Here is a 56724-nt window from a genome sequence, read left to right on the forward strand (position 1 = left end):
CAAAAGCTTCTTCCTGCACGACCTGTTGGCCAATGTCATTTTCGCTGAGGCCGGCTGGGTCTCCTACGACGATGCTGCCAACCGGCGCGCCAGATTTGCCCGATACGCCGGCATTGGCGCCATCAGCCTCATCGCCGCTGCCGCTCTAGGCGTTTTCGCCGTCAGCTACACCGCAAACAAGGCCCTGATCGCGGCCACCAGCCAGGCTGCGGAAAGCTACACGTCGTCCGCCGCCGCACTGCTGCAGGCGGAAACCGTATCCGACGTTGACCTTGAGAATGTCATCGATGCGCTGGAGAGCATCAGCGGCCTGCCGACCGGCTACGAGCATCGCGACCAGCCGACGCCGGCGCGCGAAACGCTCGGGCTCAGCCAGCGCGCGCGGTTGTTGTCGGCATCGGAGACGACCTACCGGCTGGCGCTGGAGCGGATGCTTCGCCCTCGCCTGTTGCTGCACCTTGAACGCACCATCCAAGCGAAGATGAGCGATCCCGCGGCTCTCTACGAAGCTCTCAAGATTTACCTGATGCTCGCAGGCGAAGCGCCGAAGGTCGATGACGAACAGATCGTCTCGTGGATGAAGAAGGACTGGGAGCAGAACCGCTATCCCGGTCCGCAAAATCGCGAAGGCCGTCTCATCCTAGAAAAGCACCTGAGGGCGATGCTTACGCTCGACGATGAGTTCGATCCGGCATTCGAGCTCAATCGCCCCGTGGTCGAGTCGGCACAGCGCGCGCTGGGCCGCATGACGGTCGCCGATCAGGCTTCCGCCTTGATCGCCTCGGCGCTGACCGCGGCCACGCTCGACGACTTCGCCGTCACCACGAAGGGCGGCCAGGAAGCGAAGCTGGTGTTTGAGACCGTCGATGGCAGCGACCTGTCTGCGCTGCGTGTTCGCGGCCTCTATACCTATGCCGGCTTCAACGATTTCTACCTGACACAGCTTTCCGGAATCGCCCAGAAACTCATAGACGAGCAATGGGTCGTCGGCGCCGGCGGCGAGCAAGGCGGCGTCGAGCAGGAACTGTTGCGGCTCGGCCCAGAGTTGCTCGACCGCTACAGCAGCGACTTTTCAGCCGTATGGAACGGTGTTCTCGACAAGCTCAAATTCCGGCCGATGGCGGCGGACAAGCCGGAATATCTCGCGCTGTCAGCCGCCGGCTCGCCCAGCTCGCCGCTGGCGCAGTTGTTCGAGGCGATTGCCCGCGAGACGGCGCTGACACGTGGCTCAGGCCCGACTGCCGACGCCGATGCGCGTGCCGATGGCCTCGCCCGCATCGGCATCGAGTTGCCGGGCCGCAAATCCGCCAGTCGCGCCGGTGCGGCATTCGCCAATGCGCCGACCATCGTGCCCGGCGCCAACATCGAGGCGCAATTCCGGCCGTTCCAGCTTCTTGTCGATGGCCGTCCCGGCCAGCGCCCGATCGATGCCCTGATCCAGAATTTCCATGCCGTCTATCAGAGCCTGACGATCTCGGCCGCCGCCCCGTCGCAGGCAGGTCGCGTCAATGCCAATCTTCAGCTGCAGATATCCAATCTCCGCGCCAACGCCTCGCGCCTGCCCAAGACACTGTCGCGCATGGTCCACGCTGCCGCCGACGATTTCGAGGGCGACGTGGCCGAGACCTCCGTAGCGCAACTCAACCAGTCGCTGCAGGAGACCGTCAGCGGCCCCTGCGAGGAAGTTATCGCCAACCGCTATCCCTTCGGCACCGGCGCCAGCCAGGATGTGCCGATCGGCGATTTCGCCCGGCTTTTCGCGCCCAGCGGCATCATCGACAGGTTTTTCGCACAAAACTTGGCCTCTTTCGCAGACATGTCGGGGACCGAATGGCAATGGAAGCAGGAGTCGCGCCTGGGCCGTGGGCTCTCCAGGTCGACGCTGAAGCAGTTCCAGCTGGCCGCCGAAATCCGCGACGCGTTCTTTCCGCTTGGCGGGTCCACGCCTGCAGTCAACATCACTTTCACGCCGTTTTCGCTGCATGGCGACGCCGACATGGCCTTGCTCGACGTCAACGGACAGGTCGTCCAGAGCTATCAGAACGGCAGCAGCCCGGGCATCGTCACATGGCCCGGCAGTGCCTCCGCCGGGTCGGCCAATCTCAGCCTTACGCCGGAGCTTCCCGGGCGCGAATCCGCCATCAGGTTCGAAGGGCCGTGGGCCTTGAAGCGCCTGCTCGACGCAGGCACCTCGACAGTCAATGGCGACAAACTGCAACTGCGCTACGTCATCGGCGGCCGCGATGTCGCCTACACCGTCCAGATCAACCCGCCGGGCAATCCCTTTTCGCTGACCGCACTCTCCGGTTTTACCTGTCCGAAGGGGCTTTGAAACGGTGGGCAGGCACAGTCAGCCCGGCACGTGTTAATTTCTGTACTCTAACGCACGGGCCTGTGGCAGACTGAAAGGCGCGCGCGTCAATACGCAACGCAGAGGGGCGCCCGAGAGCGCTTGAGGCCATTGAACGATGTCGTCCTCCCCTTCGAAAGCTATGGCGTCAGCCACAAGGGCTGCGTCCGTCAGGTCAATGAAGACAGCTACCTGATCGAGCCCCGCAGCGGCCTGTGGGTCGTCGCCGACGGCATGGGCGGCCACGATGCCGGCGAGGTCGCCTCCGCCAGCATCGTCGAACACTTGTCGACGATCGGCATTCCTGAATCGGCGCCCGATCTGCGCGCACGCTTCGTCGACAGGCTGAGGCTGGCCCATTCCGACATCCGCGAAATATCGGACTTGCGTGGCGCGACGATGGGTTCGACGGTCGCAGCATTGCTTGCCATGGACGGCAAGTTCGCCTGCCTGTGGCTCGGCGACAGCCGCGTCTACCTGGTGCGTGACGGTTCGATCTCCCAGGTCTCGCACGATCACACCGAGGTTCAGGAGTTGCTTGATCGCGGTGCGATCACCGCCGAGGAGGCGCAGACCTGGCCGCGCCGCAATGTCATCACCCGCGCCATAGGCGTCAGCGACGACATCGACGTCGACTTCCGCCAGGGCGATCTCTTGCCCGGCGACGTCTTCATACTCGGTACCGACGGGCTGACCGCCCATGTTTCCGACGAGGAGATCGAGGCCGCGGTGGTTTCGACGACACCGCAGGCGGCTTGCGAAGATCTGCTGGCAAAGGTCCTCGAGCGCGGCGGAACGGACAACGTCACCATTGTACTGGTGCGGATTCGGGGCGAGACCGACGGTGCAGCTTCTCAAGCTTTGGCGGGAGGCCGATAGCGGCCGGCAAGACGATGCGGGCGGGATCGGACACCGAATCGGTGCACGAGGAGCCACCTGTGCCCTGCTGACATTGCTGTCATTGCTTTGCACCCCCAGTCTGGCTCGCGCAGAGTTCACCGTCTGCAACCAGACCCTCGACGTCGTCAATCTTGCCGTCGGCCAGGAGGTCGAAGCCGCATTCCAGACCGACGGCTGGTGGACGATCGGCGCCAACCAGTGCGTCAACGTCATTCGCGAAGAGCTGACCAACCGCTACATCTACATCTACGCCACCGACGTCTTCGGCAATGCCATCCTCAGCGGCTCGACCGACATGTGCGTCGAGCGCAAGCGTTTCACCGTGCGTGGCATCGACGAATGCTGGCAGCGTGGCCACATCGCCGCCCGGTTCTATGAAGTCGACACGCTGGAACAGTCGCGCTGGACCTTCTTCCTGACCGGGTCTTCGCCATGACGCATGGCATCGACGCGAGCTTCAAGCAGCAAAAACAACAACGTATGGCCAGGCGCTCGCGCGAGCGTCGGCTCAAGACCATGATCGTTGCTGGTATCCTGGCGCTTGCCGGCATCATCGCGGCCGCCATCTACTTCAGTGCGACCTACTGGCCGTCAGGCGACTATGAGGGTGATCTCCAGCCAACGGAGGAGAGCGACATCATACCGACAGATGCTGCCGTCTACGTGCCGGCCATCGTCGATCTCGCCGGCGACCCGATGTGGATCAATCTGGCGCATGAGGCCGGCAAGGAGACCAAGCGCCGCCAACTGTCACGGCCGGTGGATCTTACCGAAGAGGGCATCTCGCCTAGCGTCGAATATCTCTCCGACACGATGCTGAGCTCCAGCGAACGCTTCATGACCGCCATTCCGTCGACACAGGAGGACTTTGCCTTCTTTCAGGCGCAGCGCGCTGTCGCCGAGCCTCAGCCAGGGCAACAAACCAACATCCAGCCGACGCCGCCGATCGCAACCGCCCTCGACGAAGCCGAGGGCGACGACACTTCCGATGTCGGCGCCGGCTGGGGCGAAACCATCGACCAGGGCGAAGCCGCCCTGCCCGCCTTCGAAAAGACTGCCGTCGAAAACAACACCAGCGTGGCAACGGTGACCCCGGAGCCCGAGCGGTTCGAGGCGACCGAAGACATTTTCGTCAAGATCCTCACCAACCGCACGCTCGAAAGCGTTGCGCTCGAGGCGCATTTTTCCACCGACGAAGCCAAACTGGTCAACGACGCGCTCAAGGGGGGCTTCAAGCTGGAGAACCTCGAGCCCGGCTATGTCGTCGCCCTGCGCGGCTTCCGTCCCCGCCGCGGCGCCCCGGCGATGGCACTGATGCAGGTTTCGGTCTACGCCATGAACAGGTTCATTGGTACGCTTGCCCGCAATTCGGCCGGCCAGTTCGTCGAGGGCGTCGACCCGTGGGTGCGCGACGACCTGTTCAACTATTCAGGCGCACCGCAGGCCGGCGCCCAGAAACGGCAATACCGCCTGCTCGACGCGATCTATTCGACCGCAGCCCGTAACAACGTGCCCACCGGCGTGCTCGGCCAGGCCATCATGTACCTGTCGCACGGCCAGGACCTGAACGCCTTTGCCACCGAGGACCAGCGCCTTGTGCTGCTCTATTCGGAGACGGCGCGCGGCAAGGATGGCGTGGGAGGCCGCGTGCTTTATGTCGGCGTCCACGGTAGCGACAAGAAACTCGAATGTTTCGTCTTCCAGCAGACTGACGGCCAGTTCTCCTGTGTCGGCGGCGACGACCAGGTTCGATCGCTGGCGACGACGAACGGCATGTTCACGCCGGTCAACGGCGTCATGACCTCGACCTTCGGACCGCGTAAGCATCCGATCCTGAAGACCGTCCGCATCCACAAGGGCGTCGACTGGGCGGCCCCCATCGGCACGCCGATCGCCGCCGCTTTTGACGGCCAGGTCGTGTTCGAGGGTGACGGCAAGGGTTACGGCAACCTCATCCGTATCTCGCATGCCAACAACCGTGAGACCCGCTATGCCCACATGCAGCGTTTCGCCGACGGCATCAGTGTCGGCACAACAGTCAAGGCCGGCGACGTCATCGGCTATATTGGCACCACCGGCTTGTCGACCGGCCCGCATCTGCATTTCGAGCTCTACCAGGACGGCCAGGCCATCGATCCGCTCGGCACTGTCACCGTTGCCGTGGCAACGACCACAACCACGACCACTGTCGCCACCACCTCCTCGGACGATCAGGCCATCGAGATCCTGACCAACCGCATCATCCATGTCGAAAGCGGCGGCAGCGCGCGTGCCAAGAACCCGCTGTCGTCAGCGACGGGCCTGGGGCAGTTCATCAGCAGCACCTGGATCAGGATGATGAACACCTACAGGCCCGATCTCGCGCGTTCGCTCTCGACGTCCGAACTGCTCGAATTGCGCTTCGATCCGACCATCTCGCGCGAAATGGTGCGCAACCTGGCTCGCGAGGGCGAAGCCTATCTCAAGCAGCGCGGCCACCAGATCACCGCCGGACGGCTCTATCTCTGCCACTTCCTCGGCATGGAAGGCGCCCACCAGATTCTGTCCGCCTCCGGCGATGCCATGATCGCCGACGTTCTCGGGGCTGTCGTCATCAAGGCCAATCCGTTCCTGACCGGCAAGAACGCCACCTATGTCGTTGCCTGGGCGGAGAAAAAGATGACCGGACGTGCTCCTGCAGCAACCTCGCTCCCCAGTTCAACCCCGACGTCGCCGCCACCACAGGTGGTCAGGCAGACGTCGCCGGAATTCGAGAGATACAAACAGGCAATCGCGACAACTTTGAGTTCGGTTGCAAACACGCTTTGAGCATACAACCCCTCAGGTTCGGACCGAGCGGCCTTGCCTGGCAGCGTCGATCTGTCCTGGACGAATTTTCTCATTTATCCCAACTGCTTGCACTCTGGGACTTTATCGACGCCTTCGGCCGCGATATAGCATTCGCATGAATTTCGGTTCGACATTGACGCTTGCGCTGACCCTGGGTTTCTCCGCCACGCTGCTTGGCGGGTGCAGTCGCTCGTCGGATGGCACCGTCGTCATTCCGAAACAAATGGACTCCCGGCGCTTCTGGCAGGACGACGAAGCCAAGCGTGCCGCGGCCGAGCGCCAGCAGGCTGCCGCCTTTCCAACCGGGCCCGATATCCGCTTTGCCACCGAGCAGCCTGGCCCTCGCCCGGTGACGCGCGCGCCAAGCGGTGCGGCGAGCACCGGCAATTCCAAACCGATATCCTGCCGCGCCGTAAGCGGCTCTACGGGTCGCGTCAGATACGTCTGCGAGTAATTGCTGGAGCGGCCGGTCGAGCTCCAAATACGAACGCCCAACCGCGCTTGTCACCAGGTTTCGTCAGCTTCACGTCAGGGAACGCGCCGATTTAAGCCGTTTCGAATAAACGCGTTGCTTGTCTGTTGACGCACGCGCGTCGGGCGTTATAGCCGACATCAAGACATTGGAACTGAACGGAGAGGGTCCCGTCCGATGGAGATATTCACTGCTGCAGGCTTCACAGCCCTTCTGCAGGTCATAGCTATCGACCTCGTGCTTGCCGGCGACAACGCCATCGTCATCGGCCTTGCCGCGGCAGGCCTTCCGGCCGATCAGCGCAAGAAGGCCATCCTCGTCGGCATCGCCGCGGCGACCGTTCTCCGTATCGGTTTCGCACTGATCACCCAGTGGCTTTTGGCCATCGGGCCGATGCTTCTCATCGCCGGCGGCCTGCTGCTTCTGTGGGTGTGCTGGAAGATGTGGCGCGAACTGAGCGTCAGCCACGAGCAGGAACATGAAGCGACCGAGGCGCTTGCCGACGCCGACTATGACAAGGACGGCAAGATCGCCGCCAAGGGCCCGCGCAAGACCTTCGCCCAGGCCGCCTGGCAGATCGTCATCGCCGACGTGTCGATGTCGCTCGACAACGTGCTCGCCGTTGCCGGTGCCGCCATGGATCATCCCACGGTGCTGATCATCGGTCTGGCGCTGTCGATCGCGCTGATGGGCTTTGCCGCCTCCTTCGTCGCGCGCCTGCTGCATCGTTACCGCTGGATCGCCTATATCGGCCTTTTGATCATCCTCTATGTCGCGGTGAAGATGCTGCTCGACGGCGCAGTAGATCAGTTCCCGGAACAGTTTGGGTTCCTCAGCGAGTGGTTTGGCGGCCACAGCGCGCCGGCCCACTGAGCCGCAGCAACAGACCAAAAAGGGCCGGAGTTTTTCCGGCCCTTTTTGCATGTGGCGATCAGCCGGTTTGCTTGGGCCCCGATCTGTGCTATTGCGCCGCCCGAATTGAGCTCTTTTCAGAGCCGACAGATCGACACATCAACAGATTTCCGGGCCGGACCTCATGGGTTACCGGCCCGCGTCCATTGGAAACCTGCCTATGTCCGCACCCCGCGTCAGCTTCGTCAGCCTCGGATGCCCGAAGGCGCTCGTCGATTCCGAACGCATCCTCACCCAGCTCCGCGCCGAAGGTTATGAGATCGCCCGCAAGCACGACGGCGCCGACCTAGTCGTGGTCAACACCTGCGGATTCCTCGATTCCGCCCGCACCGAGTCGCTGGACGCCATCGGCACGGCGATGAAGGAGAACGGCAAGGTCATCGTAACCGGCTGCATGGGCGCCACGCCCGAACTGATCCGCGAGAAGCACCCCAACGTCTTCGCCATCACCGGCCCACAGGCCTATGAAAGCGTCATGGCCGCCGTGCACGAAGCTGCTCCGCCGGCGCACGACCCGTTCACCGACCTTGTGCCGCCTCAGGGCGTGAAGCTGACCCCGCGCCACTACGCCTATCTCAAGATTTCCGAGGGCTGCAACAACCGCTGCACGTTCTGCATCATCCCCGCCCTGCGTGGCGACCTTGTCTCGCGCCCTGCCGCCGACGTGCTGCGAGAAGCCGAAAAGCTGGCCAATGCCGGCGTCAAGGAACTGCTCGTCATCTCCCAGGATACCAGCGCCTACGGCATCGACGTGAAATATGCGACCAGCGTCTGGAAGGAGCGCGAGGTCCGCGCCAAGTTCCTCGACCTGTCGCAGGAACTGGGCGAACTCGGCATCTGGGTGCGCATGCATTATGTCTATCCTTACCCGCATGTCGCCGACGTCATCCCGCTGATGGCCGAGGGCAAGATCCTTCCTTATCTCGACATCCCCTTCCAGCACGCCTCGCCGCAGGTTCTGAAGAACATGCGCCGGCCCGCCCATGGCGAAAAGGCGCTCGAGCGCATTCGCGGCTGGCGCGATGTCTGCCCTGACCTCGCCATCCGCTCGACCTTCATCGTCGGCTTCCCCGGTGAAACAGAGGAAGACTTCGAAATGCTGCTCGACTGGATCGACGAAGCCAAGATCGACCGCGCCGGCTGCTTCAAATACGAGCCAGTCAAGGGCGCGCGTTCCAACGACCTCGGCCTCGAACAGATCCCTGAGGAGGTCAAGGAAGCCCGTTGGCATCGCTTCATGCAGCGCCAGCAGAAGATTTCGGCCGCCGCACAGGCACGGAAAGTCGGCAAGCGCCTGCCCGTCATCATCGACGAGGCCAACGGCACGTCGGCCAAGGGCCGCACCAAGTACGACGCGCCCGAGATCGACGGTTCGGTCCATATCCAGTCGCGCCGTCCGCTGCGCATCGGCGACATCGTCACCGTCAAGGTCGATCGCTCCGATCCATACGATCTCTACGGCACCGCTGTCTGACACCTCTCCAGGGGCCGCAGCATGCGGCCCCTTTCTTTTGACCGACACGCAGCCGAATTATCCCCGCGCTAGTCCGTATGACGGATGATCTTTCCCGGCACCGGTTCGATCTGGTGACAGGCACTCTGCCGCTCAGGCGCCTGCCATCCATCGAGCCGGGGCCAGCATCATGACATCAGACCGAGAAGACCAGCAGCCCGGCCTCATGAGCGAGCGGCGCGTGACCATCGTCGGTGCGGTGCTGGCCGGTCTCGGTCCCGCCTCGCTGTCGCTGTTCACGCCGGCCATGCCCGAAATCGTTCATGCCTTCGGCACCACCGAAGAGGCGGTGAAGATGACGCTCGGGCTGTATTTCGCCGGTTTCGCCCTCACCCAGCTGGTGTGTGGTCCTCTCTCCGACGGATATGGCCGCAAGCCGGTGACGTTGGCCTTTCTCGGCATCTACCTTCTCGGCAGCCTGGGCGCGCTGGTCGCGCCCTCCATCGACGTGCTGATCCTGTCGCGGCTGTTGCAGGGCGCGGGCGCGGCAGTCGGGCTGTCTTTGTCGCGCGCGATCGTGCGCGACCTCTTTGCCCACGAGCAATCGGCCCGCATCCTCAACCTCATCACGCTGATCCTGGCGTTGGCGCCGGCCATCGCGCCGACAGTCGGCGGACTGGTGATGGAAGTCGCCGGCTGGCATGCCATCTTCTCGATCATGTTCCTGATGGGCGTGGCGTCGTTGCTGACGGTCCGTTTCGCGCTGGTCGAAACCGTCGAGCGCGACCCGAGTCGGGTGCGGCTGGGCGCCGTCATGAAGACCTATCGCAATTTGCTCGGCAGCGGCTATTTCCTGTTCTCCAGCCTCGTCATCGCCGGCACCCTGGGCGCCTACTACACCCAGGCGACCGTCCTGCCCTTCATCCTGATGGATCGGCTGGGGCTGACGCCGGCGCAGTTCGGCCTCGCGATGCTGTTCCAGTCGGCCAGCTTCATTTCCGGCTCGCTTGTCATGCGCAGTCTCATCCCACGTTATGGTGCCTATCGTATGGTGCCCGTCGGCCTGGGGATCAGCAGCCTCGGGGCTGCTGCCATGGCGGTCTTGCTCGGACTGTACGAGCCAACCTTCCAGTCGGTCGCGCTGCCTATGGCCATGTTCGTCCTAGGCAATTCATTCGTCATGCCGGCAATGTCTGCCGCGACTGTCGCCGCCTTCCCCGACAGTGCCGGGGCCGCCTCCTCGCTGAGCGGGTTCCTGCAGATGGGCAGTGGCCTCCTGGGCACTGTCGTCGCCGGTATCCTCGGCGATGCGATGCTGGGCATGTCCGTCGTCGTGCCGTTGATGGCACTGGGGGCCGTGCTCGCTTGGCTGGCCTGGCGCAAGCTGCCGGAGCCTGCCCTTGCGCGGGCCGTCGTCACCAGGAAGGCACCGCCGCGCTGAACCATGCGTCTTTTGTTAGCTCTCGCTAACGAATTCGGAAGCTCCTCCCCCTCCATCGTCCAAGCGGACGATGTTTCGGACACATGGCCGTGACTGTTTGTCGGTCGAAGTAAGCGGAGGAGAAACGCATGAACTTCCAATGGAATGGTTCCATTACGCGTCGCACTGCCATCGGAATGGTGTCGGTGGCAGCCCTTGCCTTGTCGGCAGGTATTTCGCAGGCACAGGAGGTCGTCAAGATCGGCGGCATCATGTCGATGACCGGCGGCGGCGCCTCGATCGGCAAGACCGCCGAAGTGGGCTGGAAGCTGGCCATCGAAGACATCAATGCCGCCGGCGGCATTCTCGGCAAGAAGGCCGAGCTGGTTCTCGGCGACACCATGACTGACCCGACCCATGCCGTTGCCGAAGTGCGTCGCCTGATCGAGAACGAAAAGGTCGAGGCGCTCGTCGGCCCGGCAACCAGCCAGGAAACCATTCCGGTCGTTCCTGTGGCGAGCGAAAAGAAGATCGCCCAGGTTTCTTCTGCTGCCTCGACTCAGCTGACGCCCGAAGCTGGTCCGTTCCACTTCTCGGGCTCGGTCACTGGTCTCAATCAGATGAAGCCGAACATCGACTTCGCCATCGACGTGCTGAAGCTCAAGAAGCTGGCGCTGATTTCGGACAATGGCGGCATGTCCAAGGCTGCCGTGGTCGAGATCGTCGACTACCTCAAGTCGAAGGGCGTCGAGCCGACCGCGGTGCAGGAATTCGCCTTCCGCACCGAAGACATGACCCCGCAGCTGTTCCAGATGCGCAGCTCGGGCGCCGAAGCGATCCTTCTGATCAACTCGATCGGCGACGATTCGCGCAAGCTGCTCGAAAACCGCGCCGACATCGGCTGGGACGTGCCGGTTCTCGCCAACCAGACGATGACCAACTACGCCGTCGGCAACGTGGCGGTGGTCGGTGAGGACGCCTTCAAGGACGTCTACAGCGTGCAGTTCGTCGGCATGACCTATTGCCCGAGCGATGCGGTCGGCGAAAACGCCTTCGCCAAGTTCGCCAAGCGCGCCAAGGAACAGGTCGCCGACGTCGACCGCATGGGCGGCGCCTCGGCGTTGATCCCCTACTACATCCAGCCGATCGTGTTGGCAGCGGCCATCAACGGTTCGGGCAAGACCGACGGTGAGTCGATTGCTTCCTGGCTGCAGGCCAATGCCTCGACCGTCCAGATGCTGACGGGCCCGATCCAGGCCAGCGGCAAGAGCCACTTCCTGCCGGCGCCCGAGTCGATCAAGGTGGTCAAGAACCCCTACAAGCCGCGCGAAGACGGTCTGGTCGAGCGCGCCGACTGCGGCGCCTGATTTCCTTCTTCATCTGCTGAACGTGCGGGCCGGGTCGCAAGATCCGGCCCGTTTCGTTTGCACTCTGCCCAAGACTTGTCCACCACTGACACCATGTCAAAAATTCTACGCAACGCATTTCGAATTTGACGACGTGTCAATTTAATGACATAACTGTCGATATTAATCATTTCGCATTCGGGAGGAAGCGCGATGACCGGTTCGAGCCTACGCAGCATGACAACTGGATCGTCGTCCGTCCGGCATCTTGCCCGACGAGGTTTCCTCCCGCCGTCCTGATCGGCTGACGCCGGGCCGATACCAGGCCCTCGCCAATACAATCGAACTCATGACCTCCTGGCATGCACCGCGCAGCCGGGAACCGGTCCCGCACGCCCCCGTGCGGCGGATTTTGGGAGCTCCTGCCATGACCTTTCACGCCAGATCGATCGTCGAATTCGGCCATTTCCTCAACCGCGTCTCTGACAGCCTGATGAACGGCAAGCCGCTGCGCACCCCGCTCGAGCTGATCCGCGAGCAGTTCGACGCCTATGCCGCGGTGCTGGTGATTGAGGACCGCCTGCGCACCGGCGAGACCTACTACGCCTTTACCGAGATCGACGAGATGATGACCGACACGGCAGGCGCGGCCCTCACTCGCCCGGCGCAGCTCGCTTATCTCTCCGAACGCTGCCAGCCGATGTCGGCCACCTATGTGCCTACCGACGACACCGCCCGCTACACGCTCTGGGTTTTCCGCGACCGGTCGGACACCAAGTTCGATGACGATGCAGCCTCGGTCTGCGAAATTCTTGTTTCGCAGTTGGCACGTGGCGTCGAGACGTCCTGGCGCATGGGCGCCACCGAGGTCGAGCGCCGTCTCTACTCCGACGTCATGGACAAGCTCTACGTCGGTGTCGTCATCCTCGACCATTCCGGCAAGATCGTCCGCGCCTCAGACGCGGCGACGCGCCTGCTCGAAGCCCGCGACGGCCTGCAGATCCAGGGCAACAAGCTGCGCGCCACCTCGGCCAAGGAGGACCGCGACTTCCAGACTGCGGTCAAGGCGGCCTTGCAGATGGCAGCCGACGACGCCGGCACGACTTCGCGGGGCCTGTCGCTGACCAAGCAGTCAGGCTCGCGCAATCTCGGCGTCATCGTCCGCCCGATCCGCGGCAGCAAGGATAACGCCGCCGCTGCCAACTCGGCGGTCGCTGTCTACATCCGCGATCCTGAAGCGAACCCGGAGGTCGAGGGCGAGCTCGTGCGCCAGCTGTTCGATCTGACGCCTGCTGAAGCCGCGGTCGCCCGCCGACTGACCGCCGGCTTGTCGCTCGAAGATGCCGCCACCTCGCTCGACATCTCCCGCAACACTGCACGTGCCCATCTGCGCTCGATCTTCTCCAAGAGCGGCATCACCCGCCAGACGGAACTGGTCCGGCTGGTGCTGAACAGCGCCGTCATCCTCGGCCACGGGCCGCGCCAGGCGGCCTGACAGGACATCCTCCCAACTCCCTGTCGACCCAAACTGAAAGCGCCGGCGGACAAAGTCCCCGGTGCTTCCTTTTCGTCTGAGCAGATAGAAAGCTTGTCCCCTCAACAAGAAAGGCGCCGCGAACGGCGCCTTTCTGGTCAGAACAGCGATTTCAGCTGTTCCTTGGCGTAGCCCACCCCTTCGTGGGCCCGGCCTTGCCGGACTTTAAGCGCCCAGGCCGGATCGGCCAGTAGCGCCCGCCCGACAGCCAGGATGTCGAACTCGTTGCGTTCAAGCGGCTTCTCGATCACGTCGAGCGAAGCCGCCTCCGCCGCATTGAGCCCCGGCCGGTCGAGGCCGACGCCGCCGACGGCGATGACCGGCAAGCCGGTGATCTTCTTCGTCCAGCCGGCGAGCGTCACGTCACCCTCTGCCGCAAAACCCGGCTCCCATATGCGGCGTGTCGAGCAGTGCATGATGCTCACACCCGCGTCGACCAGCGGCTCCAGCACCTCTGCCAGTTCGCCAGGCGTTTCGCCAAGCACGGCCTTGTAGTCCTGCTGTTTCCACTGCGAATAGCGGAAGGAGATCGGGAAGTCGGGGCCGACGCGGCTGCGCATCGCCTCGATCACTTCCACCGCAAAGCGTGTGCGCTCGCGCCGGCTACCGCCGTAGCGGTCGGTTCGGCGGTTGGACGTCGCCCAGAAGAACTCGTCGATCAGATAGCCATGCGCGCCGTGGATCTCGACGCCGTCGAAGCCAAGCCGCTGCGCCGCATCCGCCGCCTCGGCATAGGACTCGATCACCTCGAGGATTTCCGTCTCGGTCATCGCCCTGGTGGCTTCCGGATGGCCGGTGAAGGCGTTGGTGTTCTCCGATGGACCGACGCCCGGAACACCCGGCTGCGGCGCCATGGCCGAGTTGCGGAAGCTGCCGGTGTGCCAGAGTTGAGGGAATATCTTGCCGCCGGCGGCATGCACTGCAGTGCGCACTTTGGCCCAGCCGGCCAGTGCCGCTTCGCCGGCGAAAAAAGGCACGCCCTCATAGCTCGGCGCCGTGGGGTGGCCGATATAGGTCGCCTCGGTGATGATGAGGCCGACCTGGTTCAGCGCCCTTCGCGAGTAATAGGCGGACACCTTCTCATGCGGCACGCCGTCGGCGCAGAAATAGCGCGACATCGGCGCCATCGCGATGCGATTGGCAAGCTCAAGGGGGCCGATCTTGATCGGCTGGAACAGCTTGTCAGCGATCAGCTCATCCGAAGTCTTCTCAGCGCACACGGTTGCCACGGATTTCATTGCCTCTTCGCATGGTTTCAATGAAGGTTTCGAGTGGCGCCGGTTCCGGCAGGGCCTCATCAGGGCCCGAACGCGACCAGAATTCTTTCCACGACGGAAACAGCTCATGGAACGAGCCTTCATAGGGCTCGCGGCCCGGCCAGCGCATCTTGCGCGAGCCGACCGGCGGCTTGTTGAGGTCGGTGGCATACCAGTAAAGCGGCTGGCGGCGGCGGAAGAACCAGCGGCCGTCGATGCGCTCATAGCGGTCGTAATACATCATCTGCATGATGACCCACTCGGCGCCGCATTCGTGCTCGTTCTTGGAATAGACGACGCCTACTGCATTGTCCGCGTCGACGAACTCGATAATGGTCGAGCCGACATGATGCGAGGTGCCGTCGAACTGCTTGCGCATCGTCTCGTCGAGCCAGTCGCGCAGGGCCGCCCTGCCCGATTTGCCGCCGCCGACCTTGACGTCGGGCGCAAACAGCGAGGCCATCGCATTCATGTCGCGCATGTCGAGCGCCAACGAATATTTGGAAATCAGCTGGCGAATCTCGTCGCGCGACTCGAGCCTGTCCAGTCGCGCCAGGATCTCCGCCTGCGCGTCACCAGTCTTGTCCATTGTCAACCTCCGGTGGCCGAAGCGCCGTGCGCCTCAGAAGTAGTAGCGGCCGACCATGTCGGCGACGCAGGCCGGCTTGGCCGAGCCTTCGATCTCGATGGTCACCCGCACCGTCGTCTGCACGGCGTTCCCCGGCAGAAACTCGGCGTTGACCAGTTCGCCCGTCGCCCGCACCTTGGAATTGACAGGCACCGGCGCCGGAAAGCGCAGCCGGTCGCAGCCATAGTTGATGCCCATCTTCATGCCCTCCGCCTTGAACAGGTCGGGCAGGAAGCCGTTGATCAGCGAAAACGTCAGGCAGCCATGCGCAACCGTTCCGCCGAACGGGCCGTCCTTGGCGCGCACCGGATCGACATGGATCCACTGGTGATCACCGGTCGCCTCGGCGAACATGTCGATGCGCACCTGGTCGATGGTGAGCCAATCGGTCGATCCGAGGTTCTGGCCGATGGCATCCACTGCCTCGTTGGGCGAGGAGAAGACGAGGCCCATGATCAGGCCCTCTGGCTGGAGACGGAGACGATCTCGCCGACCATGTAGCCGGCATAGTCACTGGCGAGGAACATCATGACATTAGCGATTTCCCACACTTCCGCTGCGCGGCCAAAGGCTTCGAGGCTGGTCAGCGCGTCAAGCTGTTCCTGTGGCGCCGACTTCTTGAGGAAGTCGTGCATGGCAATCGACGGAGACACGGCATTGATGCGGATGCCGTATTCGGCTGCTTCCACCGCCGAGCAGCGGGTGAAGGCCATGACTCCGGCCTTGGCCGCGGCATAGTGCGACTGGCCTTTCTGAGCGCGCCAGCCGAGCACGGAGGCGTTGTTGACGATGGCACCCTTGCCGCGCGGCTGCATCTTCTTGAGTGCGGCGCGCGTCATGCGCATCGTACCGGTCAGGGTGACGTCGAGCACCAGGTTCCATTCGGCGTCGGTCATTTCCACGACGGGCTTGAGGCCGCCGAGACCGGCGTTGTTGATCAGCACGTCGATGCCGCCGAGCTTGTCTTCAGCCGCATCGACGAGCGACTGCACCTGCTCCTCGTCGGTGACGTTGCAGAGCTGACTGTAGATCTCGACGGTCGGCGAGAGTTCACGCAGCTTGTCGGCCGCTTCCGCCAGGCGCCGTTCGTGGACGTCGGAGATCATGATGGCGCGGCAACCTTCCTCGATCGCCTTGCGGGCTGCAGCGAAGCCGATGCCGACGCCGGCAGCCGCGGTAATGAGCACCGAACGGCCCTTGAGCAGGCCATGGCCTTCGACATAGGGCGGGGCGGGAAGGATCTTGGTGGCGGTCATGTCCGGGCGTCCTGATCTGGTTACTTCTTGAAGTCGGCGTCGCGTTTGCCGACGAAGGCGTCGCGCGCTTCCTGCGATTCCTGGGTGAGATAGGCCTGGGCCGTGAACCCCTGCTCCCAGCGGTATTTCTTCTCGAGATCGCCATCCTCGATGCCGTTCAGCGCCTCTTTGGCGAGACGGATCATGATCGCGCTCTTGGCGGCGATGGTCTTGGCGAGCTTGAGGGCGGCATCTCGGAGCTCCTCGCGCGGCACCACCTTCTCGACCGCGCCGAGGCGATAGGCTTCCGCAGCGTCGATCGGCTCGCCGGTGAAATACATCTGGCGCACCTTCTGCACCGGAAACAGGCGCTGCAGATGCGCGCCGGCGCCGAGCGCGCCGCGGTCGACCTCTGGCACGCCGAAGGTCGCGTCAGGCGAGCACAGGACGATGTCGGCCGAACCGCAAATGCCGATGCCGCCGCCGAGGATGTAGCCATGGGCAGCCACGATCACCGGCTTCAGGCCGCGATGGATGGCGCGGAAGGTTTCCCAGTTGCCGGCATTCACTTCGGGAATGCGCTCCGGGTGCTTCTGAAGTTCCTTGATGTCGACGCCGGCGCAAAAGCCCCGCCCCTCGGCACGGATGACGATTACGCGGACATCGGCATTGGCGTTGAGCGCGTCGATCTCCTGCGAAAGCCTGCGCCAGCCGATACTGTCGAGCGCATTCACCGGCGCGTTCTCGATCACCAGTTCGGCAATGCCGTCCTCGATTTTGGTCCAGAATTGGTCGCTCATCGAATTCTCTCCACTCAATTGGCGGCGACGAGCGCCGAGATGGCCTTGAGCCGCGCTTCCGCCTCGCTGACGATGCGGGCGATCAGCTCTTCGCAGCTTTCGAGCCTGTCGATCATGGCTGCGGCCTGGCCGGAAGGCAGCAGGCCGGTTTCTGTGTTGCCTTCGACCACGCCGCGTTGCACCAGCGTCGGCAGGTTCGGCGCCATCACGGTCTGGGCGAAGCTGTTCTCGCCGCTCGACAGCACCTTGAGGCCGAGCTTGGCCATGGCGATCGGGCCAAGCCCGCTCTCCTTGCCCCACTGGCGTGCGTACTTCATGCTCATGGCGAGGCGCGCCGGCAGGCTCATGTTTTCGAGGCGCCTGATCTCGGCATTCTCGATGAAGCGCTGCGGCAGGCCGTCGACGGCGGTGGTCGTGCGGATGAGTGTCGGGTCCTTGGTCGCGAGATAGCGATCCAGCGCCGAGCGCGGTACCGGCGATTCGTTGGTCATCAGGAAGCGCGTGCCCATGGCGATTCCGGCGGCGCCATAGCCGAGAGCTGCAGCAAGGCCGCGCCCGTCGAAGAAGCCGCCGGCCGCAACCACCGGAACCTTCACGGCGTCGAGCACCTGGGGCAAAAGGATGGTCGTCGGCACAGCACCGGTATGGCCACCCCCCTCACCGCCCTGGACGGTGATGATGTCGGCGCCGAGTTCGACCGCCTTGACTGCGTGTTTGACCGCACCAACCGTCGGCATGCAGACGACGCCTGCATCCTTCAGCCGCTTGATCGTCTTGGCGTCAGGACCGCGGCCGTAGCTGACGGCCCGCACCTTGTGCTTGATGACCACCGAGATGACTTCCTCGGCATTGGGCTGGAACATATGGAAATTGACGCCGAACGGACGGTCGGTCTTCGACTTGATCGCGAGGATCTGGTTCTCGACATCGCCCGGTTCGGTGGTGGCACCCGCGAAGAAACCGAAGCCACCGGCATTGCAGGTCGCGGCGGTGAGGTTTGCATCGGCCACCCAGCCCATGGCCGTCTGCACCACCGGATAGCGGCTGCCGAGGCGTTCGCACAAGACGGTATGCAGGTTCATGGACATTCTCGCTCGCTGGAAGTTCCGGCGACCGCCATCGGCCAATGGCAGAAGGGCGATCGCACTGTCTCGTTTCAAATGATGCGCCGCACAAAGCGGAACATCGTCTGAATGAACTAACGAATACGATCAGTAGAAGACGCGTCCGCCGTTGACCATCAAGGTCTGGCCGGTGATGAAGCGCGACTTTTCGCTCGACAGGAAAATCACAGCATTTGCAATGTCTTCCGGCTCGCTGAGTTCACCGAGCGGGATCATGTTCCTGGCACGTTCATAGGCATCCTTGGGGATGCGCTGCATGGCGCGCGTATTGGTCGGGCCCGGGCAGACGGCATTAACGTTGACCTTGAACGGCCCGAGTTCGCGGGCGAGCGCGCGGGTGAAGCCGAGCACGCCGGCCTTGGCCGAAGCATAATCGACGGTACCGATGTCGCCGTTCATCGCCGAGTCCGACGAGATCGACACGATCTTGCCTGAGCGGCGCTCACGCATGTCCTCGACCACCTGGCGTGTGCAGGTCAGCGTCGTCATCAGCGACACGCCGATCACGAACTGCAGCGTCTCGGGTTTGGCCTGCCAGAACTCGGAATAGTTTTCCCGCGCGGTCTGGCCGATGTTGTTGAGCAGCATGTCGACCGGCCCGAGGTCGCGCTTGATGCGGACAAAGCTCTCGGCGACGACCTCCTGATCCATCATGTCGCCGACCAGGGGCAGCGCTTTGACCTTGTGGGCGCGCACCAGTTCGGCGGTTTCGGCCAGTGCCGCGGCTTCGCGGTCGAGGATCGCGACATCGGCACCTTCCTGGGCATAGGCAATTGCCGCGGCGCGGCCGATGCCGTTGCCGGCACCGGTCACCACGGCAATCTTGCCGGCGAATTGTCTCTGGTCAGTCATGCTTTCGCTCCCTCAGGAAGTCCTGGTCTGTGAACTGGTTTGGATGTCAGCCATGACGACCGAAAAGCGTCAGGGCCCGGTAGGACAGGTCGTCGGGTCCCGGCTGGCCAGGCGGGCTGCCGGCAGCGAAATCCTTGTAGGCATCGGCGTCAACGACTCGCCTGGTCGACCAGTCGAGCGTGATCGAGCGACCGAGAAATCGCCACTCGCCGCCATCCCTCCGGTAGCGGTCGAGGCTGCGGCTGCCGGTGATCACTTCATGAGCGTCGGGGCCATGGGTGCGGTGATAGTTGATCTTGTAGACCTCGCCCTCGGCGCGGTCGCCATCGACCTCGAAGCTGGTGTTGACCACGTAATGCGCGGTCGCGGCATAGTTCGACAGCGCCTTCTCGACGAAGGCCATATAGTCGTCCGGCCCGCCCACGAACATGTCGCCATGCTCCTCGTAGGCTTCGTCGTGATAGAGGCTGCGCAACAGCTTGAAGTCGCGCCGGTCGACGGCGCGCGAATAGGCCGTCACCAGTCGCCGCAGCGCCTCGCGCGCCGCGATCTCCTGAAGATCCGCCTCCCTGATGCCCATGCCAAATTTCCTCCCTGGCCCAGGCGCGTCCTTGCCTGTTACAGCTTGCCGCGCGGCTCCCTGGGCATGCCGAGCCCTTGCTCGGCGATGATGTTGAGCTGGATTTCGTTGGTGCCGCCGTAGATCGTGTCGGCGCGCGCAAAAAGGAACATCTGCTGCAGGCGTTCGCGGCGCGGATCGTCTGAAACGACGTTGGCATCCATCTTCAGCACGTCCATGGCGAGCCGGCCAAGGTCGCGGTGCCAGTTCGACCACTGGTACTTGTAGGTCAGCGCCTCGCGCCGCGTTTCCGGCGACTGGTCGTCACTCAGTACGCGCATGGCTAGGTAACGCATGGCGCGCAGGCCGGTCCAGGCATAGGCGACGCGTTGGCGGATGGCAGGCGAGCGGTCGGAGCCGTTCTCCTTTGATATCTCGACGATCAGGTCGAGTTCCTGCTGGAAGCTCATCTGCTGGCCGAGCGTCGAAATGCCACGCTCGAAACCGAGCAGCGCCATCGCGATCTTCCAGCCGTCGCCGGGCTGTCCCAGAACATCATCAGCCTTGGCACGCGCGCCATCGAAGAACACCGAATTGAACTCGGCGCCGCCACCGATCTGCTTGATCGGATGGATTTCGACGCCCGGCTGGGAGAGCGGCATGAGCAGAAAGATCAGGCCATTTCGGCCGACCGAGCCTTCCTCGCAGCGCGCCACGACAAAGATCCAATCGGACAGATGCGCCAGCGAGGTCCACACTTTCTGGCCCGACACGACCCAATCGCCTGTTGCAGGGTCGAGCCTGGCCCGGGTCTTGATATTGCCGAAATCCGAACCGGCGCTCGGCTCGGAATAACCCTGGGCCCAGAACTCTGTGCCGCTCCGGATGCCTGGCAAAAAGCGCTTCTTCTGCTCCTCCGTGCCAAAAGCGATCAGCGTCGGCCCCATCAAGCCCTCGCCGATATGGCCTATCCGACCGGGACCGCCGGCGCGGCTGTATTCTTCCTGGAACGCGACCTGTTCGGCGACCGACAGGCCACGCCCGCCATGTTCTTGAGGCCAGCCCGGGCAGGTCCAGCGGCCGGCGGCGAGTTCGCGCTCCCATTCCTTGCGCAGTTCCGGCAGGACGTCGCCCTCGCCCGAACCGCCGCGATATTTCAGTTCGGCAAACGTGCCGCTGAGATGGCTTGCCATCCAGTCGCGCACCTCTGTGCGGAAGGCGTTCAGGTCGCTCATTTCACACCTCCGTCACCGAAGACAGATGCGGCAATGCGGTCGAGTTGCGCCTCACGCGCGCCAAGCAGCGCGGCATTCGCTTGCGCCCGCTTGAAATAGAGATGAGGGTCGTATTCCCAGGTGAAGCCGACGCCGCCATGCAGCTGGATCGCCTCCTCGGCGGCTCGGAACTGCAGGTCGGAGGCGAGCACGCGCGCCCCAGCGATCTCCAGCGCGCTTTCTGCTGCGTCGGAAATGCCCAGACCTTGAGCGGCTCCGAAGATGAGCGACCGCGCCTCGGCAATTTCGACCACCAGCTTGGCGCAGCGGTGCTTGATCGCCTGGAACGAGGCAATGGTGCGGCCGAACTGAACACGCTCGGCGATGTAGGCAAGCGTCACCTCATGCGCGCCTTGCGCCGCGCCCAGTTGTTCGGCGGCAAGTCCGAGATTGGCAAAAGCGAGTGCCTCGCGGAACTGGCCGGCGCTGACGCACCCTTCATCGATACGGCTCTCGGCGGAAACCTCCATGGCCAGTTCGAGTGCAGCTACCGGACGCGTCCGATCAAGTACCTCGAGTGGCGCAACTGACTGTCCTGCGTCGCGCGCCAGCGCAAACAGCGCCGTCGCTCCGTCTTCCAGCGCTGCCGGTACAAGCACGATATCGGCCGCCTCGAGGTCGATGACCTGCGCGACCTTGCCGTCCAGCCTGTAGCCACCATCGGTCTTGAGAGCTTTGACCGCAACCGTCGCCGCCGGATCGGCCACTGAAAGATCGGCATAGGCGACGGTCACGGCCATTTCGCCCGCGGCTATGGCGCCAAGATACTTCGCCTTGGCGGGCTCGCTTCCGGCCGACTGCAGGAGTGGTGCCGCCAGGCACACCGTCGACCAGAATGGCACGCAGGCAAGGCGTGCACCTGTGAGTTCCATCAGGATTGCCACCTCGGTGGCGCCGAGCCCCAGTCCGCCGAATTCTTCCGGGACAGCCATCGCGCACCAGCCGAGCTCACGCGAAATGCTGGCCCACAGCCCGGCGTCATGGCTCGCGCCGGTGTCGACGATCAGCCGGATCGCCTCGGAAGAAGACTGTTCACGCAGGAAGCGCTGGGCTTCCTCGCGGATCATCTGCTGGTCTGGTGTGAATTCGAGCATGCGGTCCTGTCGGGCACGGATTGGAGCGGCGCCGCTGCGCCTGAAGTGGCAAAGCGCTTCATGCCGGATGCCACCGGCCAGCGCCAGCAACATCGTCCAAATGTGGGATGCTGGTGCTTGGCCCGCCCTAGTCTACTCGCCTGAGACGGCCGGCGCGAAGCGGTCGCGCATTGCACTGGAGGAGACTATGGCGCTCAAGCGTTTCGACAACAAGGTGGTGCTGATCACCGGCGCCGCATCCGGCATCGGCCGCGCGACCGCCCTCCGCCTGGGCTCCGAGGGGGCAACACTGATCCTCGCCGACCGCAATGTCGAAGGCGCAAGACAGGTCTGCGCCACCGCGGCCGCGCAATACGGTGTCCGCGCCGACGCCACCGCCTATGACGCAGCCGACACCGCCTCGGCGCGCCGTATGGTCGATGACGCGCTGGCGCTGCACGGCCGCCTCGATTGTCTCATCAACAATGCCGGCATCTACCGGCGCGATCATTTCGCCAACCAGACCGGCGAAGAGTGGTCGCTGGTGTTCGGCATCAACCTCGAGAGCGTTTTCCACATCGTACATCAGGCGTTGCCGGCACTCGTCGCCTCGCGCGGCAATGTCGTCTCAACGGCGTCCACCGCCGGCGTGCAGGGCATCGCCTATGCCGCAGCCTATGCCGCATCCAAGGCCGGCATCATCGCCATGACCAAATCGCTGGCGACGGAGTACGCCCCCAAGGGCGTACGCTTCAACGCCATCTGCCCCGGCCGCGTCCGTACCGAGATCGGCACCGGGCTGCAGCCGATCGAGAACCAGGACCCCGACATCATGGTCAAGCCGCCCAAGCTTGCCGGCAAGGAAAGCGGCGAGCCCGAGGACATCGCCAGCGCTTTCGCTTATCTGGCCTCCGAGGAGTCCTGTTTCGTCACCGGCGCCATGCTGGTCGTCGATGGCGCCCAGACCGTGGGTTGAACGCCAAGAAGGCGCGCCGGGCCTGACGCCGGCGCCTGATGTCAGCCCTTGTGGGCGTGCGCGGTGATGACTGGCCTGTTCGTCCACGTGCCGTCGGCCGTCTGACGCCATCCGCCGGCGGCAAGCGCGCCGCCGTCGAGGTTGATGGTCGTACCGGTGATCCAGCTCGACAGCGGCGATGCCAGGAACAGTGCAGCGCCCGCCGTATCGTCAGGCTGTCCATAGCGTCCCAGCGGCATCCAGCGCTTGATCATGTGCTGGTGCTCTTCCGGGATCCATTTCAGGATCTGGATCTGCTCTGTCTCGGTCGTCTCAGGCGCGATCGCGTTGACCCGGATATTCTCAGGCGCGAGTTCGAGCGCCAGGCTCTTGGTGAAGCCGGTGATCGCGGTCTTGAATGCGCTGTAGACGGCAAAGTTGGGAATGCCGCGGAAGGCCTCGATGGTCGAGATGTTGATGATGCTGGCGCTCTCACCCCGGCGCAGCAGTGGCAGTGCGGCATGCGTCATCAGGAAGATGTGCTCGAGGTTGACACCGTAGAGCGCGTTCCACTCCTCGCGCGTCGTCTCAGTGAACGGCTTATGGACGCCGAGGAAGTCACCGACATTGTTGACCAGCACGTCGAGCCGGCCGAAGCCGTCCCTGACCAGTGCGATCACCTTGTCAACGGCAGCCGCGTCAGTGACGTCGGCGCAGAGGACGATGTTGCAGACGCCGGCGGCATCGAGTTCGGCCCGCACCTTGTCGGCGCGACCCTGGTCCTTCTCGGCGACGACCACGATGGCTCCGCAGCGGCCGAAGGCCAGCGCGATGGCGCGTCCAATTCCGGCGCCGGCGCCGCTGATCAGAGTGACCTTGCCGAGAAGGGAGTTGGCCATGCCGGCGAGTGAGGTGTCTGTCATGTCAGTCTCTTCATTTCAAATGGAGTGGCGGCTTTCTTCAGCCGGCGCGAAAAGTCATGTCGGTGCGCCGGTGGGCGAACTTCCAGCCATTAGTGGTGCGGACGAAGCGGTCGAAATAGCGCCCGACCACGCGCGGCAGTGTCGCCTTCGGATCGTTGCGGCTGGTGCCGTGATAGGTGAAGGTCGCAACGCCGCTCGCATTGTCTTCATCGATCACATCGATGACGATGTTGTGCGCCATGTGGATCGTGGTGTCGGTCTGCGCCTTGGCGTCAAGATAGGCGCTCATTTCGGCATGGCCTCTGAGTGGCCCTTTCCAGGTCTCCCACAAGCCGTCAGGCGCCCACAGCGCGACCAGCTCCTCGTGCCTGTAGTCGTCGACAAGCACGCAATAACGCTGCACCAGCTTGGCGCATTCGTGTTCGGCGGCGATCCGCTCTGCAAGATCCATCCCATCCTCCCCTGATGTCCGGCCACCGTCGCGTCAGACGAAAATGCCTTCATCCTCCAAACGAACGATGGCGGACGCGTCGAGTGGGTCAGCTATGAGCCGACAAACGGCAGCGGAGGACGGGAAATGTCTGATATCGAAGCGCGATTTGCGGCATTGGAAGCGCGCATCAAAGGACTGGAAGACCAGTTGGCCATCTATCAGTTGATCGCCACCTATGGCCCGTCGGTCGACAGCCGCACCGGCAGTGCCACCGCTTCGCTCTGGGCCGAAGCTGGTGCATATGATTTCGGTGGAGATCCGCTCGTCGGTGCCGACAATGTCGGTTCGCTTGTCAACATCGAACCGCATATCCACTACGTCGCCGATGGTTGCGCCCACGTGCTGAGCATGCCCCACGTCACCGTCAACGGAGACAGGGCCGTGGCCACCGGCTACTCGCGTGTGTACCTCAACCAGGGCGACCACTGGCGCGTCGAACGCGCCAGTGCCAATCGCTGGGAACTCGTCCGCACGTCAGAAGGTTGGCGTGTCCAGAATCGCATCAACCGTCTGCTCAACGGCCAGCCCGAAGCGCGCGACCTTTTGTCGAGCAGCGTGAAAGGCTGAGCTGACCGGCTTACGGCAGTCCTCAGGCCCAAGCAGGCGCCTGCGCTGGCATCGTCCGAACGTGGGATGTCCGCCTGAGCTTGTCCGTTCAGGGTGGCCGGCTGGGAGGACACGAAATGAATACACTTCAGGGCAAGTCGGTGGTCATCACCGGTGCCGGATCCGGGCTGGGCGCCGCCTATGCGCGCCATGCCGCAAGCCTTGGTGCAGCGATTGTCGTCAACGACATCAGCGTCGACGCCGCGCGGTCGACGGTCGAATCGATCGTGGCATCGGGCGGCAAGGCCGTTGCACATACCGGCGACATCTCGTCCTGGAGTTATGCCCAAGAGCTGGTCGACGCCTGCATCGATGCTTTCGGCGCCATCACAGGCGTCGTCAACAATGCCGGCATTCTCCGCATCGGCAAGATTCTCGACCTCACCGAGACGGACATGCGCCGCATGGTCGAGATCAATCTCATCGGCACCGCCGCCTGTGCCAGCCATGCAGCCCGGCGTATGCTCGCCGCAGGCACGGGCGGCTCGATCATCAATGTCGCCTCTGGCTCCCAGGCCGGTGACGTCGCCCTTGGCGGATATGGCGCCACCAAGGGCGGGGTGGCATCCCTTACCTACAGCTGGGCCATGGAACTGCGTGGCACCGGCGTGCGTGTCAACGCGCTGTCGCCTCTGGCGGAAACCGCAATGGCCGCCCAGAACAAGGCGCTGATGGCCGAGCAGGCAGCGAGCCGCGAGGTGCACTACGCCGCCCTGCCCGACGCCGACGTCAACGCGCCGGTCGTCAGCTTTCTGCTTTCCGACGCCGCCGAGAAGATCAACGGTCAGGTCGTCCGCATCGCCGGCAAACAGTTGTCCTTCGTCACCCATCCGCTGATCGCCGATCCGGTTCTGGAAGGCGACTGGAGCTACGGGGCGGTTGCCGAGGCTTTCGCCGGGGCTCTGGTGGGCAACCAGCAGCCGCTCGGTCTCGGCTACCAGAGGAAACCCAATTGAGCGGCATGGAACACAGGCCGGTCGCCGTCGTCACCGGCGCCAGCCGCGGTCTCGGCCGCGGCATCGCGATTGCGCTCGGCGAAGCAGGATTCATCGTCTATTGCACCGGCCGCAGCGATCGTAAGGCCATCGGCCCATGGGGCGGAACCGTCCGCGACACTGCCGAGGCGATCGACCAGGCCGGCGGCAAGGGCATCGTTGCCATTTGCGATCACCTTGACGACAGCCAGACCGAGGCCCTGTTCAAGCGCGTCGACGCAGAGCAAGGACGTCTCGACCTGCTCGTCAACAATGCCTTCGCCATGCCTGATTGGGCCGTACCGGACGGCAATTTCTGGGAGCGCCCACTGTCGCTCTGGCGCGACATGATCGATGTCGGGCTGCGATCGAGCTATGCGGCAAGCCACTTCGCCGCCCCGATCATGGTCCGCCAGCGCTCCGGCCTGATCGCCAACACCTCCGGCCCCGGCGGCAAGATCTACCGTCACAGCCTGCCCTACGGCGTCGGCAAGGCCGGCCAGGACAAGCTGGCCCACGACATGGCGCACGAATTGCGCCCCTTCGACGTCGCCGCGATTTCACTGTGGCCAGGCCTGATCGGCACCGAGCGCACGCTTGCCGGCATCGCCGCAGGTGGCGTCGTCGGTGACACTGCCGGCAACCTGCCGCATATCGAGACGCCGTTCTTCATCGGCCGTGTGCTGGCGGCGATCCATGCCGCCGGCGACACCATGACGCTCAGCGGCGGCACCTTCTATTCGACCGAACTGGCTAGCCGCTATGGCGTCATCGATGCCGATGGACGCCTGCCTCAATCGCGCCGCCCGCTGTTCGGTGCTCCGCTCTATCGGCCGATCTCCGGCGAGGCCGGTGAAGCCAGATCATGACACTGACGCCTGACGACGAAAATCCTGCATCGCGGCAGGCTTACAGAAACGCGAAGCGTATTATATTCGATCCGGCCAGTAGCCTGGGCTTTGGGCGATTCGACCCCCGGTTGTCGAACGCAGCGTCGAACATCCAAAGAGTGGAGTTGCTGATTTGAGCAGGATGGCGCGTATGGCACAGATGGATGGCAGCGCAGGCGCAGAATATCTCGATCGCGACGGCTCGGTCCGCGCGTCGACCAATCCGCGCAAGGAGCTGGTGCGCGAACAGCTGATCGACATCGCCGCGGAGCTGTTCGACAGCAAGGGCTACGTCCAGACCAGCATCAACGACATCGCCCAGGCGCTCGGCCTCGGCCGCTCGGCCGTCTACCACTACTTCCGCAACAAGGAAGAAATGCTGGCAGCACTCGTCGAGTCAGAAGCGCTGACGCCGTCACACCGGCTGCAGGAGCTGATGGCCGAGCCCGGCCTGTCGCCAACCGAGCGACTGCGCCGCGCCATCGTCGACGGCATCGTCCGCCGCCTGTCTTCCGGCTCGCGCTTCATCCTGTTGTCGCGGCTCGAAACCCAGATCCCCGAGGCGCTCGGTCCGCTCTACAACCAGGGCCGTCGCCACATCTATGATTTCTACGTCCGCTGCATCTCCGACGGTATCACGTCAGGCGAGTTTCGCACTGTCGATCCCAAGGTCACCGCCTTCGCGGTGATCGGCATGGCCAACTGGACATCGCGCTGGTACTCGCCATCAGGCGCCAAGACACCGCAGGAGATCGGCGAGATCATTGCCGACATGGCTCTGGCCGGCCTGCGTGCCCATCACGACCAGCCGCGCGATGCCGAAGCCGTGCGCCAGACCATCTCGGGACTGCGCCAGCAGATCGACGAGCTGGAAAAGCTGGTCAAATAGCAAAGGGCCGCCGGTTGTTCCGACGGCCGCGGCTGACAGCAATTTCAGCGAAATCAGTCGAACGTCACGCCGGCATGCTGGATGAAGGCGCTGTAGGTGTCGAAGCGGATGATCGGATGCGTGCCGGCGTAGGCGCGGATATGGTCCAGCACCGCCTGGCGCGATCGGCGCCACATCGGCGGCACGATCTCCAGCATCGGTCCGTAGAGGTCAGGCGAGCGGTAATAGAGGATCGACTGGTCCTGGCCGGCGACGCGGATTTCGTAGTCGCGCTCATAGCCGGCAGCCTCGACGCGAGCCGTCGCCTCGGCATGGTCATGCACCCAGAAACCCAGATGCTGCAGGCCCTCACGTCCGGCCGCCAGGAAGTCCGTGTAGGGTGACGAGGCGTTGTTGGTCTGCTCGATCAGCTCGATCTGCACATCACCCATGTAGCCGAAGGCGAGCTTGAGCTCGACCTCGACCGGCTGGCCGCGATGCCAGGTGGTGCTGACGGGCTGGCTGACGCCGCGCTCCATGAAGATGAATGGACCGACGCCGAGAACATCGATCCAGTGGCGCATCGCCTTTTCGATGTCGCGGACGACAAAGCCGAGCTGGGTTGCAGGCCCCAGAATGGGTTTGAGCCCCTGTGCAATTCCGAGATCGGTCATCGTCCCCTCCCAAAGGAGCGCCGTGCGTCCATTGGGACGAAGAGCGCTCCTATATCCCTACTCTGTGCGATCAGTTGAAGATTTCAAACAGGCCGGCAGCCCCCATGCCGCCGCCGACGCACATGGTAACGACGCCGTATTTCACACCGCGGCGCCGACCCTCGATCAGCACATGGCCGGCCGTGCGCGCGCCGGTCATGCCGAACGGATGGCCGACGGCGATGGCGCCGCCGTTGACGTTGAGTTTTTCCGGGTCGATGCCGAGCGTGTCGCGGCAGTAGACCGCCTGGCTGGCGAAGGCTTCGTTGAGTTCCCAAAGGCCGATGTCGTCGACCTTGAGGCCGTGCTTCTGCAACAGCTTCGGCACCGCGAAGATCGGCCCGATGCCCATTTCCTCTGGCGCGCAGCCGGCGACCGCCATGCCGCGATAGGCGCCCAGCGGCTTGAGGCCGAGTTGTTCGGCGCGCTTTGCCTCCATGACCACCAGAGCAGCAGCACCGTCCGACAGCTGCGACGAATTGCCGGCTGTCACGTACTCGCCCAGCCTGATCACCTCGCCGTCGGCGAAGACCGGCTTCAGCTTGGCCAAACCCTCGAGATTGGTGTCGGCGCGGAAACCCTCGTCCTGAGCCAGCGTCACGTCCTGGAAGCTTGTCTCGTTGGTGTCCTTGTTGACCACCATCTTGCGCGAGGCCATCGGCACGATCTCGTCGTCGAAGCGGCCGGCCTGGTGGGCGGCAGCGGTACGCAACTGGCTGGCGAGCGAGAATTCGTCCTGGGCCTCGCGGCTGACGCCATACTTGCGGGCGACGATCTCGGCGGTCTCGATCATCGTCATGTACATATGCGGCCACTGTGAGGTCACGGCCTGCGAGCGCGAACGATAGCTGTTCTTGTGCTTGTTCTGGGTCAGGCTGATCGATTCGACGCCGCCGGCGACGATGGTCTCCATGCCGTCGACGATGATCTGCTTGGCCGCGATCGACACTGCCATCAGGCCCGACGAGCACATGCGGTCTATCGACATGCCGGGCACGCTGTCAGGCAGTCCCGCGGCCGCTGCGGTCAGGCGGCCGATATTGTAGCCCTGCGTGCCCTGCTGAGCCGAGCAGCCCATAATGACGTCCTCGACGGCGTCGGGGGCGATGCCGGCACGAATGACGGCCTCGCGCACCGCGTGGCCCGACAGCGCCGGTGCTTCAGTGTCGTTGAAGGCGCCACGGAAGGCCTTGCCGATGGGGGTGCGGGCGACGGAAACGATGACGGCTTCGCGCAAAGGATTGCTCCAGAACAGTTGTTGTCGGCAGGGAACCAGGCAGGCAACGCAGAGGATATTTTCTGCTGCGAAGCGCCCGGAACCGAAGTTTTCCAACTACTTGCTAGGAGCGACGGGGCGGCCGAACATCGTCTGAAAAGACTAACGGCGGGTCCATGACACGCATCGATTGCGAACGGCCGATGCGGAAGAGGCAACGGCGCGGGCAACCGAACCCGCGCCACAGATGCGATCAGACGTGATAGCCGCCGTCGACATTGATGACCTCACCGGAGATGAAACCGGCGCGGCTGGAGGCCAGGAACGACACCGCTTCCGCGATGTCCATGGCCTTGCCGTTGCGGCGCAGCGGTGTGTTCATCGCCGCCGCCTGCATGTACTTGTCGTCGATATAGCCGAGCTTGCTGAGTTCCGTGTGCTGGCCGGTCTCGATGATGCCGAGCGCTACGCCATTGGAGCGGATGCCGTAGCGCCCCTCTTCCTTTGCGACGCCCTTCATCAGCGCATGCACCGCCGATTTCGGCACCACCGAAAGGCCGTCGGCGGCGGCAAAGCGATATTGCGCCGAACTCTGGCACGCGACGATCGAACCGCGCGTCTTGCGCAGATGCGGGATGGCGTAGTGGACCACGTTGAAGAAGCCGAAGGCGTCCTGCATCAGGTGCTTGCGCATCTGCTCGGGCTCAATCTTGCTGAGATGGATCAGCGGTACGAGCGGCCCGGCGGCATAGACCACCGTATGGATGCCGCCATTGGCTTCCGCCACACCGTCGATGAAGGCGCGGGTCGCCTCGACATCCTCGATGTTGAGTTTGTGGATGGAGGCATTGCGCCCCTCGCCGCGAACGGCCTCGGCTGCAGCTTCCGCCTTGGCCTGGTTGCTGTGATAGGTCAGGGCCACGTCGCAACCGTCGCGCGCCAGCACCCGGCAGATCTCGGCGCCGACGCCGCCGCTGCCACCGATGACGATGGCCGCTCCTTCGGCCGGATACAGTCCGCTCATGTCCATCCTCCCTTATGATTTCATCGCCAGTTCGGCATAATGCCAGCCGAATTCGGCCACCGGCCGCGCCAAGGCGCCGGCCTCGCGAGCGTGCGCGCTGGCCGCATTGCCGTCGACCACGCGCTTCATGATGCCCTGGCGGATGCCGGCGACGCGAAACAGGCTGTAGGCGAGATAGGCGTACCAATCGCGATCCGACACGCCTGCCTGCCCAGTCGCCTTGAGATAGGCATCGCGGTAGCTGCGCTCGTCCGGAATGCCAAGGCCGGCAATGTCGAGGTCGGCCAGGCCGCGATAGGGCTGGTTTGGCAGGCGCCAGGTCAGCATGTGATAGGCGAAGTCGGCCATCGGCTCACCCAGCGTCGACAACTCCCAGTCGACGACTGCCAGCACCCGCGCTTCGGTCGGGTGGAAGATCATGTTGTCGATGCGGAAATCGCCATGGATCAGCGACGTGGCGGTCTCAGGCGGGATGTTGCCGGGCAGCCAGTCGATCAACCGGTCCATCGCCTCGATGGTCTCGGTCTCGGACGCCCGATACTGCTTGGACCAACGTGCCACCTGACGGGCGACATAATCTCCCGGCTTGCCGAAATCCTCGAGTCCGGGGGCCTTGTAGTCGGTGGTGTGCAGCGCCGCTGCAACGCGGTTCATCTCCATGTAGATCGCCTTGCGCTCCGCAGGCGATTGCTCCGGCAAGGCAGGCGCCCAGAACGAGCGTCCCTCGACAAAATCCATGACGTAGAACATCGCACCTACGATGCTCTCGTCGTCACAGAGCAGCCGGGCACCGGCGACCGGCACGTCGCTGTCGCGCAAGGCGCTGATGACGCGGAATTCGCGGTCTACCGCATGCGCCGAGGGCAAAAGCTTGCCGTCGGGCTTTTTGCGCAGCACCAGCTTGCGCCTGCCGTCGAAGGACAGCAGCATGGTCGGGTTGGACTGGCCGCCGCGGAAGCGCTCGACCGAGAGCGCGCCCTCGCAACCGTCGATATGGGCCTTGAGATAGGCGTGCAACCGCGCGACGTCGATCTTGCTGTCGGCGGCGAGCGGCTCGGTGCCGACGAAACGGCTGGCATCCATGGCGCGCCTCCCGCTCAGTCCAAATATTTGGCGAGTTCGAGACGCCCGATCTGGTTGCGGTGCACCTCGTCTGGCCCGTCGGCAAAGCGCAGCTTGCGGGCATGCGCATAATAGTTGGCGAGCACGAAGTCCTGCGACACGCCGGCAGCGCCATGCGCCTGGATCGCCCAGTCGATGACCTTGCAGGCCATGTTCGGGGCGGCCACCTTGATCATGCCGATCTCGGCGCGTGCCGCCTTGTTGCCGACGGTGTCCATCATATAGGCGGCCTTCAGCGTCAGAAGCCGCGCCTGGTCGATGAGGATGCGGGATTCGGCGATGCGCTCGAGCGTCACCGACTGTTCGCCGATCGGCCGGCCGAAGGCGACGCGGCTCTTCACCCGCCGGCACATCAGCTCGAGGCAGCGTTCGGCAAGACCGATCAGACGCATGCAGTGATGAATACGTCCCGGTCCGAGGCGCCCCTGCGCAATCTCAAAGCCGCGGCCTTCGCCGAGCAGCATGTTGGATGCAGGCACCCGCACATTCTCGAACAACATATCCATGTGTCCGTGCGGGGCGTCGTCGTAGCCGAACACCGTCATCGGCCGCAGCACCTTGATGCCTGGCGTGTCCATCGGCACCAGGATCATCGACTGCTGCTGGTGCTTGGCAGCACCCGGATCCGTCTTGCCCATGAAGATCAGCAGCTCGCAATGGCGGTCGCCCACACCTGAAATCCACCATTTGCGGCCGTTGATGACATAGTCGTCGCCGTCGCGGACGATCGAACTCTGGATGTTGGTCGCGTCGCTGGAAGCGACGTCAGGCTCGGTCATGGCGAAGGCCGAGCGGATCGAACCGTCGAGCATGCCGGGCAGCCAGCGCGCCTTCTGCGCCTCGGTGCCGTAGCGCTCGATGGTCTCGATGTTGCCGGTGTCGGGTGCCGAGCAGTTGAAGATCTGCGACGAGAAATGCACCCGGCCCATGACTTCGCAGAGCGGTGCATATTCGGTGTTGGTCAGGCCCGCGCCATGCGAAGAATCCGGCAGGAACAGGTTCCACAGCTTGGCCGCCTTGGCCCTGGCCTTGAGTTCCCCCAAGACAGGCGGATGGCCCCAGCGGTCGGCTTCGACCTCTTGGTGATAGCGGCGCTCGTTGGGATAGACATGCTCGTCCATGAAGGCATTAAGCCGTTCGAGCAGGTTTTTCGTCTTGTCGCTGTATTCGAAGTCCATCTTGCGTCCGCCAATGCCATTCCATGGAAGAACCGCCGGCAGATGACTGCCGGCGGCGATGTCGTCACGCGGCGCGGACGCCGGAAGGATTGCCCTTCAGCACGGTGGCGCGGACATTGTGCGGGTCGAGCTTGGCGATGATGGCCAGCTGTTCCTCGGTCGGGGCTGCCGTGGTGGTCATGCCTTCGGCGCGCAGCAGTGGGAAACCGGTGGCGTCCTGCACCTGCTCGAAGGTGACGCCAGGATGCAGCGACAGCACCTGGGCCGCATGATCGGGACCGTTGAAGTCAAACACGCACAGGTCGGTGATGACCACGCCGAGCTTGACGTCGGCGGGCTTGGCGCCCTCCGGCCAGTTCTTGGCGTTGTAGCCTACGCTCGCCACCACATCGACCTCACCCTCGACGAAGGTGCGCTTCGAGTGGCTGGGCAGGAACATCGAATTCTTGTGGCAGATCGAGTTGCCGGGGAAGCCGCGGACGCCTAGCATGGCGACCTTAGGCTTCTGGAACTCGCCGCCAAGTGCGGAGATGTTGCCCTGACCGTAGCGGTCGACCTGCACTGGCGTCACCATGGCGTGGCGGCGCCCGCTCCAGACGCTGTCGAAGACCCTGCCGTAAGGCATCCAGCCGGAAAACTTCGGCTTGTAGTCGCCGCGCGGCCCGAGCGGGATCGGGTCCTCGACGAGATAGGCCTCGCCGTCGGTCATCATGATGCCGGGCGCGCAGGTGAGCTTGGCAAGACCGGCCGCAAGACGCGGCAGCGGGCCGATGCCGGTGGCGAGAACCTCACCATCGGAGGCCCAGGCCTGTGCACCGACAGCTACGATCAGTTCGGCAAGCGTAAATTCTTTTGCAGTCGTCATGTCGTGTCCGATCAGAAAATGGGGAGCGGCAGGGCGCGGATCTTGGCTTCGCCGCCAACTGTCGCAGCGTAGCTGGCCTCGTTGCCCTTCACATATTGGTCGAAATAGCGCTGCCAGCCGCCCTCTTCGCCAGCCGAGGCGACGTAGTCCTTGAGATGGCCCATGTCCCAACCATAGGCCTCATGCGCGGCCGTCGGATGTGCGCCGAGCGGTGCCGACACCACGCCAGTCACCAGGCAGCGTTCGAACAGCTGGCTCTTGGCCTTGTCGGAATATTCATCCCCGATGCGATCGACCAGCACCTCTGCGGTAACGAACACCTTGTCGGCGGCACGAGCGAACAGCCCATCGAAGAACGGATCCGGGCCGTCGGTCTGGGTGTTGCCCAGCCGGTCGGCGCGGCTCGCATGGATCAGCGCCACGTCGAGTTTGATCGCCGGCATCGCCAACAGCACTTCGCCGTCGTCATACGGCGACTTCACCGTCTTGAAGTGCGGGTTGTACTTCATGACGTCGGAACCGAGGCCGACGCGAGTCGCTGCGAACGGCAGGTTATGTCCGGCGGCCTGCAGGCCGAGCAGCAGCAGGCCCTCGTCCAGCTCCGACACCTCGACCGCTCCGGCTTCGCGCGCCTTGCGGAAGTATGGCTCGATCGGCATCGCGTCGAGCGACACGAAGCCGTAGATCAGCTTCTTGACCTTGCCCGCAGCACAAAGCATGCCGATTTCAGGCCCACCATAAGCCACCAGCGTCAGGTCCTTGAGGTCCGAGCGCAGGATCTCGCGCACCAGCGCCATCGGCTTGCGCCGCGGACCCCAGCCGCCGAAGCCGATCGTCATGCCGTCGCGCAGCTGGGCGACGACCGCTTTCAGGTCCATTTCCTTGTTCATAGCATCCTAGTCCGTCTGTTCTTCATTCTGTTTCGGCAGGGATACGGCCTCAGCCGTAGAAGCCCTTGCCCTCGGCAACCAGCCGCTCGATCAGCGCGGCCGGCTTGAAATATTGGTCGCCCACAAGGCCCGCATATTTGTCGAGCGCCGCCTTGACCTTCGGCAGGCCGACCTGATCGGCATAGAACATCGGGCCGCCCAGATAGGTCGGGAACCCGAAGCCGTTGGTCCAGATGACGTCGATGTCGCTCGGTCGCGCCGCCGCACCCTCGTCGAGGATCTTGGCCGCCTCGTTGACCATGGCAAACAGGCAGCGTTCGAGGATTTCCTCGTCGCTGATGATGCGTGCGGTGAAGCCCCGCTCCTTGCGGTGCGCTTCCAGCAGTTCATCGACAGCGGGATCGTGCGAAGCCTTGCGGTTCTCGTCATAGACGTAATAGCCCGCGCCGGACTTCTGGCCGAGGCGGCCAGCGGCCACCAGCCTGTCGACGATATTGCACTGCTGCTCGCGCAGCGACATGCGGGCGACGCGTGCCGCCCGCGCTGCGGCCATGATGTCCATGCCGGCGAGATCGGCCAGCGCGAACGGGCCGATCGGGAAGCCGAAGGCGGTTAGCACGCGGTCGACCTGTAGCGGCGTCGCACCGTCCTCGAGCAGGAATTGAGCCTCGCGCGTACGCTTGGAAAGCATGCGATTGGCAACGAAACCTTCGGAGCGCCCGACCATCACAGGCACCTTGCCGAGGCGCTTGCCCAATGCTGTGGTGGTCGCCAGGACATCGGCGGCGGTACTGGCTGCACGCACATTCTCAAGCAGCTTCATGACATTGGCCGGGTTGAAGAAATGCATGCCGGCGACACGCGCCGGGTTCCTCGACGATCCGGCTAGTTCCTCGATGTCGAGGAACGAGGTGTTGGTGGCGACGATGGCGTCGTTGCGCAGCACGGCATCGAGCTTGGCGAAGACGTCCTTCTTGACCGCCATGTCTTCGGTCACCGCCTCGATCACCAGGTCGACGTCGGCAATGCCGTCATAGGACGTCGTCGGAGTTAGCAGCGCCATGCGGCGCTCCATCTCTTCGGACGACAGGCTGCCGCGCTTGACGCTGCCTTCATAGATCTTGCCGATGGCTCTGACCGCGGAAGCCAGGCCTTCATCCGTGAGGCCGATCAACGTCACCGGGATGCCGATGTTGAGGAAGCAGGAAGCAATCCCGCGCCCCATGGTACCGGGGCCGACGATGGCGACCTTCTTGACGTCGCGCGGCTTCACCCCGGCGTCGACACCGTCGATCTTGAGCGCCTCGCGCTCGGCGGCGAAGATGTGGCGCAGCGCCTTGGACTGCGGCGAGACCAGCAACTCCTTGCAGGTCTTGTATTCGAGGGCGATGGCCTCGGCGACCGGCGTTTCGGTGACCATCTTGATCAGGTCAACCGCAACAAGAGGTGCCTTGAAGCCTTTGTATTTCTTGGCCAATGCGGCGCGGCTCATCTCCAGGACGGCAGCGTCGAATGCCGGCACCGGCAGGTCGCTGGTACGGCGCAGCCTGGCGCCGTCGGCAATCACCTTCCCTGTGAAGGCGATTGCCGCCGCTTTGAGGTCACCCGAAACGACTTCGTCGACGATGCCCTTTTCCAGGGCATCGCGCGCCGAAATCTGGCCGCCCTCGCTGATCATCGCCAGCGCCTGCTCGACACCGGCAAGGCGCGGCAGTCGAACCGTGCCGCCAGAACCCGGCAGGATGCCGAGCTTGACTTCCGGCAGGCCGACCTTCGAGCCTTCGAGCGCTATGCGATAGCTGCAGGCAAGCGCCACTTCAAGGCCGCCGCCGAGTGCCGTGCCATGAATGGCGGCGACTATGGGCTTGGTTGCCGCGTCGAGCGTATCGATCACCTCGCCCAGCAACGGCGCCACCATCGGTTCCTTGAACTCGTGAATATCGGCGCCGGCGATAAAGGTGCGACCATCGCAGACGATGACCATGGCGTGCGCCTCGGCATCGCTTTCCAGTGCCTTCACTGCCTCGATCAGCCCGGACCGGACCGAATGCGACAGCGCGTTGACGGGAGGGTTGTCGACGGTCGCGACCAGAATGTTGCCTTGCTTTGCGACCGAAACGGTCCTTGCGAGCAGCTCGGTCATGCCGGCACTCCTTCCTTGCTATGTCCTGAATTGCCCGTCACCAGTACGACCTTGCCTTTGACGGTGCGCTCCATGACGACGTCGAGCGCTTCGGCGAAGCGATCGAGCGGATATTCGGCCGAGATATGCGGCCTGAGCTTGCCCTTGGCGAACCAGTCCATCAGTTCGGCGATATTCTCGGCATTCTTCTCCGGCGCCGAGCGTGCATAGGCGCCCCAGAACACACCGATCAAAGCCGACTGCTTGAGCAGCAAAAGGTTGAGCGCGATCTTGGGGATGTCGCCGGCGGCAAAGCCGATCACCAGCAGCCGGCCGAAAAGTGCCAGACCGCGCACCGCCGTTTCCGTCATGTTGCCACCGACGGGATCATAGACCACGTCGACGCCCTGCCCGTCCGTCAGTTCCTTGAGCCGCTGGCGCAGGTCCTCGGTCGAATAGTTGATCGTCTCGTCGGCCCCGTATTCGCGGCATAGCGCCAACTTCTCGTCGCTGGAGGCGGCAGCAATGACGCGCGCACCCATCTGCTTGCCTAGCTCGACCGCTGTCAGCCCGACGCCGCCGGCAGCGCCGAGAACCAACATCGTTTCGCCCGGCCTGATCTGCGCACGATCCTTGAGTGCATGGTGCGATGTCGCATAGGTGATCAGGAAGCCGGCGGCTTCGACGAAGCTCATCTCTGCGGGGATCGGAAACACCTTCCAGGCATCGACCGCGACCTGCTCGCCATAACCACCGATGCCGGCAAAGGCCAACACGCGCGCGCCGATCTTCAGACGCTCGACACCATCGCCGACCGCGATGATCGTGCCGGCGGCTTCGCTGCCCGGCGTGAAGGGTCGCTCGGGCTTGGTTTGATACTTGCCCTCGACCATCAGTCCGTCGAAGAAATTGATGCCGCATGCCTCGATGCGGATGAGCACCTGGCCCGGTTTCACCACCGGTTCGGGGACCTCTTCGATCCTGAGCTGCGCCCTTGGGGCGAACTCCTTGCAGATCACTGCCTTCATTTTCCTGCGCCGCTTGTTGCTGCCATTTCGGCACTGCCAATTTCTTCAATCGAAGCAAGGAATGGGACAGGGGCAGACCGCTAACATCGTCTGATGGGACTAGTCACAAGGCTGCACGCATTTTGGCCGCCAAGCCGCTGAAATGTCCGGCAATCTTAGTCCCTTCGGACGATGTTGAAGGCGCCCGGGCGCGCAGGTTCGCGGATAACGTTTCGAGGAGATCATCATGGCCCGTCTGGCAGGCAAAGTGGCATTCATTTCAGGCGCGACCGGCGGCATTGGCGAGGCTGCGGCGCGGCTCTTTGCACGTGAAGGCGCCAAGGTGGCGGTGGCCGGCCGCAGCCGCGACAAGGGCGAGGCCATCGCCTCCTCCATCAATACATCGGGAGGCACAGCACTCTATGTCGAGACAGACATCACCGAGCCTGACAGCGTCGAGGCGGCGTTCAAGCTGGTGATGAACGCCTGGGGTCGGCTCGACGTGCTCTACAACAACGCCGGCGGCTCGAGTTCAGCCGACGGCCCGGTGACGGTTGCGCCGTTCGAGGAGTTCTGGCGCTGCATCAAGCTCGACCTGTTCGGCACCTGGGTCTGCTGCCGCAACGCGATTCCCCTGATGCAGCAGTCTGGCGGCGGCTCGATCATCAATTGCTCGTCGATCGTCGGGGCCATGGGCATCCCCAACCGCGACGCCTACTCGGCGGCCAAGGGTGGCGTCATCTCGCTCACCCGCTCGATGGCAGTGGAATTCGCCAAGGACAATATTCGCGTCAACGTGCTGGTGCCGGGCGCGGTCGCCACCGACCGAGTCCTCGGCTTCTTCGAGCGCGAGCCGCATCTGAAGGCGCAGTTCGACGCCTACCTGCTCGGCATCGCCGAACCCATCGACGTCGCCAATGCTGCACTCTATCTGGCCTCGGACGAGTCACGGAAAATGACCGGTCACCAGTTGCCCATCGATGGCGGCATCCTGATTTCATGACCGGCGCGCCCGGACTGGCTTAGTCTGTGCAGACGATGCCTGCTCATGCGGGCAAGTTCTCTAGTCGCCACAAAATCCCAATTTCGACTGCAGGAAATACGAGCATGGAAATCCTGAGCCAGGTGCTGGCGCGGAACGCACGGCTGATCGGCGAGCGCAACTTCATCGTCACCGACAAGGAGACGATCACCTATGTGCGCTTCGCCGAACTGACGGCACAGCTGGCAAATGTGCTCAAGGCGCGCGGCGTGGCCAAGGGTGACCGCGTCGGGCTCTATCTGCCGAGCACGCCGATGATGGCGATCGGCTTCTGGGCCTGTCAGCGCCTCGGCGCGATCCCGGCCCCGCTCAGCGCCATGTTCCGCCACGCCGAGCTGCGCAAGATCGTTGCCCAGACCGGCATGAAGGCGCTCGTCGCTGACAGCTCGACCTGGCCCTATTTTTCCGAGATCAGGGCCGAGTTCGCCGATCTCGCCCATTGCCTGGTCGTTTCGGGCGACGGCAGCACCGACGACCTCACCTCGCTGATGGCCACGGCACCCGCGACATTCGAAGACGTCGCTTGCCACATGGACGACATCTGCGCCCTGTTCTTCACCTCCGGCACGACCGGCGCGCCCAAGGGCGCCGCGCAATCGCAGTTCAACCAGTGCTCGACACTGCGCGACATGATGGTATCGCACCGCACGCGCTTTGCCGAGGAAGTCTATCTCTGCGCCGTGCCGCTGTTCACCAATTTCGGCCTGACCGTGACGCTCAACCTCTGCCTGTACACCGGTGGCACCATCGTCCTACACGAGCGCTGGGATACCCAGCGTGTGCTTTCCGAAATCGGCGAATACAAGGCTACCTATTTCGGCGGCACGCCGACCATGTATGTCTACATGGTCAACGAGGTCGATCCGGCCAAGCACGACCTGTCGTCGCTGCGCATCTGCACGACGGGCGGCTCACCTGTACCTCAGCCGGTCATCCGACGCTTCGAGGAGTTGTCGGGCGCCCGCGTCACGCAAGTTTACGGCTCGACCGAGACCAGCGGCCAGAACGTCATGGAGCCGACGGCAGGCATCCGGAAGCCGGGCTCCGCCGGCCTGCCCGTCGGCAGCTCGCGTATCTCGATCGTCGACGACGAAGGCAACGCCGTCCCACAGGGTCAGATCGGCGAGGTCATCATCTCGGGCGATTGCGTCGCCCAAGGCTACTGGATGGACGAAAAGGCGTCTGCCGAGGCCTTCGGCAATGGCGGCTGGAAGTCGGGCGACCTCGGTTACGTCGACGAGGACGGCTACCTGTTCATCGTCGACCGCAAGAAGGACGTCATCATCGCCGGCGGCCACAATGTCTATCCGCTGGAAATCGAGGCCCTGCTCTACAAGCATCCGGCGGTCGCCATGTGCGCGGTGGTCGGCGCGCCCGACGAGAGCAAGGGCGAAATCCCGGTCGCGGTCATCGTGAAGGCAGAGGGACAGGACGCGACCGCGGATGAGCTGATCCGCTATTGCCGCGAGAGCCTTGCCGCCTACAAGGCGCCGCGCGCCGTCCACTTCATCGACACGATGCCGGTCGAGGCCGCCAAGATCCGCAAACGCGAGCTGGTGCTGGCGCTGCGCGAAAACCGACTGGACGATTTCAGGAACAAGTGAACGCGGGACACCAGAACGCAAAAGGCCGCGTCAAATGCGCGGCCTTTTGCGTTGCAGCTTACACCTAGCCATTGTCCCTAAGCGGACACCACATCACCCGCGCCACCGAATGCGCTCCAGCCGCCATCGACCGGCAGAACCGTGCCTGTGATGTAGGACGCCCAGTCCGACAACAGGAACACGGCGGCTCGCGCCATTTCTTCCGGCAGCGCCAGTCGGCCGAGCGGCGTACGCCGTTCCAGGATCGTCGGGTCGAATGCCTTGCGCTCGAGCAAAGCCTGAACCATCGGCGTGCGCGTATAAGCCGGCGCGATCGCATTGACGCGAATGCCCGAGGGACCCCATTCGCAGGCCAGCGTGTGCGTCAGGTGATTGATCCCGGCCTTGGCCGCGGCATAGGCCGAGCGACGCGGGAAGCCGCCGAGCCCGACGATGGACGACACATTCACGATGGCGCCGCATCTCTGCCGGAGCATTGGTCGCGATGCGGCGCGGCACATCAGGTAGGTGCCCTTGAGGTTGACGTCGATGACGCGCTGCCAGCGTTCCACCGACTGGTCGTGCACCGGCACGAGGTCGTCGCCGATGCCGGCAGAGTTGAAAACGAGATCGAGGCCGCCGAGAGCCGTGATCGCTTCCCTGACCATGCGCTCGGCATCGTCCTCGCTTGCGACGTCGCCCTGGGTGACATCGGCTGCTGCGGTGCGCTGTAGCGCCGGTTCGAGTTGTTCGCGGTTCAGGTCGGCAATGACCACGCGTGCGCCGAGATCCGAGAGCAGCCTTGCCACCGTTTCGCCAATGCCGCTGGCGCCGCCAGTCACCAGCACCCGCTTGCCGTCGAACCTGATCGCGGGCGCGCTCATACGTCGGGATCCCCGCCGTCTTCGGCGTCCTGCTTGAAGTGGAAGTCCGGCTGCCATTCTGCGCGCGTCTGGACATGCAGCCGCCAGTAGGCAGCGGCGACCAGATCGTGATCGTAAGGCGTTCCGGCCTGCATCGTGCCATGGATGGCGACAGTCGACACATGAATACCCGCAGGGGTGAGTTCCTTCTCCAGCGAGTGTCCAAGGCTGCGCAGCGCAGCCTTGCCGAGCGAGGTCACGCCCCATTCGATCCACGGGCCAAAGGCAAGCACACCACCGGTGAGCAGGATCGTACCGCGGCCGCGGTCGATCATTCCTGGCGCAACGGCCTGGGCCGCATGCAGCGCACCAGCCACGTTGGTCCTGAAGGCGTCGACGACGTAGTCGACGCTGGCCGCCTCGCCATGCGACTTCCAGCCGTCGGCGGTGCCGTATTTCACCTCGCCCAGCCGCGACGGCGTGACGAACCGCGCCGGCTCGATGATGGCGGCATTGTAGATCAGCGCCTCGGCATCGCCATGCCGCTCGCGGATCGCCGCATGGACATGGTCCATCTCTTCGGGTTTGCCGGCGTCGCCGACAAATCCGGCAACGTCGAGGCCCTCGGCCTGCAGCTCCTGCTCGTAGCGTGCAATCGCTTCTGCGCGGCGGCCGACAAAGGCAACACGATGTCCTTCACGCGCGAACTTCTTCACCAAAGCCTGGCCAAGCCCAGGCCCCATGCCGATGACCAGAGTCGACGGCGCGCTCATTGTGCCGCCGTGATTTTGGTGGCGGCCTCGGTGTGGTCGGCCGTCTGCTGGGCCTTGCGCTCGGCGCGGTTCGCCAGGAATTCCTCCAGCGTGCCGATGATGCCCTTGCGCAGGAACAGCACGCAGAGAACGAAGATGATGCCCTGCACCACCACGACCCAGGCACCGAGGGTGGCCAGCTCGCGTTGCAGCGTCACCAGCACTGCCGCACCGACCACTGGTCCAAGCAGCGTGCCGACGCCGCCGATCAGCGTCATCAGCAGCACGTCGGCCGAGGTCATGAAGAAGACGTCGGCCAGCGACGCCAGCTGGAAGATGATCGCCTTGAGGCCGCCTGCTACGCCCGACAGCATCGCCGAAAGCGTGAACGCGATCAGCTTGAACCGGTCGGTCGAATAGCCGAGCGAAATGGCGCGCGGCTCGTTCTCGCGGATCGACTTCAGCGTCTGGCCGAACGGCGAGTGGATGATGCGGTAGATGAAGGCGAAGCCGGCCAGGAACACGGCGAGGGTCACGTAGTACATGTTCAGCGTGTTGGAGAGATCGATGACGCCGAACAGCATGCCGCGCGGCACCGACTGGATGCCGTCCTCGCCATGGGTCCATGGCGCCTGCACTGCGTAGAAATAGATGATCTGCGCCAGCGCCAGCGTGATCATGGCGAAGTAGAGCCCCTGCCGGCGGATCGCCAGCCAGCCGAACAACGCGCCGATCGCCGTCGCCACCATGACGCCCAGAAGGATGCAGAGCTCGGTCGGCAGGCCCCAGGCGGCAGCGGCATGCGCAGTCACATAAGCCGATGCCCCGTAGAAGGCGGCATGGCCGAAGGCGAGGAGGCCGACGTAACCGAAGATCAGATTGTAGGCGAGTGCGAACAGTGCCAGCACCAGGATCTTCATGCCCATGACGGGATAGACGAGGAACGGCAACGCCACGCCGCCGACCGTGAAGATCGCGAGCCACAGGCGACCGTTCTCGAGGAAGCTGCCGGAGCGGCCCGACGAGACGTCGGCGACCGAGTGGCTCGTCGTCTCCTTGCCGAACAGGCCAGCCGGGCGGAAGATCAGCACCAGCGCCATGATGATGAAGATCACGGTTGCCGAGGCCTGCGGATAGAAGACCTTGGTCAGACCCTCGATCACGCCGAGCATCAGGCCGGAAACGATGGCGCCGAAGATCGAGCCCATGCCGCCGATGACCACGACGGCGAAGATGGTGATGATCATGCCCTGCCCCATCTGCGGGCTGACCTGGTAGATCGGGGCTGCCATGACGCCGGCGAAACCGGCAAGACCGACACCGAACGCGTAGGTCAGCATCAGCAGGCGCGGCACGTTGATACCGAAAGCGCGGACGAGATCGGGATTTTCGGTCGCGGCCCGGAGGTAAGAGCCGAGCTTGGTTCGCTCGACCATGTACCAGGTGCCGAAGCAGACGACGATTGCCGCAACGATCACCCAGGCGCGGTAGATCGGCAGGAACATGAATCCGAGATTGATGCCGCCTTTCAGAGACTCCGGCACGCCATACATCTGGCCGGCGGCACCGTAATAGACGTTGAAGGCACCCTCGATCGCCATGGCGAGGCCGACGGTCAAAAGCAGACCGTAGGCATGGTCAAGATCGTAGACGCGGCGGATGAAGATGCGCTCCATCAGCGCGCCGATGACAGCCACCACCAGCGGAACGATGACCAGCGCCCACCAGTAGCCGATCGAAGGCAGACCAAGACCCGGGAACAGTTCAGGCAAGCGCATGAGATACCAGGCGCCGAACGCGCCCAGCATGTATTGCGCGCCATGGACGAAGTTGCCGATGCGCAACATGCCGAAGATGATCGCCACGCCCAGGCTCATCATGGCGTAGAACGAACCGTTGATGAGGCCGACGAGAAGCTGGCCGAAAAGAAGGGTTGGCGGAACGCCAATCAGGTCCATCATGGCCATCACACCCCGAGATAAGCTTGGATTTTGGCTTCATTGCCGGCGAGTTCGTCGCGGCTGAAGCTCTCGACCACCTTGCCGTGGTCGACGACGAAATGCCGGTCGGCGAGCTTGGAAGCGAAGCGGAAGTTCTGCTCGACCAGAAGGATGGTGAAGCCCCTCGCCTTCAGCTTCTCGAGCACGACGGCGATCTGCTTGACGATGACCGGCGCAAGGCCTTCGGTCGGCTCGTCGAAGATCAAAAGCTTGGCGCCCGTGCGCAGGATGCGGCCGATGGCCAGCATCTGCTGCTCCCCGCCTGACAGCTTGGTGCCGGGGCTCTGCCAGCGCGCCTTGAGGTTCGGGAACAGCTCGAGGATCTCGTCCACGGTCATGCCGCCCTTGGCGATGACCGGCGGCAGCTCCAGATTCTCGGCCACCGACAGGCTCGAGAAGATGCCGCGCTCCTCCGGGCAGTAGGCGATGCCGCGCCGGGCGATGATCTCGGGCGCCCGCTTCGCAACGTTCTCACCGCGATAGGTGATAACACCGGTCTTCTTGCGCACGAGGCCCATGATACAGCGCAGCGCTGTCGTCTTGCCGGCGCCGTTGCGGCCCAGCAGCGTGACGAGTTCACCCTCGCGGATGTCGAAATTCATGCCGTGGAGCGCCTTGCTCTCGCCGTACCAGGCATGCAGGTCGGCGATGTCGAGCACCACCTGGGAAGTCTCAGTCATCTGCGCCACCGATATAGGCTTCGACAACGCGCGGATCGCGCGACACGGTATCGTAGTTGCCTTCGGCCAGCACCCGTCCCTGCGCCAGCACGGTGATGGTGTCGGAAAGGGCTGAAACCACCGACAGATTGTGCTCGACCATCAGGACAGTGCGGTCGCTTGCTACCTTGCGGATCAGTTCGGCGATGCGGTCTACGTCCTCGTGGCCCATGCCCGAGGTCGGCTCGTCGAGCAGCAGCATCTCGGGATCCAGCGCCAGCGTCGTGGCAATCTCCAGCGCGCGCTTGCGACCGTAAGGCAGATTGACCGCGACATGGTTGCGATAGGAAAGCATGCCGACAGCGTCGAGCAGTTCATCGATGCGATCGTTGAGCACGCCGAGCGTGCGTTCGCTTTGCCAGAAGCGATAGGAGGTCCCCGTCGGCCGCTGCAGTGCCATGCGCACGTTTTCACGCACGCTCATGCGCGGAAACACCGCCGAAATCTGGAACGATCGAACAATGCCCTTGCGCGCCACCTCTTCCGGCTTCAGCGCGGTGATGTCCTCGCCGTTGTATCGGATCGTACCTTCGCTGGGCTGCAGGAACTTGGTGATCAGGTTGAAGGTCGTCGTCTTGCCGGCGCCGTTGGGGCCGATCAGGGCGTGGATGGTATTGCGCCGGACCTTGAGGTCGACGTCTTTTACGGCGGCGAAGCCATAGAAATACCGGCTCAGCCCGGACGCCTCGATGATGTAGTCGTCCGCAGTGCCTTGCTGCACCTTGTCCTCCACGTACTCTAGGAAATATGCGGCACAGGGCGCCCGTCATACATCGACGAGAATGCCCTTGCCGCGTGATGCCAGATGCCTGAGCGCCACCACCTTCTGGTAGTCGTCAGAATGGTAGAATTGGCGCGCCGCGTCAGCGCTCGGGAACTCGACCACCGAGATCGTCGCCGGCTGCCAGCCGCCTTCGAGGCTTTCGATTCGATCGCCCGACAAGACGAAACGCCCGCCGCCGGCGGCCATGATCGGCCCGGCGACCTCACGATAGTGCTGCCAGGCGGCCTCGTCGGTAATTTCGATCTCGAAGATCAGATAGCCGGGCAAGTCGTCACTCCCATCGGGTGGACGCGCCGGACGGCGAGCGTGCCGTCCGGCGCTGTCGGATCAGCCTTTGGCCAGCTTGCAGGCGCTCTTGTCGATCGAGCGGAAGGCGATGTCGGCAGGAACGGTGGTCACGACCTTGAACACGTCCTGCGCATCGGATGCCTCGCCGGGCGCACGCACCTGAAGCAGCTGCATGTCATGCACGAGGCGGCCGTTGGGCAGCAGCGTCGCATTCTTTGCGAACAGGTCGTTGATCTTGCCTTCGCGCAGCTTGGCGAGCACCGCGGTCGGCTCGTCGGTACCGGCGGCCTTGACGGCGTTCAGGTAATTGGTCGCTGCGGAATAGGCACCGGCCGCAACCCAGCCCGGAGCATTGCCGGTCTTCTTCTGCATCTCTTCCTTGAAGTGCTTGGAAGCGTCGTCGGTGTTCCAATACCAGGCGGCGGCAAACTGGATGCCCTTTAGCGCTTCAAGGCCGATGGCGCGCGCATCCGACTGGTGCAGCACGGTCAGCGCCACGCGCATGCCCTGGTCGATCAGGCCGAACTCCTGGACCTGCTTGAGCGCATTGACCAGTTCAGGACCATTGACCGTCAGCGCCAGAACCTTGGCGCCCGAGGCCTGGGCCTGCAGGATGTAGGACGAGAAGTCGGTGGTGCCGAGCGGCGCCCGCACCGAACCCAGTATCTTGCCGCCTTCTTCCTCGACGGCGGTCTTCACGCCGGCTTCCAACACCTTGCCGGCTTCATAGTCGGGCGACAGGATGAACCAGGTCTCGCCACCGGCCTTGAGCTGGGCGCTGACCGACGAACGCACCTGCGAATAGGCGTCGTATGCCCAGGCCATGCCGTAGCCGTTGCAGTCGGCTTCGGTCATCTTGTCGGTCATCGGCGAGACGAAGAAGCCGAGCTTCTTCTGTTCGCCCAAAAGGTTGTTGACCGAAAGCGCGATTGCCGAATTGGCGACATCGAACAGCGCGTCGACATTGTCGCGCTCCAGCCATTCGCGGGCGATGGACAGTGCGATCTCGGGCTTGTTCTGATGATCGGCCGAGACCAGTTCGATCGGCTTGCCCAGCACCTGACCGCCGAAGTCGGAGATTGCGAGCTTGACTGCCTCGGTCACCTCGGTGCCGCCGAGCGCGGAGAAGGAAGAGCTCTGGTCGTTGAGCACGCCGAGCTTGACGCTGGCGTCCTGTGCTGCGGCAGTCAGCGCGGTCGACAGCAGCAAAGCTGCCGCGAGAATGGATTTCTTCATGTCATTCCTCCCCAGGGACGTAGGCTTTGGTGCCGGTCTGGATGCGCGCCGGCATTGATGTGCGCGCAAGGCCGCCACGCGGCATGGCGTGACGACTCCTCAAGGAGAAATCACAGGATGCAGGCGAGCCGAACATCGTCCATGCGGACTACCGCATATGTCGGCCTGGGCCTGAACAACGCTTGCCTGGGCTAGTTCGTTTGCAGGATGCGAGCCGACGCGCACGCGCAAGACATCGCGGCATGAGAGAATTCGACACGATCATCGTTGGCGCCGGCTCGGCCGGCTGTGTGGTGGCCAACAGGCTAAGCGAAGACCCGGGACATAGGGTGCTTGTCCTCGAGGCCGGACCATCGGACCTTCATCCCTTGGTCCGGATGCCCCGGGGATGGGTCAAGCTGACCAAGCATCCGAAACGCTCGTGGAACTTTCCTGTCGAGCATGAAGAAGGTCGGCCGGAAGCCGAGACATGGGCGCGCGGCCGCGGGCTTGGCGGATCGAGCTCGATCAACGGAATGCTCTATTGCCGGGGCGCCCCCGAGGACTACGACGGCTGGGCCGACTTCGGCGTCACGGGCTGGAGCTGGACCGAGATGGCGCCAGTCTTCCGCAAGATCGAGAACCATCAGCTTGGTGGCGATGTCATCAGGGGCGGCAATGGTCCCTTGCAGGTCAGTGTTCGTCCTCTCGCCGACCCTCTCGGCCAGGCGATCCTCGATGCAGGTGCTTCGCTCGGCCTCGACCATCTCGACGACCTCAACGGCGCCAGACGCGATGGCGTCGGTACCTACACGCATACGGTCGACCACATGGGGCGGCGCATGAGCGCGGCCCGCGCCTTCCTCCGACCGGCGATGCGGCGCAAGAACCTCGTCGTCCAAACCGGCGCGCAGGTTCTGCGTATCCTGTTCGACGGTCGTCGGGCAGTCGGCGTCGAATATCTCGTGGGCGGTCGCCAACGCACCGCCCGGTCGGCAAGCGAGGTCATCGTTGCCTGCGGCGCGATCCAGTCACCGCAACTGCTGCAGGTGTCAGGCGTCGGCCGCCATGATGTGCTTTCGGCGGCTGGCGTCCAGACTGTGACCGAATTGCCCGGCGTCGGCCGCAACTTTGCCGAACACCTCGTTGTGGCGCTGCCCTATCGCCTTGCCGGAATTCATGGCCACAACCGCAGCTTCAGTGGCCTGCGCCTCGTCGGCGAGGTGCTGCGCTATTATCTCGCCGGCACGGGGCTGATGAGCTTCGGTGCGTCCGAAATCGGCGCGTTCGTCCGCTCCTCGTCAGACGTCACCTATCCGGATCTGCAGCTATCGCTGTCACCCTACACCTTCGCCCGTGGGCTGCTGCAAGGCCGCCTGAAGCTAGAGGCCGAGCCCGGCATCACCATCATCGGCTATGCCCTGCGGCCGGAAAGCCGCGGCGAGATTACCATCCGCTCGGCCGACATGCGCGACATGCCGCCAATCCGGCCGAACTGGCTGGCGACGGAAAACGACCGGCGCACCGCCATTTCGATGATGCGCATCATGCGCGACTTCGTCGCCCAGCCTGCATTGCAGCCCTTTGTGAAGCAGGAGCTTTGGCCTGGCCCAGCAGTGCAATCGGACGACGACATGCTCGCTGCCTTCCGCGCGACCTTCGTGTCGGGGCTGCATGCGGTCGGCACTTGCCGGATGGGCAATGACGCCGACGCCGTCGTCGACGAGCGATTGCGCGTCCATGGCGTCGATGGCCTCCGTGTGATCGATGCCTCGGTCATCCCGGCACCGATATCGGGTAACACCAACGGCCCTGTGATGGCGCTGGCCTGGCGCGCTGCTGACCTGGTACTTGAGGAAAGGCGCTGAACGCTCAGAAATCGAAGAATTCGCTTCGTGCGCTGCTGAACGCCTTTTCCAATCGATGGACCATGCGCCAGCCCTTTTCGGTCCTGCGATAACGCACGTCATATTGGCCGCAAGCTGTGCGGCTCATCGTGTGGTTCGGTGTTAACCGGCCGATTGCGACGAAATGGAAATGCAGGTGCCCGGTCGCCTCGTCCCCGTCGATGTCGAGCAACGGCAGACCGGGCACATGAACGCCGGAGAATTTCGCCGTGAGATCCAAGCAGAAAGCCGACAGTTGCTCCCTGCCCTCAACCTTGAGCGCCGAGCGGTCGCCGACGGCCGCGATTTCGAACACGCCGTCCACAGTGAACACATCGGCCCATGCCTTGCCATTGCCGCAGTCCCAGGCGCGCGCATAGCGCGCCTCGAGCGCGATGATGTCGAGCATTGCCTCGGCGCGCGCCAGCCTTGCCTCCAGCATCTCAGGCGTTCCTGGCAAATGCATCGCGCAGCCTGGCGCCACCGTGGTCGATCGCCAGCCGCGCTTTGCCGATCAATCCGACCATGCTGGCAAAGCCGTGCGAGACACCGTCGTAGCGCCTGGCTTCCACATCAACACCGGACTCGGCCAGCGCTGTGTAAAGGGCCTCGACCTCACTGCGCAAGGGATCGAATTCGGCAATGGCGATCGTCGTCTGCGGCAGCCCGGCAAGATCGACGGACCGAAGCAGCGCGACACGGGGATCTGCCAAGCCAGCCGGCTCGCCCACATATTGCCGCCAGTACCAGCGCATCATTCCCGCGCTAAGGAATGGAGTCTGCGGGAAAGTGTCGTAGCTCGTGCCGGAAGCCGTGGGATCCGAAACAGGATAGAAAAGCAACAGGTGTCGCAGTTTCAGGCGGACCTCCGATGAGGCATGGAGTGCGGCAGCTGCCGCCAGATTGCCCCCGGCACTATCTCCGGCAAGCGCCAGCCTCCTGCCGTCGCAGCCGAGCGTGATAGCGTTGGCCGCCGCCCACTCCAGAGCCGCCAAAGCATCCTCGTAGGCTGCCGGGAACCTGTGTTCCGGCGCCAGCCGGTAGTCGATCGACAGCACCGCGCAATCGCCCGCCTTGGCCAGCGCCCGGCAGAAATTGTCATGCGTATCCAGCGAACACAGCACGAAGCCGCCGCCATGCAGGAAGACCAGCAGCGGCAATGCCTTGCCCTGACGTGGCTTGTAGAGTCGCGCCGGGATGTCTCCGGCACCGCCGGCAACGGTGATGTTCTCGACCGCGGCCATCTCGGTGCGCTCCGTCGGCCATCCCGCCGCGTTCACGGCAACGCGCAACGCCGGGATGTCGACATTGGCGAGGTCGAGCGGCGGCCGCCTGGCGATGACCTCCGCCATCGCGGCAATATCTGCATCGAGCACCAATTCCATACCCAACCTCCGCGGTATTTCTTCGGCTGGAATGAAAGCTAGCCCCAAGACTCGCCGCATCGTTCGATCGGGTGAGCCAATGAAAAAGGCACCGCCGGAAACCGGCGACGCCTTTCGCAAGTTGAAACCGTTCTGCTGCTTACTGGGCGCAGTCGGCACGCTCGACGAGACCGTCCTCGCGCAGCTGGTATGGGTTCTTGACGACCTTGAGGCTCTCGACCGACGGCAGGAAGTGGTTGTCGGCGCTGGCCGCCAGTTTGCCCGTCAGCGTCTTGATCTCGCCGGCGTTGGCCTCGATCCAGGCCGCAACCGACTTGCCGTCGGTCTTGCCCGAACCGTTCATGGCGGCAGCCAGGATGAAGGGTTGGATGTAATAGGGCACCAGCGCCGAGGGTCCGCCCATGCGGTCGAGATCGGCAATATCGGCCTTGGCCTTCTCGGCGAACTTGGCGAACGGCTTCTCGCCGAGCGCGTCGCCCGGGCAGAAGGTCATGCCCTCGAACTGCACCGAATACACGCCCTCGAACGGCTCGGTGCCGATTGTGGCGGCGTTGCCGACGGCGTAGTTGGTCATGGTCAGGCTCGCCAGCACGGGAACGTCCCAGCCGATGTCATAGCGATTTTCCAGCATCTTGCGGGCGTCGTCGCCGATCGAGTTGATCAGCAGCACCGCTTCGGCCTCGGAGTTTCGCAGCGAAAACAGCTGCGGGGTCATGTCCTCGGTGCGGAAGGCGAATTCCTGGATGGCGACCGGCTCGACGCCCTTGCCCTTCATGTAGTTGACGATGTCGGACACCGCCGCCTTCGACATGCCGCCATTGTCCGAGATCAGCGCCAGCTTGGTCAGCTTCAGCGTATCGAGCGCATAGGCGATGTTGGGGATCATCTGGTTCTCACCGATCGGCGAGGTGGAGAAGTGGTACGGGCCGACCTGCGGGGTCAACTGCGTCGAGGCGGCGCTTGAAACCTGGGCGACATTGGCTTCGGTGCCGATCGGCATCAGCGGCGTCGTTTCCTGGCTGGTCGCCGGGCCAACTACCGCCGCAACCTTCTCGCTTTCGATGAGGCGGCGCATCTCGCTGACGCCATGCGTCGGGTCGGTCATCGTGTCGGCCAGCACCAGCTCGACCTTCTTGCCGAGAATGCCACCGGCGGCGTTGATGTCGTCGACAGCACGCTTCCAGGCGACCTCGGCATTCTTGCCGATCGAGGCGCCCGCGCCGGTCAGCGACATGATGCCGCCGATCTTGATCGTCTCTTCGGCCCTGGCCGTGCCGGCAGTTGCCAGGGCGGTGAACGACATCAGGGCGGCGACAATGGCGCGCCGGCTGCGAATGCTGGAAGTCATAGTCTGGTCTCCACGGAAATCGATGCCGCCGTTTCGGCCTAACGTGATTGGCAGGCATCGTCCATAAGGACCATTGAATTGAGCCAGCAACTGCCTCGCCTGGCCCAATGCCATCAGCAGCAAAACGGCCCTCACCCGATCGAACGATGAATTTCGTGATTGCCAGCCGGACACTCCAGCTCATGCCGAAAGGGCAATTGTCTCAAGCGGAGGATCCTGCCAGTGAAATTTTCCATGATCTACGAGGCGCAGATCGCCGAAACCCATCGGGAGGCCGAGCAGCAGGTTTTCCGCGAGATGGTGGAACAGTGCGTGCAGCTCGACAGGAGCGGCTTCGACGGGGTCTGGTGCGTCGAGCACCATGGCCTGACGCAATATTCGCACATGTCGGCACCGGAAACCTTCCTCGCCTTTGTCGCCGGCCAGACGAAGAGGCTCGAGATCGGCCATGGCGTCGTCTGCCTGCCGCCGGCGATGAACCATCCCATCAAGGTCGCCGAACGTGTCGCCATGCTCGACATCCTGTCGAATGGCCGCGTCAATTTCGGCGTCGGCAAGGGCGGCAGCCAGCAGGAAGCCGGCGCCTTCGGCTACCAATTGGTCGAGTTGCAGCCGCTGATCGACGAGAGCATGTACCTTATCCCCCGCCTCTTCACCGAAGAGGTGGTCGAGCATGACGGCCAGTACATCAAGTTCCCGGCCCGCCCCGTCCATCCCAAGCCGCTGCAGAACCCGCATCCGCGCATGTACATGGCCTGCACCCGCTGGGAAGCCGTGGTGACGGCTGGTTCACGCGGCCTCGGCGCATTGGTCATGGGTTTCGGCGGCCCCGACGAGATCAAGACCAAGAGCGATGCCTATCGGAAGGCCTTTGCCGAGCGCAAACCAGAGGACCAGGTCGGATTCCGCCCGACCGAGCACCTCTCCGCCCTGTGCCCGGCCATCGTCCTGCGCGACCGGGACAAGGCCCGCCGCATCGGCTTGCGTGGACAGCGCTTCTTCGCCGAGGCGCTGTCGCACTGGTACCAGGGCGGTCCCAAGCCTGAGGTCGACGACATGAGCCCGGAAGAGCATCTGGCGGCGCTCGACAAGGTGCGCGAGCACAAGTTCGCCAAGCTCGGCGAAGACAAGATCGCCTACAATCCGCAGGCCTATGGTTATCTCGACGACATCAACGACGCCTATGGCACGCCAGAGGATTGTATCCGCTATGTCGAGCGCCTGTTCGAGGCCGGTGCCGACGAGATCATGTTCCTGTCGCAGATGGGCACCGTGCCGCATGAAGCGATCATGGAGACGATCGAGTTGATTGGCAGCGAGGTGATCCCGCATTTCCGCGGCAAGAAGCTGCGCGTCGCTGCCGCCGAATAGGTTACCTGCGGTCGGCACCCAGGTGCCGGCCGCCTTTTCCCGCACCGAAAATGACAAAGGCCGGCACCACCATGCGGGCCTTTCCGCTGCCTGCGTTCGTATCACATTGCCAGATGCGCGCCGACGTAGCGGGCGTCAGCATAGATCAGCGGCTCGATGCTGCCGAACAGTGCGACGTCGGTAACCCGCCCCACGAACACGCCATGGGTACCATAATAGAATTCTCCGTCATTGGCGCAGAAGATGTTGGCTTGGGCGTCGCCAAGATAAGGAATGCCCTGGCGCTCGCGCCAGTCACCCTCGGCGAAGCGCGCCTCGCCCTTCACCTGGCCGCCACAACGTTGCGCCAATGCTTCATGATTTCGTGCCAATATGTTGACACAGAATGGCAATTTCGCCTGGAACGCGGCAAAGATCGAGGCGCTCCGGTTGACGCAGGCGAGCAGCGACGGCGGCTCCATGCTCAGGCTGTCGACAGCGGTCGCGGCCATGGCCAGCCGCTGACCTTGATGGCTCGTGGTCAGGATCACCACCGACTTCGCCAGCCGGCGCATCGCCGCTCGCGTGTCCGCCACCAGCTCATTGACCTCAATGGACATTCCGCGCTCCTCCACGTCCTGCAACGATCGCAGCATCACGCAGAACAGGGCCCTGAGGCATCGTTCGAACGGGCGAGCCCAGCAATTGCGGTTGGCCGTTAGCTCAGCTCGTCGACCGAGCGCAGCAGCAGCCGCACGAGCTCACTCTGCCTGCTCACTCCGGTCTTGGAAAACACCATGCGCAAATGCGCTTTGGCGGTGTTCTTGGTGATGCCGAGCGCGGCACTGGCATCGTCGAGGTCGAGACCCTGCCCCATCAGCGCCGCAAGCTCGGCTTCTGCCGGCGTCAGGCCAAACAGCCTGACAAGCACCGCAGGCTGCGGCGCAACGTTGCTGCCGGCGTCGGCGATGATGACGAGTGCCGCGCCGCGCAGCGGCGCATGCAGCTTGGCCGAATGCGGTGCCGGCCTGACGACGAGCCCGAGCGCCTCGCCGCAGGAACGATGAATCGAAAACGCGCGCGCGCCGGCAAAGGAGGCGTCGCTCGTCTCGGCAATCTCGGCCACCGCCGTGGTGAACGCACCGCTCGGTCCGGCCTCGTCGAGCAGGCGCAGCCTGCCGCGATCGTTCTTTAGCACGTCCTTTTCGGCTAGGATCGCTTCGGCCTGTGGCGTTGCCTGCAGAATGCGGCAGTCACGGTCGACGATGATGGCGCCCACCGCCAACCGCCCCAGCGCACCGGCGAACAGCTCGCGCTCGGCCTCGAGCCCGTTCACCCTGAGGAATAGCCCCATCGCCTGCGTCAGATGCGGCAACAGCCGTCGGAACGACTCTCGTTCGGCCGTACCGAAATTGTCCCGACCCAGCACACGTGTCGCACGCATCCGCACCCGCGCCCCGGAGGGCTCGACGATATCGGCACCCACGACATGCATCCAGCCCGAGCCGGTCATGAAACTCGTCATGAATTCCGAGCGGGAAAATCCTCCCTCGCCGACAAGCTCGGCAAGCGTCGTCACCTTGCCGAGCGGCAGGTCGATGAACGGGTCTTGCGTGTAGAGGTCGTTGTAGCGCGCGATGCGCTCTTCCGACGCCGCCCCGGAATAGATCGCACCCGGTCGGTCGCGGCGCTGGCGCTCGATGATCAGCGTACTGCTTTCGGCATCAACCGATGCCCGCAACCCCTTGAGAAAACTGTCGAAGGGCTTTGCTTCGCCGATACCGGCATAGAGCAGTTCGACCAGCCGGTCGTGATCGGGCGCGGCACCAGATACTTCCGCGCGATCGGCCACTGTCAGTTCGCGTCCGGCGCGTAACGCTTGATCAGGTCGAGGAACAGCGGTGTCTCGCCGCCGCCATGCACCTCAAGCTGCGCGCCGGTGACGAAGGTCGCCGTCGGACTGGCGAGGTAGAGGGCGGCGCGGGCGATGTCGTCTCCACGCCCCATGCGCTTCATCGGCACCGAAGCGGCAATCGCCTGCTGTGCCTCGCGTGAGCCATAGGTCTCATCGGCTTTTTCGGTCTCGATGAGGCCGACGATGATGGCGTTGACGCGCACTTTGGGCGCCCATTCCTGCGCAAGGCTGGTGGTCAGGCTGAGCAGGCCGGCCTTGGCCGCGCCGTAGACCGAGGTGCCTGGCGACGGCCGGCGGCCGGACACGCTGGCGATGTTGATGATGTTGCCGCCTTCCGGCAGCCTCGCCATCCAGTGGTAAACAGCCTGCGACATGTAGACGGGCGCCATCAGGTTGAGATTGACGATGGCGTCGGAGAAGCGCGGCGATACCGTCGCTGCGTCGACATGGGGCGAGCCGCCGGCGTTGTTGACCAGCACGTCGATACGGCCATGCTCCTCGCCGACACGGTCGACCAGCTCCTTGCAGGCCTGGGCCGTGCGCACGTCGCATTGCATGAAGATCGCCCTGTTGCCGTTCGAATGCGGCAGGCTGTCCGGCTCGGTGCGTGCGCAGACGACGACGGTTGCGCCCGCGCCGAGAAAACCCTCGGCGATCGCCCGGCCAATGCCCTTGGTGCCGCCGGTCACGATGACGACCCTGCCCTCGAAGGCCGAGCCAACAGGTTGCGGGGCATTGCTCATGTCATAACTCCAGGCATGGTCCGTCGCGCGCGTCTGTACGCAGTCCTACAGCCTTTATGTCGGTCGTCGTTAGGTTTATTCGTCTCTTCGGACGATGCTGGCCGCCCGCCGACGCCTATGTTCCCGCCAAACTAGCCCGGTGACCGTCCGCGGCCGCCATACCGTCGAACAGGCCCAGTGCCTCCAGGTAGACAGATGATCTCAGAAGACGCCGACTGGAAGTTCACCACCATTCCTGCCCTCTGCGCGCGCGCCGCCGAGCTCTATGGCACACGCACGGCAGTTGAAGACAACGGCGTCGTACTGAACTTCGTCGAGCTCGACACGATGCGCAAGCGCGTCGCCAAGGCGATGATCGCAGCCGGTGTCGAGAAGGGCGACCGCATCATGGTCTGGGCGCCCAACACCTGGAAATGGTTCGCCACAGCCCTCGGCCTCGTCACCGCAGGCGCCGTACTCATTCCCGCCAGCACCCGCTTCAAGGGCGCGGAAATCGCGGAACTGGTCAAGCGCAGCGGCACCTCGGTGCTGTTTTCGGTCGGCGACTTCCTCAACACCTATTACCCTGACCAGCTCCGTGCCGAGACGCGCGACCTGCTGCGCGAAGTTGTCGTCATCGGCGACGGCAGCAAAGGCGACCGCGACTGGGAGAGCTTCGTTGCATCGGGCGACAGCATCAGCGATGCCGAGCTTGCCGCACGCGAGGCCACTGTCGGTCCCGATGATCTCTGCGACATGCTCTTCACCTCCGGAACCACGGGTTATCCCAAGGGTGTCATGTATGGCCACCAGCAGTGCCTTCAGGCGATCGATGCCTGGGCAACGCGTGTCGGTATCCGCGAGCATGACCGCATCCTGGTCATCCCCCCTTTCTTCCACGCCTTCGGCTATCGCTCCGGCGCCATCGTTTCGCTGATGCGTGGCGCGGTTCTGATGCCGCATCTCACCTATGATGCCGGCGAAATTCTCAAGCGCGTCGCCGAAGAGA

The 56724-nt window shown here is 63.9% G+C and carries 54 protein-coding genes and 1 pseudogene (2 of these 55 only partly in view); 20 read left to right on the forward strand and 35 right to left on the reverse strand.

Annotation, left to right across the window (positions count from 1 at the left end; all coding sequences use genetic code 11):
• The 10 genes from tssM to N7E70_RS17730 all read left to right on the forward strand — a co-directional run.
• Positions 1–2332: the 3' portion of a type VI secretion system membrane subunit TssM gene (tssM, locus tag N7E70_RS17685; protein WP_263007175.1), read on the forward strand. 1184 nt of this gene lie to the left of the window's left edge; 2332 of the gene's 3516 nt are visible here — the last part of the coding sequence; the start codon falls outside the window, past its left edge; it ends in the stop codon at positions 2330–2332.
• 129 nt (positions 2333–2461) lie between these two features.
• Positions 2462–3229, forward strand: coding sequence for a PP2C family protein-serine/threonine phosphatase (locus tag N7E70_RS17690; protein ID WP_263007135.1), 768 nt, complete (start codon positions 2462–2464; stop codon positions 3227–3229).
• A gap of 64 nt (positions 3230–3293) precedes the next feature.
• Positions 3294–3686: a DUF1036 domain-containing protein gene (locus N7E70_RS17695; RefSeq protein WP_331461942.1), complete on the forward strand. Its 393-nt coding sequence runs from the start codon at positions 3294–3296 to the stop codon at positions 3684–3686.
• Positions 3683–6058: a M23 family metallopeptidase gene (locus N7E70_RS17700; RefSeq protein WP_263007137.1), complete on the forward strand. Its 2376-nt coding sequence runs from the start codon at positions 3683–3685 to the stop codon at positions 6056–6058. Before N7E70_RS17695 ends, N7E70_RS17700 begins: the two co-directional genes overlap by 4 nt.
• Positions 6059–6194: 136 nt before the next feature.
• Positions 6195–6533 (forward strand): hypothetical protein, encoded by a 339-nt coding sequence (locus tag N7E70_RS17705; protein ID WP_263007138.1) that lies wholly within the window; start codon positions 6195–6197, stop codon positions 6531–6533.
• Positions 6534–6728: 195 nt separating this feature from the next.
• The gene (locus tag N7E70_RS17710) at positions 6729–7424 is read left to right on the forward strand and encodes a TerC family protein (protein ID WP_067962072.1); all 696 of its coding nucleotides are present in this window, start codon (positions 6729–6731) and stop codon (positions 7422–7424) included.
• 199 nt (positions 7425–7623) lie between these two features.
• Complete coding sequence (gene rimO, locus N7E70_RS17715) at positions 7624–8937, forward strand: 30S ribosomal protein S12 methylthiotransferase RimO (protein ID WP_263007139.1); 1314 nt, start codon at positions 7624–7626, stop codon at positions 8935–8937.
• A 169-nt stretch (positions 8938–9106) separates the two neighbouring features.
• Complete coding sequence (locus N7E70_RS17720) at positions 9107–10357, forward strand: multidrug effflux MFS transporter (protein ID WP_263007140.1); 1251 nt, start codon at positions 9107–9109, stop codon at positions 10355–10357.
• Positions 10358–10485: 128 nt separating this feature from the next.
• A complete protein-coding gene (locus N7E70_RS17725; protein WP_263007141.1) occupies positions 10486–11703 on the forward strand; it encodes an ABC transporter substrate-binding protein in 1218 nt (405 codons plus the stop codon).
• 406 nt (positions 11704–12109) lie between these two features.
• Positions 12110–13177: a helix-turn-helix transcriptional regulator gene (locus N7E70_RS17730; protein ID WP_154386524.1), complete on the forward strand. Its 1068-nt coding sequence runs from the start codon at positions 12110–12112 to the stop codon at positions 13175–13177.
• A gap of 137 nt (positions 13178–13314) precedes the next feature.
• On the opposite strand, the gene N7E70_RS17735 is transcribed toward N7E70_RS17730, so the two are convergent.
• The 10 genes from N7E70_RS17735 to N7E70_RS17780 all read right to left on the reverse strand — a co-directional run bounded on the left by N7E70_RS17735 (position 13315) and on the right by N7E70_RS17780 (position 22038).
• On the reverse strand, positions 13315–14454 hold the full coding sequence (locus N7E70_RS17735) for an NADH:flavin oxidoreductase (protein WP_263007142.1): 1140 nt from the start codon (positions 14452–14454) through the stop codon (positions 13315–13317).
• Positions 14426–15061, reverse strand: a complete 636-nt coding sequence (locus tag N7E70_RS17740) for a nuclear transport factor 2 family protein (RefSeq protein WP_192316445.1) — start codon at positions 15059–15061, stop codon at positions 14426–14428. The genes N7E70_RS17735 and N7E70_RS17740 overlap by 29 nt, the downstream gene beginning before the upstream one ends.
• Before the next feature lie 33 nt (positions 15062–15094).
• Complete coding sequence (locus N7E70_RS17745; protein WP_263007143.1) at positions 15095–15553, reverse strand: MaoC family dehydratase; 459 nt, start codon at positions 15551–15553, stop codon at positions 15095–15097.
• A gap of 2 nt (positions 15554–15555) precedes the next feature.
• Positions 15556–16356: an SDR family oxidoreductase gene (locus tag N7E70_RS17750; protein ID WP_263007144.1), complete on the reverse strand. Its 801-nt coding sequence runs from the start codon at positions 16354–16356 to the stop codon at positions 15556–15558.
• A gap of 20 nt (positions 16357–16376) precedes the next feature.
• On the reverse strand, positions 16377–17135 hold the full coding sequence (locus N7E70_RS17755) for an enoyl-CoA hydratase family protein (protein WP_067962089.1): 759 nt from the start codon (positions 17133–17135) through the stop codon (positions 16377–16379).
• Between the two features lie 14 nt (positions 17136–17149).
• Positions 17150–18217, reverse strand: a complete 1068-nt coding sequence (locus N7E70_RS17760; protein WP_263007145.1) for an NAD(P)H-dependent flavin oxidoreductase — start codon at positions 18215–18217, stop codon at positions 17150–17152.
• Positions 18218–18346: 129 nt separating this feature from the next.
• Positions 18347–19111 (reverse strand): SDR family NAD(P)-dependent oxidoreductase, encoded by a 765-nt coding sequence (locus tag N7E70_RS17765; protein WP_067962093.1) that lies wholly within the window; start codon positions 19109–19111, stop codon positions 18347–18349.
• A gap of 46 nt (positions 19112–19157) precedes the next feature.
• Complete coding sequence (locus N7E70_RS17770) at positions 19158–19691, reverse strand: nuclear transport factor 2 family protein (protein WP_192316452.1); 534 nt, start codon at positions 19689–19691, stop codon at positions 19158–19160.
• Between the two features lie 38 nt (positions 19692–19729).
• Positions 19730–20905, reverse strand: a complete 1176-nt coding sequence (locus N7E70_RS17775) for an acyl-CoA dehydrogenase family protein (protein WP_263007146.1) — start codon at positions 20903–20905, stop codon at positions 19730–19732.
• On the reverse strand, positions 20902–22038 hold the full coding sequence (locus N7E70_RS17780) for an acyl-CoA dehydrogenase family protein (protein WP_263007147.1): 1137 nt from the start codon (positions 22036–22038) through the stop codon (positions 20902–20904). Before N7E70_RS17780 ends, N7E70_RS17775 begins: the two co-directional genes overlap by 4 nt.
• A gap of 187 nt (positions 22039–22225) precedes the next feature.
• Here N7E70_RS17780 and N7E70_RS17785 point away from each other — a divergent pair, with 187 nt between their 5' ends.
• Positions 22226–22993 (forward strand): SDR family NAD(P)-dependent oxidoreductase, encoded by a 768-nt coding sequence (locus N7E70_RS17785; protein WP_263007148.1) that lies wholly within the window; start codon positions 22226–22228, stop codon positions 22991–22993.
• 41 nt (positions 22994–23034) lie between these two features.
• Here the strand turns inward: N7E70_RS17785 and N7E70_RS17790 are convergent, their stop codons facing one another.
• Entirely contained in the window at positions 23035–23895 is an 861-nt protein-coding gene (locus N7E70_RS17790; RefSeq protein ID WP_263007149.1) for an SDR family NAD(P)-dependent oxidoreductase, read from the reverse strand.
• 37 nt (positions 23896–23932) lie between these two features.
• Complete coding sequence (locus N7E70_RS17795; protein WP_263007150.1) at positions 23933–24346, reverse strand: nuclear transport factor 2 family protein; 414 nt, start codon at positions 24344–24346, stop codon at positions 23933–23935.
• 126 nt (positions 24347–24472) lie between these two features.
• On the opposite strand from N7E70_RS17795, the gene N7E70_RS17800 reads away from it, so the two are divergent.
• The 4 genes from N7E70_RS17800 to N7E70_RS17815 all read left to right on the forward strand — a co-directional run bounded on the left by N7E70_RS17800 (position 24473) and on the right by N7E70_RS17815 (position 27747).
• Positions 24473–24955, forward strand: coding sequence for a nuclear transport factor 2 family protein (locus tag N7E70_RS17800; protein WP_263007151.1), 483 nt, complete (start codon positions 24473–24475; stop codon positions 24953–24955).
• Positions 24956–25071: 116 nt separating this feature from the next.
• The gene (locus N7E70_RS17805) at positions 25072–25950 is read left to right on the forward strand and encodes an SDR family NAD(P)-dependent oxidoreductase (protein ID WP_263007152.1); all 879 of its coding nucleotides are present in this window, start codon (positions 25072–25074) and stop codon (positions 25948–25950) included.
• Positions 25951–25955: 5 nt separating this feature from the next.
• A complete protein-coding gene (locus tag N7E70_RS17810) occupies positions 25956–26837 on the forward strand; it encodes an SDR family NAD(P)-dependent oxidoreductase (protein ID WP_263007176.1) in 882 nt (293 codons plus the stop codon).
• Between the two features lie 172 nt (positions 26838–27009).
• Positions 27010–27747, forward strand: a complete 738-nt coding sequence (locus N7E70_RS17815) for a TetR/AcrR family transcriptional regulator (RefSeq protein WP_246340694.1) — start codon at positions 27010–27012, stop codon at positions 27745–27747.
• Positions 27748–27800: 53 nt separating this feature from the next.
• Here the strand turns inward: N7E70_RS17815 and N7E70_RS17820 are convergent, their stop codons facing one another.
• The 9 genes from N7E70_RS17820 to N7E70_RS17860 form a co-directional block, all read right to left on the reverse strand.
• Positions 27801–28400, reverse strand: a complete 600-nt coding sequence (locus N7E70_RS17820) for a VOC family protein (protein WP_263007153.1) — start codon at positions 28398–28400, stop codon at positions 27801–27803.
• A 70-nt stretch (positions 28401–28470) separates the two neighbouring features.
• Positions 28471–29676: an acetyl-CoA C-acyltransferase gene (locus N7E70_RS17825; RefSeq protein WP_263007154.1), complete on the reverse strand. Its 1206-nt coding sequence runs from the start codon at positions 29674–29676 to the stop codon at positions 28471–28473.
• Between the two features lie 232 nt (positions 29677–29908).
• Positions 29909–30679: an SDR family NAD(P)-dependent oxidoreductase gene (locus tag N7E70_RS17830; RefSeq protein WP_263007155.1), complete on the reverse strand. Its 771-nt coding sequence runs from the start codon at positions 30677–30679 to the stop codon at positions 29909–29911.
• Between the two features lie 12 nt (positions 30680–30691).
• Positions 30692–31762, reverse strand: a complete 1071-nt coding sequence (locus N7E70_RS17835) for a phosphotransferase family protein (protein ID WP_263007156.1) — start codon at positions 31760–31762, stop codon at positions 30692–30694.
• A gap of 14 nt (positions 31763–31776) precedes the next feature.
• Positions 31777–32979: an acyl-CoA dehydrogenase family protein gene (locus tag N7E70_RS17840; protein ID WP_263007157.1), complete on the reverse strand. Its 1203-nt coding sequence runs from the start codon at positions 32977–32979 to the stop codon at positions 31777–31779.
• Positions 32980–33043: 64 nt separating this feature from the next.
• A complete protein-coding gene (locus N7E70_RS17845) occupies positions 33044–33844 on the reverse strand; it encodes a CoA-transferase subunit beta (RefSeq protein WP_263007158.1) in 801 nt (266 codons plus the stop codon).
• Positions 33845–33855: 11 nt separating this feature from the next.
• Positions 33856–34734 (reverse strand): CoA transferase subunit A, encoded by an 879-nt coding sequence (locus tag N7E70_RS17850; protein WP_263007159.1) that lies wholly within the window; start codon positions 34732–34734, stop codon positions 33856–33858.
• 49 nt (positions 34735–34783) lie between these two features.
• Positions 34784–36877 (reverse strand): 3-hydroxyacyl-CoA dehydrogenase NAD-binding domain-containing protein, encoded by a 2094-nt coding sequence (locus N7E70_RS17855; RefSeq protein ID WP_263007160.1) that lies wholly within the window; start codon positions 36875–36877, stop codon positions 34784–34786.
• Positions 36874–37884, reverse strand: coding sequence for an NADPH:quinone oxidoreductase family protein (locus N7E70_RS17860; protein ID WP_263007161.1), 1011 nt, complete (start codon positions 37882–37884; stop codon positions 36874–36876). The genes N7E70_RS17855 and N7E70_RS17860 overlap by 4 nt, the downstream gene beginning before the upstream one ends.
• 226 nt (positions 37885–38110) lie before the next feature.
• On the opposite strand from N7E70_RS17860, the gene N7E70_RS17865 reads away from it, so the two are divergent.
• Positions 38111–38866 carry an SDR family NAD(P)-dependent oxidoreductase gene (locus tag N7E70_RS17865; protein WP_263007162.1) on the forward strand — a complete coding sequence of 252 codons (756 nt, stop codon included), beginning with the start codon at positions 38111–38113 and terminating at the stop codon, positions 38864–38866.
• 104 nt (positions 38867–38970) lie between these two features.
• Positions 38971–40509 carry a class I adenylate-forming enzyme family protein gene (locus N7E70_RS17870; RefSeq protein ID WP_263007163.1) on the forward strand — a complete coding sequence of 513 codons (1539 nt, stop codon included), beginning with the start codon at positions 38971–38973 and terminating at the stop codon, positions 40507–40509.
• 77 nt (positions 40510–40586) lie between these two features.
• Here N7E70_RS17870 and N7E70_RS17875 read toward each other — a convergent pair whose 3' ends face one another.
• From N7E70_RS17875 to N7E70_RS17905, 8 genes and pseudogenes are all read right to left on the reverse strand, one after another.
• The gene (locus N7E70_RS17875; protein WP_263007164.1) at positions 40587–41372 is read right to left on the reverse strand and encodes an SDR family NAD(P)-dependent oxidoreductase; all 786 of its coding nucleotides are present in this window, start codon (positions 41370–41372) and stop codon (positions 40587–40589) included.
• Complete coding sequence (locus tag N7E70_RS17880; RefSeq protein WP_263007165.1) at positions 41369–42124, reverse strand: SDR family NAD(P)-dependent oxidoreductase; 756 nt, start codon at positions 42122–42124, stop codon at positions 41369–41371. The genes N7E70_RS17875 and N7E70_RS17880 overlap by 4 nt, the downstream gene beginning before the upstream one ends.
• A complete protein-coding gene (locus tag N7E70_RS30855) occupies positions 42121–43029 on the reverse strand; it encodes a branched-chain amino acid ABC transporter permease (protein WP_331461943.1) in 909 nt (302 codons plus the stop codon). The genes N7E70_RS17880 and N7E70_RS30855 overlap by 4 nt, the downstream gene beginning before the upstream one ends.
• Before the next feature lie 126 nt (positions 43030–43155).
• A pseudogene (locus N7E70_RS30860) lies at positions 43156–44064 on the reverse strand (branched-chain amino acid ABC transporter permease); the annotation flags it as partial.
• A gap of 5 nt (positions 44065–44069) precedes the next feature.
• Complete coding sequence (locus N7E70_RS17890; RefSeq protein ID WP_263007167.1) at positions 44070–44783, reverse strand: ABC transporter ATP-binding protein; 714 nt, start codon at positions 44781–44783, stop codon at positions 44070–44072.
• Positions 44776–45543, reverse strand: a complete 768-nt coding sequence (locus tag N7E70_RS17895; protein WP_263007168.1) for an ABC transporter ATP-binding protein — start codon at positions 45541–45543, stop codon at positions 44776–44778. Before N7E70_RS17895 ends, N7E70_RS17890 begins: the two co-directional genes overlap by 8 nt.
• 45 nt (positions 45544–45588) lie before the next feature.
• Complete coding sequence (locus N7E70_RS17900; protein WP_263007169.1) at positions 45589–45873, reverse strand: DUF1330 domain-containing protein; 285 nt, start codon at positions 45871–45873, stop codon at positions 45589–45591.
• A gap of 60 nt (positions 45874–45933) precedes the next feature.
• Entirely contained in the window at positions 45934–47130 is a 1197-nt protein-coding gene (locus N7E70_RS17905; protein WP_269441408.1) for an ABC transporter substrate-binding protein, read from the reverse strand.
• 242 nt (positions 47131–47372) lie between these two features.
• Here N7E70_RS17905 and N7E70_RS17910 point away from each other — a divergent pair, with 242 nt between their 5' ends.
• Positions 47373–48977, forward strand: a complete 1605-nt coding sequence (locus N7E70_RS17910) for a GMC family oxidoreductase (RefSeq protein WP_263007178.1) — start codon at positions 47373–47375, stop codon at positions 48975–48977.
• Between the two features lie 4 nt (positions 48978–48981).
• On the opposite strand, the gene N7E70_RS17915 is transcribed toward N7E70_RS17910, so the two are convergent.
• From N7E70_RS17915 to N7E70_RS17925, 3 genes are read right to left on the reverse strand one after another with little or no spacing between them, the layout of a single operon-like run.
• Positions 48982–49404 (reverse strand): nuclear transport factor 2 family protein, encoded by a 423-nt coding sequence (locus N7E70_RS17915; protein WP_263007179.1) that lies wholly within the window; start codon positions 49402–49404, stop codon positions 48982–48984.
• A gap of 34 nt (positions 49405–49438) precedes the next feature.
• Positions 49439–50539 (reverse strand): alpha/beta hydrolase, encoded by a 1101-nt coding sequence (locus tag N7E70_RS17920; RefSeq protein ID WP_263007180.1) that lies wholly within the window; start codon positions 50537–50539, stop codon positions 49439–49441.
• Complete coding sequence (locus tag N7E70_RS17925) at positions 50520–51728, reverse strand: ABC transporter substrate-binding protein (RefSeq protein WP_263007181.1); 1209 nt, start codon at positions 51726–51728, stop codon at positions 50520–50522. Before N7E70_RS17925 ends, N7E70_RS17920 begins: the two co-directional genes overlap by 20 nt.
• A 222-nt stretch (positions 51729–51950) precedes the next feature.
• Here N7E70_RS17925 and N7E70_RS17930 point away from each other — a divergent pair, with 222 nt between their 5' ends.
• A complete protein-coding gene (locus N7E70_RS17930; RefSeq protein ID WP_263007182.1) occupies positions 51951–53099 on the forward strand; it encodes an LLM class flavin-dependent oxidoreductase in 1149 nt (382 codons plus the stop codon).
• Between the two features lie 101 nt (positions 53100–53200).
• Here the strand turns inward: N7E70_RS17930 and N7E70_RS17935 are convergent, their stop codons facing one another.
• From N7E70_RS17935 to N7E70_RS17945, 3 genes are all read right to left on the reverse strand, one after another.
• Positions 53201–53734, reverse strand: coding sequence for a flavin reductase family protein (locus N7E70_RS17935; RefSeq protein WP_263007184.1), 534 nt, complete (start codon positions 53732–53734; stop codon positions 53201–53203).
• 62 nt (positions 53735–53796) lie between these two features.
• Positions 53797–54930: a helix-turn-helix transcriptional regulator gene (locus tag N7E70_RS17940; protein WP_269441409.1), complete on the reverse strand. Its 1134-nt coding sequence runs from the start codon at positions 54928–54930 to the stop codon at positions 53797–53799.
• 2 nt (positions 54931–54932) lie between these two features.
• Positions 54933–55736, reverse strand: a complete 804-nt coding sequence (locus N7E70_RS17945; protein ID WP_263007185.1) for an SDR family oxidoreductase — start codon at positions 55734–55736, stop codon at positions 54933–54935.
• Between the two features lie 195 nt (positions 55737–55931).
• Between N7E70_RS17945 and N7E70_RS17950 the strand changes: the two genes are divergently transcribed.
• Positions 55932–56724: the 5' end (the start) of a FadD3 family acyl-CoA ligase gene (locus N7E70_RS17950; RefSeq protein ID WP_263007186.1), read on the forward strand. Its footprint extends 794 nt past the window's final position; 793 of the gene's 1587 nt are visible here — the first part of the coding sequence; the start codon lies at positions 55932–55934; its stop codon lies off the right edge, out of view.

Source organism: Aminobacter sp. NyZ550 (assembly GCF_025628925.2).
Taxonomy (GTDB): domain Bacteria; phylum Pseudomonadota; class Alphaproteobacteria; order Rhizobiales; family Rhizobiaceae; genus Aminobacter; species Aminobacter ciceronei.

Excerpts from the sequence above, each read along its gene's own strand:
- N7E70_RS17700 (WP_263007137.1), top strand. The coding sequence starts at position 3,683 with ATGACGCATGGCATCGACGCGAGCTTCAAGCAGCAAAAACAACAACGT.
- N7E70_RS17705 (WP_263007138.1), top strand. The coding sequence starts at position 6,195 with ATGAATTTCGGTTCGACATTGACGCTTGCGCTGACCCTGGGTTTCTCC.
- N7E70_RS17710 (WP_067962072.1), top strand. The coding sequence starts at position 6,729 with ATGGAGATATTCACTGCTGCAGGCTTCACAGCCCTTCTGCAGGTCATA.
- rimO (WP_263007139.1), top strand. The coding sequence starts at position 7,624 with ATGTCCGCACCCCGCGTCAGCTTCGTCAGCCTCGGATGCCCGAAGGCG.
- N7E70_RS17720 (WP_263007140.1), top strand. The coding sequence starts at position 9,107 with ATGACATCAGACCGAGAAGACCAGCAGCCCGGCCTCATGAGCGAGCGG.
- N7E70_RS17725 (WP_263007141.1), top strand. The coding sequence starts at position 10,486 with ATGAACTTCCAATGGAATGGTTCCATTACGCGTCGCACTGCCATCGGA.
- N7E70_RS17730 (WP_154386524.1), top strand. The coding sequence starts at position 12,110 with ATGACCTTTCACGCCAGATCGATCGTCGAATTCGGCCATTTCCTCAAC.
- N7E70_RS17735 (WP_263007142.1), bottom strand. The coding sequence starts at position 14,454 with ATGAAATCCGTGGCAACCGTGTGCGCTGAGAAGACTTCGGATGAGCTG.
- N7E70_RS17740 (WP_192316445.1), bottom strand. The coding sequence starts at position 15,061 with ATGGACAAGACTGGTGACGCGCAGGCGGAGATCCTGGCGCGACTGGAC.
- N7E70_RS17745 (WP_263007143.1), bottom strand. The coding sequence starts at position 15,553 with ATGGGCCTCGTCTTCTCCTCGCCCAACGAGGCAGTGGATGCCATCGGC.
- N7E70_RS17750 (WP_263007144.1), bottom strand. The coding sequence starts at position 16,356 with ATGACCGCCACCAAGATCCTTCCCGCCCCGCCCTATGTCGAAGGCCAT.
- N7E70_RS17755 (WP_067962089.1), bottom strand. The coding sequence starts at position 17,135 with ATGAGCGACCAATTCTGGACCAAAATCGAGGACGGCATTGCCGAACTG.
- N7E70_RS17760 (WP_263007145.1), bottom strand. The coding sequence starts at position 18,217 with ATGAACCTGCATACCGTCTTGTGCGAACGCCTCGGCAGCCGCTATCCG.
- N7E70_RS17765 (WP_067962093.1), bottom strand. The coding sequence starts at position 19,111 with ATGACTGACCAGAGACAATTCGCCGGCAAGATTGCCGTGGTGACCGGT.
- N7E70_RS17770 (WP_192316452.1), bottom strand. The coding sequence starts at position 19,691 with ATGGGCATCAGGGAGGCGGATCTTCAGGAGATCGCGGCGCGCGAGGCG.
- N7E70_RS17775 (WP_263007146.1), bottom strand. The coding sequence starts at position 20,905 with ATGAGCGACCTGAACGCCTTCCGCACAGAGGTGCGCGACTGGATGGCA.
- N7E70_RS17780 (WP_263007147.1), bottom strand. The coding sequence starts at position 22,038 with ATGCTCGAATTCACACCAGACCAGCAGATGATCCGCGAGGAAGCCCAG.
- N7E70_RS17785 (WP_263007148.1), top strand. The coding sequence starts at position 22,226 with ATGGCGCTCAAGCGTTTCGACAACAAGGTGGTGCTGATCACCGGCGCC.
- N7E70_RS17790 (WP_263007149.1), bottom strand. The coding sequence starts at position 23,895 with ATGACAGACACCTCACTCGCCGGCATGGCCAACTCCCTTCTCGGCAAG.
- N7E70_RS17795 (WP_263007150.1), bottom strand. The coding sequence starts at position 24,346 with ATGGATCTTGCAGAGCGGATCGCCGCCGAACACGAATGCGCCAAGCTG.
- N7E70_RS17800 (WP_263007151.1), top strand. The coding sequence starts at position 24,473 with ATGTCTGATATCGAAGCGCGATTTGCGGCATTGGAAGCGCGCATCAAA.
- N7E70_RS17805 (WP_263007152.1), top strand. The coding sequence starts at position 25,072 with ATGAATACACTTCAGGGCAAGTCGGTGGTCATCACCGGTGCCGGATCC.
- N7E70_RS17810 (WP_263007176.1), top strand. The coding sequence starts at position 25,956 with ATGGAACACAGGCCGGTCGCCGTCGTCACCGGCGCCAGCCGCGGTCTC.
- N7E70_RS17815 (WP_246340694.1), top strand. The coding sequence starts at position 27,010 with ATGGCACAGATGGATGGCAGCGCAGGCGCAGAATATCTCGATCGCGAC.
- N7E70_RS17820 (WP_263007153.1), bottom strand. The coding sequence starts at position 28,400 with ATGACCGATCTCGGAATTGCACAGGGGCTCAAACCCATTCTGGGGCCT.
- N7E70_RS17830 (WP_263007155.1), bottom strand. The coding sequence starts at position 30,679 with ATGAGCGGACTGTATCCGGCCGAAGGAGCGGCCATCGTCATCGGTGGC.
- N7E70_RS17835 (WP_263007156.1), bottom strand. The coding sequence starts at position 31,762 with ATGGATGCCAGCCGTTTCGTCGGCACCGAGCCGCTCGCCGCCGACAGC.
- N7E70_RS17840 (WP_263007157.1), bottom strand. The coding sequence starts at position 32,979 with ATGGACTTCGAATACAGCGACAAGACGAAAAACCTGCTCGAACGGCTT.
- N7E70_RS17845 (WP_263007158.1), bottom strand. The coding sequence starts at position 33,844 with ATGACGACTGCAAAAGAATTTACGCTTGCCGAACTGATCGTAGCTGTC.
- N7E70_RS17850 (WP_263007159.1), bottom strand. The coding sequence starts at position 34,734 with ATGAACAAGGAAATGGACCTGAAAGCGGTCGTCGCCCAGCTGCGCGAC.
- N7E70_RS17855 (WP_263007160.1), bottom strand. The coding sequence starts at position 36,877 with ATGACCGAGCTGCTCGCAAGGACCGTTTCGGTCGCAAAGCAAGGCAAC.
- N7E70_RS17860 (WP_263007161.1), bottom strand. The coding sequence starts at position 37,884 with ATGAAGGCAGTGATCTGCAAGGAGTTCGCCCCAAGGGCGCAGCTCAGG.
- N7E70_RS17865 (WP_263007162.1), top strand. The coding sequence starts at position 38,111 with ATGGCCCGTCTGGCAGGCAAAGTGGCATTCATTTCAGGCGCGACCGGC.
- N7E70_RS17870 (WP_263007163.1), top strand. The coding sequence starts at position 38,971 with ATGGAAATCCTGAGCCAGGTGCTGGCGCGGAACGCACGGCTGATCGGC.
- N7E70_RS17875 (WP_263007164.1), bottom strand. The coding sequence starts at position 41,372 with ATGAGCGCGCCCGCGATCAGGTTCGACGGCAAGCGGGTGCTGGTGACT.
- N7E70_RS17880 (WP_263007165.1), bottom strand. The coding sequence starts at position 42,124 with ATGAGCGCGCCGTCGACTCTGGTCATCGGCATGGGGCCTGGGCTTGGC.
- N7E70_RS30855 (WP_331461943.1), bottom strand. The coding sequence starts at position 43,029 with ATGGGCATGAAGATCCTGGTGCTGGCACTGTTCGCACTCGCCTACAAT.
- N7E70_RS17890 (WP_263007167.1), bottom strand. The coding sequence starts at position 44,783 with ATGACTGAGACTTCCCAGGTGGTGCTCGACATCGCCGACCTGCATGCC.
- N7E70_RS17905 (WP_269441408.1), bottom strand. The coding sequence starts at position 47,130 with ATGAAGAAATCCATTCTCGCGGCAGCTTTGCTGCTGTCGACCGCGCTG.
- N7E70_RS17910 (WP_263007178.1), top strand. The coding sequence starts at position 47,373 with ATGAGAGAATTCGACACGATCATCGTTGGCGCCGGCTCGGCCGGCTGT.
- N7E70_RS17915 (WP_263007179.1), bottom strand. The coding sequence starts at position 49,404 with ATGCTCGACATCATCGCGCTCGAGGCGCGCTATGCGCGCGCCTGGGAC.
- N7E70_RS17925 (WP_263007181.1), bottom strand. The coding sequence starts at position 51,728 with ATGACTTCCAGCATTCGCAGCCGGCGCGCCATTGTCGCCGCCCTGATG.
- N7E70_RS17935 (WP_263007184.1), bottom strand. The coding sequence starts at position 53,734 with ATGCTGCGATCGTTGCAGGACGTGGAGGAGCGCGGAATGTCCATTGAG.
- N7E70_RS17945 (WP_263007185.1), bottom strand. The coding sequence starts at position 55,736 with ATGAGCAATGCCCCGCAACCTGTTGGCTCGGCCTTCGAGGGCAGGGTC.